At 67.9% G+C, this 53,434-nt stretch carries 53 protein-coding genes and 5 pseudogenes; 36 read left to right on the top strand and 22 right to left on the bottom strand.

All coding sequences use genetic code 11. The features are described 5' to 3' along the window. Window positions 1-218: 218 nt before the first annotated feature. Complete coding sequence (locus ACGFX9_RS38275; protein ID WP_393484496.1) at window positions 219-797, bottom strand: TetR/AcrR family transcriptional regulator; 579 nt, start codon at window positions 795-797, stop codon at window positions 219-221. Window positions 798-882: 85 nt separating this feature from the next. Here ACGFX9_RS38275 and ACGFX9_RS38270 point away from each other — a divergent pair, with 85 nt between their 5' ends. Together ACGFX9_RS38270 and ACGFX9_RS38265 are read left to right on the top strand one after the other, a co-directional pair. After that, window positions 883-1,764 carry an SDR family oxidoreductase gene (locus tag ACGFX9_RS38270; protein ID WP_393484494.1) on the top strand — a complete coding sequence of 294 codons (882 nt, stop codon included), beginning with the start codon at window positions 883-885 and terminating at the stop codon, window positions 1,762-1,764. A gap of 106 nt (window positions 1,765-1,870) precedes the next feature. Next, a complete protein-coding gene (locus tag ACGFX9_RS38265) occupies window positions 1,871-2,758 on the top strand; it encodes an SDR family oxidoreductase (protein ID WP_393484492.1) in 888 nt (295 codons plus the stop codon). Between the two features lie 109 nt (window positions 2,759-2,867). Here the strand turns inward: ACGFX9_RS38265 and ACGFX9_RS38260 are convergent. After that, a pseudogene (locus ACGFX9_RS38260) lies at window positions 2,868-3,706 on the bottom strand (IS5 family transposase). 400 nt (window positions 3,707-4,106) lie between these two features. Here ACGFX9_RS38260 and ACGFX9_RS38255 point away from each other — a divergent pair. Beyond that, complete coding sequence (locus tag ACGFX9_RS38255; RefSeq protein ID WP_393484490.1) at window positions 4,107-4,622, top strand: NUDIX domain-containing protein; 516 nt, start codon at window positions 4,107-4,109, stop codon at window positions 4,620-4,622. A 237-nt stretch (window positions 4,623-4,859) separates the two neighbouring features. Here the strand turns inward: ACGFX9_RS38255 and ACGFX9_RS38250 are convergent, their stop codons facing one another. Both ACGFX9_RS38250 and ACGFX9_RS38245 read right to left on the bottom strand, forming a co-directional pair. Next, the gene (locus ACGFX9_RS38250; protein WP_393484502.1) at window positions 4,860-5,111 is read right to left on the bottom strand and encodes a hypothetical protein; all 252 of its coding nucleotides are present in this window, start codon (window positions 5,109-5,111) and stop codon (window positions 4,860-4,862) included. 46 nt (window positions 5,112-5,157) lie between these two features. Further along, window positions 5,158-5,334: pseudogene (locus ACGFX9_RS38245) on the bottom strand (transposase family protein); the annotation flags it as partial. A 139-nt stretch (window positions 5,335-5,473) separates the two neighbouring features. Here ACGFX9_RS38245 and ACGFX9_RS38240 point away from each other — a divergent pair. Then, window positions 5,474-6,172 (top strand): DUF4158 domain-containing protein, encoded by a 699-nt coding sequence (locus tag ACGFX9_RS38240; protein WP_393484500.1) that lies wholly within the window; start codon window positions 5,474-5,476, stop codon window positions 6,170-6,172. A 9-nt stretch (window positions 6,173-6,181) separates the two neighbouring features. Continuing rightward, window positions 6,182-6,790, top strand: a complete 609-nt coding sequence (locus tag ACGFX9_RS38235; protein WP_393484488.1) for a hypothetical protein — start codon at window positions 6,182-6,184, stop codon at window positions 6,788-6,790. A gap of 595 nt (window positions 6,791-7,385) precedes the next feature. Here ACGFX9_RS38235 and ACGFX9_RS38230 read toward each other — a convergent pair. Next, window positions 7,386-8,507 carry an epoxide hydrolase family protein gene (locus tag ACGFX9_RS38230; protein WP_393484486.1) on the bottom strand — a complete coding sequence of 374 codons (1,122 nt, stop codon included), beginning with the start codon at window positions 8,505-8,507 and terminating at the stop codon, window positions 7,386-7,388. Between the two features lie 61 nt (window positions 8,508-8,568). Further along, a complete protein-coding gene (locus tag ACGFX9_RS38225) occupies window positions 8,569-9,927 on the bottom strand; it encodes an MFS transporter (RefSeq protein ID WP_393484484.1) in 1,359 nt (452 codons plus the stop codon). Window positions 9,928-10,107: 180 nt separating this feature from the next. Here ACGFX9_RS38225 and ACGFX9_RS38220 point away from each other — a divergent pair, with 180 nt between their 5' ends. Both ACGFX9_RS38220 and ACGFX9_RS38215 read left to right on the top strand, forming a co-directional pair. Continuing rightward, window positions 10,108-10,692: a CGNR zinc finger domain-containing protein gene (locus ACGFX9_RS38220; RefSeq protein ID WP_393484482.1), complete on the top strand. Its 585-nt coding sequence runs from the start codon at window positions 10,108-10,110 to the stop codon at window positions 10,690-10,692. A gap of 244 nt (window positions 10,693-10,936) precedes the next feature. Further along, window positions 10,937-11,128 carry a hypothetical protein gene (locus ACGFX9_RS38215; RefSeq protein WP_393484480.1) on the top strand — a complete coding sequence of 64 codons (192 nt, stop codon included), beginning with the start codon at window positions 10,937-10,939 and terminating at the stop codon, window positions 11,126-11,128. Between the two features lie 161 nt (window positions 11,129-11,289). Here ACGFX9_RS38215 and ACGFX9_RS38210 read toward each other — a convergent pair whose 3' ends face one another. After that, complete coding sequence (locus ACGFX9_RS38210; protein ID WP_393484478.1) at window positions 11,290-12,018, bottom strand: TetR/AcrR family transcriptional regulator; 729 nt, start codon at window positions 12,016-12,018, stop codon at window positions 11,290-11,292. Window positions 12,019-12,112: 94 nt separating this feature from the next. Here ACGFX9_RS38210 and ACGFX9_RS38205 point away from each other — a divergent pair, with 94 nt between their 5' ends. The 5 genes from ACGFX9_RS38205 to ACGFX9_RS38185 all read left to right on the top strand — a co-directional run bounded on the left by ACGFX9_RS38205 (window position 12,113) and on the right by ACGFX9_RS38185 (window position 18,543). Continuing rightward, the gene (locus ACGFX9_RS38205; RefSeq protein WP_393484476.1) at window positions 12,113-13,336 is read left to right on the top strand and encodes an oxygenase MpaB family protein; all 1,224 of its coding nucleotides are present in this window, start codon (window positions 12,113-12,115) and stop codon (window positions 13,334-13,336) included. 43 nt (window positions 13,337-13,379) lie between these two features. Beyond that, window positions 13,380-14,612 carry an oxygenase MpaB family protein gene (locus ACGFX9_RS38200; RefSeq protein WP_393484474.1) on the top strand — a complete coding sequence of 411 codons (1,233 nt, stop codon included), beginning with the start codon at window positions 13,380-13,382 and terminating at the stop codon, window positions 14,610-14,612. 4 nt (window positions 14,613-14,616) lie between these two features. Then, a complete protein-coding gene (locus ACGFX9_RS38195; protein ID WP_393484472.1) occupies window positions 14,617-16,923 on the top strand; it encodes a molybdopterin cofactor-binding domain-containing protein in 2,307 nt (768 codons plus the stop codon). Between the two features lie 26 nt (window positions 16,924-16,949). After that, the gene (locus ACGFX9_RS38190) at window positions 16,950-17,423 is read left to right on the top strand and encodes a (2Fe-2S)-binding protein (RefSeq protein ID WP_393484470.1); all 474 of its coding nucleotides are present in this window, start codon (window positions 16,950-16,952) and stop codon (window positions 17,421-17,423) included. Window positions 17,424-17,811: 388 nt separating this feature from the next. Further along, a complete protein-coding gene (locus tag ACGFX9_RS38185; protein WP_393484468.1) occupies window positions 17,812-18,543 on the top strand; it encodes a dienelactone hydrolase family protein in 732 nt (243 codons plus the stop codon). Between the two features lie 223 nt (window positions 18,544-18,766). On the opposite strand, the gene ACGFX9_RS38180 is transcribed toward ACGFX9_RS38185, so the two are convergent. From ACGFX9_RS38180 to ACGFX9_RS38170, 3 genes are read right to left on the bottom strand one after another with little or no spacing between them, the layout of a single operon-like run. Further along, window positions 18,767-18,895 carry a hypothetical protein gene (locus tag ACGFX9_RS38180; protein WP_393484466.1) on the bottom strand — a complete coding sequence of 43 codons (129 nt, stop codon included), beginning with the start codon at window positions 18,893-18,895 and terminating at the stop codon, window positions 18,767-18,769. A 25-nt stretch (window positions 18,896-18,920) separates the two neighbouring features. After that, entirely contained in the window at window positions 18,921-19,145 is a 225-nt protein-coding gene (locus ACGFX9_RS38175; protein WP_393484463.1) for a transposase, read from the bottom strand. Window positions 19,146-19,159: 14 nt separating this feature from the next. After that, window positions 19,160-19,702 (bottom strand): phenolic acid decarboxylase, encoded by a 543-nt coding sequence (locus ACGFX9_RS38170; RefSeq protein ID WP_393484461.1) that lies wholly within the window; start codon window positions 19,700-19,702, stop codon window positions 19,160-19,162. 136 nt (window positions 19,703-19,838) lie between these two features. Between ACGFX9_RS38170 and ACGFX9_RS38165 the strand changes: the two genes are divergently transcribed. Further along, a complete protein-coding gene (locus ACGFX9_RS38165; protein ID WP_393484458.1) occupies window positions 19,839-20,363 on the top strand; it encodes a MarR family winged helix-turn-helix transcriptional regulator in 525 nt (174 codons plus the stop codon). Window positions 20,364-20,466: 103 nt separating this feature from the next. Then, entirely contained in the window at window positions 20,467-20,628 is a 162-nt protein-coding gene (locus tag ACGFX9_RS38160; RefSeq protein WP_393484456.1) for a hypothetical protein, read from the top strand. Between the two features lie 292 nt (window positions 20,629-20,920). On the opposite strand, the gene ACGFX9_RS38155 is transcribed toward ACGFX9_RS38160, so the two are convergent. Next, window positions 20,921-22,036 (bottom strand): FAD-dependent oxidoreductase, encoded by a 1,116-nt coding sequence (locus ACGFX9_RS38155; RefSeq protein WP_393484454.1) that lies wholly within the window; start codon window positions 22,034-22,036, stop codon window positions 20,921-20,923. Window positions 22,037-22,089: 53 nt separating this feature from the next. Between ACGFX9_RS38155 and ACGFX9_RS38150 the strand changes: the two genes are divergently transcribed. The 14 genes and pseudogenes from ACGFX9_RS38150 (at window position 22,090) to ACGFX9_RS38085 (ending at window position 35,972) form a co-directional block, all read left to right on the top strand. Next, window positions 22,090-22,782 (top strand): TetR/AcrR family transcriptional regulator, encoded by a 693-nt coding sequence (locus ACGFX9_RS38150; RefSeq protein WP_393484452.1) that lies wholly within the window; start codon window positions 22,090-22,092, stop codon window positions 22,780-22,782. Between the two features lie 1,291 nt (window positions 22,783-24,073). Continuing rightward, window positions 24,074-24,679 (top strand): dihydrofolate reductase family protein, encoded by a 606-nt coding sequence (locus ACGFX9_RS38145; RefSeq protein WP_393484450.1) that lies wholly within the window; start codon window positions 24,074-24,076, stop codon window positions 24,677-24,679. Window positions 24,680-25,003: 324 nt separating this feature from the next. Then, on the top strand, window positions 25,004-25,588 hold the full coding sequence (locus tag ACGFX9_RS38140; RefSeq protein WP_393484448.1) for a hypothetical protein: 585 nt from the start codon (window positions 25,004-25,006) through the stop codon (window positions 25,586-25,588). A gap of 248 nt (window positions 25,589-25,836) precedes the next feature. Then, the gene (locus ACGFX9_RS38135) at window positions 25,837-26,469 is read left to right on the top strand and encodes a DUF2461 family protein (protein WP_393484446.1); all 633 of its coding nucleotides are present in this window, start codon (window positions 25,837-25,839) and stop codon (window positions 26,467-26,469) included. 479 nt (window positions 26,470-26,948) lie between these two features. Beyond that, complete coding sequence (locus ACGFX9_RS38130) at window positions 26,949-27,155, top strand: hypothetical protein (protein WP_393484444.1); 207 nt, start codon at window positions 26,949-26,951, stop codon at window positions 27,153-27,155. 461 nt (window positions 27,156-27,616) lie between these two features. Beyond that, window positions 27,617-27,910, top strand: coding sequence for an RHS repeat-associated core domain-containing protein (locus tag ACGFX9_RS38125; protein ID WP_393484442.1), 294 nt, complete (start codon window positions 27,617-27,619; stop codon window positions 27,908-27,910). Next, window positions 27,825-28,388 carry a DinB family protein gene (locus tag ACGFX9_RS38120; protein WP_393484440.1) on the top strand — a complete coding sequence of 188 codons (564 nt, stop codon included), beginning with the start codon at window positions 27,825-27,827 and terminating at the stop codon, window positions 28,386-28,388. Before ACGFX9_RS38125 ends, ACGFX9_RS38120 begins: the two co-directional genes overlap by 86 nt. Before the next feature lie 303 nt (window positions 28,389-28,691). Next, complete coding sequence (locus tag ACGFX9_RS38115; protein WP_393484438.1) at window positions 28,692-28,856, top strand: hypothetical protein; 165 nt, start codon at window positions 28,692-28,694, stop codon at window positions 28,854-28,856. Between the two features lie 12 nt (window positions 28,857-28,868). After that, on the top strand, window positions 28,869-29,156 hold the full coding sequence (locus ACGFX9_RS38110; RefSeq protein WP_393484436.1) for a hypothetical protein: 288 nt from the start codon (window positions 28,869-28,871) through the stop codon (window positions 29,154-29,156). A gap of 480 nt (window positions 29,157-29,636) precedes the next feature. Further along, window positions 29,637-30,154 (top strand): annotated as a pseudogene (locus ACGFX9_RS38105) (DUF6545 domain-containing protein). A gap of 4 nt (window positions 30,155-30,158) precedes the next feature. After that, window positions 30,159-31,334, top strand: coding sequence for a cytochrome P450 (locus tag ACGFX9_RS38100; RefSeq protein WP_393484434.1), 1,176 nt, complete (start codon window positions 30,159-30,161; stop codon window positions 31,332-31,334). 801 nt (window positions 31,335-32,135) lie between these two features. Further along, window positions 32,136-32,933 carry an SAM-dependent methyltransferase gene (locus tag ACGFX9_RS38095; RefSeq protein WP_393484432.1) on the top strand — a complete coding sequence of 266 codons (798 nt, stop codon included), beginning with the start codon at window positions 32,136-32,138 and terminating at the stop codon, window positions 32,931-32,933. A gap of 1,099 nt (window positions 32,934-34,032) precedes the next feature. Then, entirely contained in the window at window positions 34,033-34,761 is a 729-nt protein-coding gene (locus ACGFX9_RS38090) for a hypothetical protein (RefSeq protein WP_393484430.1), read from the top strand. A gap of 251 nt (window positions 34,762-35,012) precedes the next feature. After that, the gene (locus tag ACGFX9_RS38085) at window positions 35,013-35,972 is read left to right on the top strand and encodes a winged helix-turn-helix domain-containing protein (protein WP_393484428.1); all 960 of its coding nucleotides are present in this window, start codon (window positions 35,013-35,015) and stop codon (window positions 35,970-35,972) included. On the opposite strand, the gene ACGFX9_RS38080 is transcribed toward ACGFX9_RS38085, so the two are convergent. The 4 genes from ACGFX9_RS38080 to ACGFX9_RS38065 all read right to left on the bottom strand — a co-directional run bounded on the left by ACGFX9_RS38080 (window position 35,969) and on the right by ACGFX9_RS38065 (window position 38,417). After that, complete coding sequence (locus ACGFX9_RS38080) at window positions 35,969-36,379, bottom strand: VOC family protein (protein ID WP_393484426.1); 411 nt, start codon at window positions 36,377-36,379, stop codon at window positions 35,969-35,971. The genes ACGFX9_RS38085 and ACGFX9_RS38080 overlap by 4 nt on opposite strands. Before the next feature lie 639 nt (window positions 36,380-37,018). After that, on the bottom strand, window positions 37,019-37,492 hold the full coding sequence (locus tag ACGFX9_RS38075; RefSeq protein WP_393484423.1) for a transposase: 474 nt from the start codon (window positions 37,490-37,492) through the stop codon (window positions 37,019-37,021). A 24-nt stretch (window positions 37,493-37,516) separates the two neighbouring features. After that, a complete protein-coding gene (locus ACGFX9_RS38070; RefSeq protein ID WP_393484421.1) occupies window positions 37,517-37,705 on the bottom strand; it encodes a hypothetical protein in 189 nt (62 codons plus the stop codon). A gap of 412 nt (window positions 37,706-38,117) precedes the next feature. Continuing rightward, a complete protein-coding gene (locus tag ACGFX9_RS38065; protein WP_393484418.1) occupies window positions 38,118-38,417 on the bottom strand; it encodes a hypothetical protein in 300 nt (99 codons plus the stop codon). Window positions 38,418-39,470: 1,053 nt separating this feature from the next. Between ACGFX9_RS38065 and ACGFX9_RS38060 the strand changes: the two genes are divergently transcribed. Continuing rightward, window positions 39,471-40,348 (top strand): IS5 family transposase gene (locus ACGFX9_RS38060; protein WP_393484416.1). Its coding sequence is split into 2 segments (ribosomal slippage): window positions 39,471-39,831 and window positions 39,831-40,348, totalling 879 coding nucleotides; the frame shifts between segments, so codons are not numbered across the junction. Here the strand turns inward: ACGFX9_RS38060 and ACGFX9_RS38055 are convergent. Further along, window positions 40,334-40,768: a VOC family protein gene (locus ACGFX9_RS38055; protein WP_393484413.1), complete on the bottom strand. Its 435-nt coding sequence runs from the start codon at window positions 40,766-40,768 to the stop codon at window positions 40,334-40,336. The two genes, ACGFX9_RS38060 and ACGFX9_RS38055, sit on opposite strands and share 15 nt — an antisense overlap. Before the next feature lie 295 nt (window positions 40,769-41,063). Here ACGFX9_RS38055 and ACGFX9_RS38050 point away from each other — a divergent pair, with 295 nt between their 5' ends. The 3 genes and pseudogenes from ACGFX9_RS38050 to ACGFX9_RS38040 all read left to right on the top strand — a co-directional run. Then, on the top strand, window positions 41,064-41,720 hold the full coding sequence (locus ACGFX9_RS38050; protein WP_393484411.1) for an RNA polymerase sigma factor: 657 nt from the start codon (window positions 41,064-41,066) through the stop codon (window positions 41,718-41,720). Beyond that, a complete protein-coding gene (locus ACGFX9_RS38045) occupies window positions 41,717-42,793 on the top strand; it encodes a CU044_5270 family protein (protein WP_393484409.1) in 1,077 nt (358 codons plus the stop codon). The genes ACGFX9_RS38050 and ACGFX9_RS38045 overlap by 4 nt, the downstream gene beginning before the upstream one ends. A 94-nt stretch (window positions 42,794-42,887) precedes the next feature. Next, window positions 42,888-43,621 (top strand): annotated as a pseudogene (locus tag ACGFX9_RS38040) (LysR substrate-binding domain-containing protein); the annotation flags it as partial. Window positions 43,622-44,113: 492 nt separating this feature from the next. Here ACGFX9_RS38040 and ACGFX9_RS38035 read toward each other — a convergent pair. From ACGFX9_RS38035 to ACGFX9_RS38025, 3 genes are all read right to left on the bottom strand, one after another. Next, the gene (locus ACGFX9_RS38035) at window positions 44,114-44,446 is read right to left on the bottom strand and encodes a hypothetical protein (protein WP_393484407.1); all 333 of its coding nucleotides are present in this window, start codon (window positions 44,444-44,446) and stop codon (window positions 44,114-44,116) included. 339 nt (window positions 44,447-44,785) lie between these two features. Further along, a complete protein-coding gene (locus ACGFX9_RS38030; RefSeq protein WP_393484405.1) occupies window positions 44,786-45,145 on the bottom strand; it encodes a DoxX family protein in 360 nt (119 codons plus the stop codon). 174 nt (window positions 45,146-45,319) lie between these two features. Continuing rightward, the gene (locus ACGFX9_RS38025) at window positions 45,320-45,820 is read right to left on the bottom strand and encodes a cupin domain-containing protein (RefSeq protein WP_393484403.1); all 501 of its coding nucleotides are present in this window, start codon (window positions 45,818-45,820) and stop codon (window positions 45,320-45,322) included. 90 nt (window positions 45,821-45,910) lie between these two features. Between ACGFX9_RS38025 and ACGFX9_RS38020 the strand changes: the two genes are divergently transcribed. Further along, entirely contained in the window at window positions 45,911-46,747 is an 837-nt protein-coding gene (locus tag ACGFX9_RS38020) for a LysR family transcriptional regulator (RefSeq protein WP_393484498.1), read from the top strand. 504 nt (window positions 46,748-47,251) lie between these two features. On the opposite strand, the gene ACGFX9_RS38015 is transcribed toward ACGFX9_RS38020, so the two are convergent. The 3 genes from ACGFX9_RS38015 to ACGFX9_RS38005 all read right to left on the bottom strand — a co-directional run bounded on the left by ACGFX9_RS38015 (window position 47,252) and on the right by ACGFX9_RS38005 (window position 49,625). Beyond that, a complete protein-coding gene (locus ACGFX9_RS38015) occupies window positions 47,252-47,527 on the bottom strand; it encodes a hypothetical protein (RefSeq protein WP_393484401.1) in 276 nt (91 codons plus the stop codon). 834 nt (window positions 47,528-48,361) lie between these two features. Then, window positions 48,362-48,607: a hypothetical protein gene (locus tag ACGFX9_RS38010; RefSeq protein ID WP_393484399.1), complete on the bottom strand. Its 246-nt coding sequence runs from the start codon at window positions 48,605-48,607 to the stop codon at window positions 48,362-48,364. Between the two features lie 412 nt (window positions 48,608-49,019). Beyond that, window positions 49,020-49,625: a SigE family RNA polymerase sigma factor gene (locus ACGFX9_RS38005; protein ID WP_393484397.1), complete on the bottom strand. Its 606-nt coding sequence runs from the start codon at window positions 49,623-49,625 to the stop codon at window positions 49,020-49,022. Between the two features lie 455 nt (window positions 49,626-50,080). Between ACGFX9_RS38005 and ACGFX9_RS38000 the strand changes: the two genes are divergently transcribed. The 3 genes and pseudogenes from ACGFX9_RS38000 to ACGFX9_RS37990 all read left to right on the top strand — a co-directional run. Further along, a complete protein-coding gene (locus tag ACGFX9_RS38000; RefSeq protein ID WP_393484395.1) occupies window positions 50,081-50,965 on the top strand; it encodes an alpha/beta fold hydrolase in 885 nt (294 codons plus the stop codon). 94 nt (window positions 50,966-51,059) lie between these two features. Beyond that, window positions 51,060-52,340 (top strand): alpha/beta hydrolase, encoded by a 1,281-nt coding sequence (locus ACGFX9_RS37995; RefSeq protein ID WP_393484393.1) that lies wholly within the window; start codon window positions 51,060-51,062, stop codon window positions 52,338-52,340. A 559-nt stretch (window positions 52,341-52,899) separates the two neighbouring features. Then, window positions 52,900-53,434: pseudogene (locus ACGFX9_RS37990) on the top strand (transposase); the annotation flags it as partial.

The following is a 53,434-nucleotide window of genomic DNA, read 5'->3' as shown; positions in this document are numbered from 1 at the left end:
TCGTGAATCCCTTGACTCCTGGCGGGCGTTGGACGGGGTGGACGTCGATGCCGAGGCGGGCGCCGTGGTCGATGGCGGTGGTGCGGTAACCGGCGTCCGCCCAGGCTTTCCTGACGCTGGGGTGGGTGGCGGCGATGCGGGACAGCAGGGTCACGCCGGCCGCGGTGTCAGTGATAGGTCGATGCGCAAGCAGCCGATGAGCGGGGGAGGTTGTCCGGTCAGCCCAGCGATGCGCTCGCCGCACGCAGCTCGTCCAGGGCCGCCAGGATGTACCCGGCGAGCTCGTCCTTGCCATCACGGTCGCCCTCGGACCATTCGGCGAACCCCCGTTTGAAGGCGAGGAGGCCCAGCTCACTCGCGAGAGCCGCAGTCGGATCGGGCACACCGCGGGCGACCAGGGCGGTTGTCACCGCGTCCGCGAGGCTGACGCTCTTGAGAGCGTCACGCTCTTGAAGTTCGGCGCTGGCGGCAACGGCCGCCTTCAGGCGAGGAGCGAGTTCCCGACTCGTGGGGCCCATCGCGCTCGAGGCGCGCTCGAGGCCGGCAGCGACCGCCTCGAGCGGGCTGGCGTTACCGGGCGCCTCGGCGATCCCCTCGGCCAGCAGCCGGCTCAGCGTCTCCTGCCCGGCCACCAGCAGCTCGCGCTTATCGGGGAAGTGCCGGAAGAAAGTGCTTTTGGTGACTCCGGCACGCTCGGCGATCTGCGCGACCGTCGTGGCGTCGTACCCCTGCTCGGTGAACAGGTCGACGGCAGCCACGACGAGACGTTCGCGCGCCCCTGGTTCCCATCTACCCATGGGCCCATCCTACGTGATGGGACTCTTGTCCCGTCATCCTGCTACAGTGACGGGACAAGAGTCCCATCACTTTCGGGAGAGTTCCATGCGCGTCTTTGTCACCGGTGGCACCGGTCTCATCGGTTCCGCCGTCGTCGCCGAACTGCTCGGCAACGACCACACCGTCCTCGCCCTGGCCCGCTCCGACGCGTCCGCACTGGCCGCCGAGGCAGCCGGCGCCGAGCCGCTCCGGGGAGGCCTCACCGATCTGGACATCCTTCGGGTCGGCGTCGCTCAGGCCGACGGGGTGATCCACCTGGCGTTCGGCAACGACTTCAGCAGCCCCGACGCCCTGGCAAAGGCGGTCGCCGAGGAAAGTGCCGCCCTCGCGACCCTCGGCGAGGAACTCGTCGGCAGCGACCGCCCCTTCGTCACCGTCTCGGGTACGCCCGATGTGACGGGCCGCGTCTCCACCGAGGCCGACCCGGTGTCGACCGACGGGCCGGTCGGTGGTCGCGGTCGCGCGGTCACGGCGGTCCTGGACTTGGCCTCGCGCGGGGTCCGGAGCACGGCCGTACGCTTGCCGCGCACGGTTCACAACCAGGGCACGGGCGGGTTCGCCGGTTTGCTGACCAACATCGCACGCCAGACCGGAGTGTCCGGCTACCCGGGCGACGGCGCACAGCGTTGGCCGGCCGTGCACGCGCTCGACGCGGCAGTCCTCTTCCGGCTCGCCCTGGAGCAGGCGGAAGCCGGTACCGCCTGGCACGCCGTGGACGATGAGGGAGACAGGGTGCGTGACATCGCTGCGGTCATCGGCCGACGGCTGGGCCTGCCGGTCGAGTCGGTGCCATCGGAGACCTACGGCCCTCTCGGCCCGATCTTCGCGACCGACCAGCCCTCGTCCAGCGCCCACACCCGGCAGGCTCTCGGCTGGGAGCCGAAGCACCCGCGCCTTCTGCAGGACCTGGAGAACATCCAGCCCTAATGGCAGCCGTCCCCGCACTGTCGACATACCGGTGCCGAAAGTGGATTTCCACTGGAAACACACGTTATGCGGCAATTCATGTATACAAACAACAGGAGATCCCGTCATGGTGGTAGTTGTCTTCGGCGCTCGCGGAAACGTGGGCCGACACGTGGCTGACGGCCTGCTGGCCGCCGGCGAACACGTCAGAGCAGTCAGCAGAACCCCAGCCGCAGGCCGGACGCCCGGGTTGGAAGCTGTCGCCGCCGACCTGGAGCGTCCCGAGACGCTGCCCGCAGCGCTCAACGGTGCCGACAAGCTGTTCCTCTACGGAATGCTCAACCCCCAGAAGCCCTACGACATCGAGAAGGTCGCCGCGACGGCCGCAGCCGCGGGGATCCGGCAGGTCGTTCTGCTTTCGTCGGTGTCGGTCCTGGACCCCGATGCCGACCACCCGGTCCCCCTCCTGAATCGCACGATCGAGCAGGCCATCCAACGGTCCGGTATGGACTGGACGTTCCTCAGGCCGGGGACATTCGCCACCAACACCCGCACCTGGTGGGCCGAATCAATCCGCACCGACAACGTTGTCCGTCTTCCCTATCCGCTCGCACAGTCGGCGCCGGTACACGAGAAGGACATCGCGGCGCTTGCGGTCACCGCCCTGACCGAACCGGGCCACTCGCACCAGACCTACACCATCTACGGGGCCGAGTCCCTGACCCTGCAACGCCAGGTCGAGCACATCGGCGAGGCCATCGACCGCCCCATCCGGATTGAACACATCTCCGACAAGCAGGCTCGCGCGGAAGTCGGCAGAACAATGCATCCGATCGTGGCCGAGGCGATCGTGAGCCAGTGGGCCGCCGCCAACGGCGTCCCGGCCCTGACCTCCGCCATCGTCGAAAAAATCACCAGCGCGCCAGCACACACCTACGCCCAATGGGCCGTCGACCACGCCAACGACTTCCACGGCTCTCGGCCAGGCCTCCAACCTCACGACATCGAGCGGTGACAAATCCCTAACAACCCCATAAAGACCGCTCAAGACCTGAAAGGCGCATAGCCGAACTTATTTCCCTCTTACTGAGCGTTTGGTCCGTTGGTTCGTGTTTGGTCCCGGGTTAGGTTCCGCGCCAGTTCGGGGTGGCTTCGCCGGTGAGTCTGCGGGCCATGAGGTCGATCATTGCGAGGTGGATCATGGCTTCGGAGCGGTGCGGGTGCCTCTCGTAGTCGCGGGCGAGGCGGCGGTGGTGCATGAGCCAGCCGATGCTCCGTTCGATCGTCCAGCGTCTGGGGTGATCGTGAATCCCTTGACTCCTGGCGGGCGTTGGACGGGGTGGACGTCGATGCCGAGGCGGGCGCCGTGGTCGATGGCGGTGGTGCGGTAACCGGCGTCCACCCAGGCTTTCCTGACGCTGGGGTGGGTGGCGGCGATGCGGGACAGCAGGGTCACGCCGGCCGCGGTGTCGGAGACGCTGGCGGCGGTGACCAGCACGGTCAGCAGCAGGCCGAGGGTGTCGTAGCCCAGGTGGCGCTTGCGGCCGATGATGCGCTTTCCGGCGTCGGTGCCCTGGTCGGCGAGGTGCACGTTGGCGGAGGTCTTGATGGTCTGGGAGTCCAGTACGCAGGCGGACGGCTCGGCACCTCGGCCCTCGACCTCGCGGACCATGCGCCGCAGCAGCCCGGTGAGCTGCTCGAAGACTCCGTCTTGTTGCCACTTGGCGAAGTAGCCGTAGATCGTGGCCCACGGGGCGAAGTCGTGTGGCAGGTAGCGCCAGGGAATCCCGGTGCGGTCCACGTACAGGATCGCGTTCATGATCTGCCGCAGGTCGTGTTCGGGTGGGCGGCCGATGTCCAGGGCGTCCCGGCGGCGCCGGGCCCGCCAGGCGGTGAGGACGGGTTCGATCAGCTCCCAGCGCTCGTCAGACAGATCGCTGGGGTAACCGTCGCGCGGGGTCATGTTTCCGATGTACCGCACGGCGAGCGGACCGGCCAGGGGTCAAAGGCCCAGGAGCATGGCCGAGTTGGGATGAGACAGGAGATGCCGGAACGAAACAATCCTCTTCCGGCACACCGCAAACCAGCTACCCACCGGCTCCTCCCGCCTCAACACACCGCGACCACCAAATCGCAACACATCGGAGTGAAACAGTGCCAAACGCTCAGTAAGGGAGTGTTTGAGAACCGAGCAGATTCACTGGCCCCAGTACCGGGAATTCGAGCCTGAGCACGGTAGGTGTCGTTCTTTGCACGACTACTGTCGTGATCCGTGTCGGGCCTCCTGGTGCAGGCTCTCTTGGCTTGGCCTCCATCGGCTCCGAGAAGCGGCGTTGTCAGTGGGCTATGCCAGGGTGTGCATCGTGGACGAATTGGTGGAGCGTGTCGATGATCAGGATCGTGTCCTGGGGGTGGTGGTCAGCCGGCGGCAGGCAGTTCGGGAAGGCTGGCTGCACCGGGTCGCCGTGACGGTGTGTCGTGATGAGGGCGGGCGGATCGTCGTTCACCGGCGGTCGGAGCAACTGTCGCGCTTCCCCGGGCTCTACGAGGTCGGGGTCGGTGGCGCCGTGGGTGTCGGTGAGTCCTATGAACAGGCCGCCGCGCGGGAGTTGGCCGAAGAGCTGGGCGTTCGTGTGCTGCCACGCTTGCTGTTCACGTTCCTCAACCGCAACGGGTTGAGCCCTCACTGGCTCGGCGTGCACGAGGTCGTGATGCGGGACGCCGTGGCCGCCGATCCTGATGAAGTCGCCTGGCATGGCTGGCTGACCCAGCCGGAGTTGCAGTCGGCCCTGCTGGAGTGGCGCTTTACTCCCGACAGCCACGAAACCTTCAGCCGGTATCTCGCGTTCCGGCTCGGTCTCAGAAATGCAAGATCGTGAGCCAGGCGATGCCTAACTATCTGTCTTTGAGTTGGCACGACAAACCCCATGGATGATGAGGGAGTTGTCCAAGCCCTTGCTCTCCGGGGGCAACTGGTCTTCCTGGGCCAGTCAGCTCGGGACCCCTTGCGCGTGAGTCGCCGCGGCATGAGGGTGATGAGCGCCCAGGTCAGGTGTGCTTCCGAATGTTGAGGAAGGCGCTCGTAGTCCCTGACATTGTGTCATTGCGGCGGGATTTCATATCCAGCCCGGGGTCCGTTCAACTTTCCAGCAGCGGGGCAGGACGACGAATCCCTTCGCTCCGTGCGGTCGGGAGACGGTCTTGAGAGTCATGTGCAGGAAGTCGTCGGACCAGGCGGTGAGCTGGCCCGCGTAGGCGGAGTCGGCCGAGATGTGGGTGATCTGCGGCTGCATGACGCGCAGACGCCAGAGGAGTTCGCGGGCCGCATCGCGATCGAGGGTGTCGGCGGGCGTCACCGTGATCATCACGGGCAGACGCTTCGTTCGACCGGGACTCGCGCCGCTGACAGCGCCCGGCGGGCGAGATCCACAGCAGCTTCCCCGCGGCGTCGGCAACGACCTGCACATTCGCGCCGTGGCGGCGGTTCTTCTGGGAGAAGTCGGCCCGGCTGTCGCCGACCCGGTCGCACTCGGCGAGCGTTCCGTCGAGCAGGGCGTGCTCGGGATCGGGCTCCCGCAGGACCCGACGTAGGGGCGTGACCCAGATGCGCCAGAAACCCGCCACGGGATGATCTTGAAGGGTTGAGCGCATCGGGCCCGTCACCCGTTCGGCTCAGCGTCGTTGGTGGTGACGTTGGATGTCGTCCGGGGCGGGGTGAGCTGGGACCTCGATCGAGAGGACCGCGTATCCGCGGTTCAAGCGGCTGATCACCGCGCACGAGCTGCACTTTTTCTTCGCGCCCAGCCGTGAGGAAGTCGAGTGGGCCACCGCCCGTACCGACTGCGACGAACACCTGCTGGCGCAGTTGCTCGTGCTGAAGTCATACCAGCGCATGGGGTGTTTCCCGAAACTGGACGAGGTCCCGGACATGGTCGTCGATTTCGTGCGTCGCGCGGCGGACCTGCCGGAGGGCACGGTGCCGAGGGCCGCGAACCGTACGGCGGAGCGGCAGCGCACCGCCGTACGGCAGCGGACGGGCCTGTCGTACGACAAGGCGAAGGCCCGGAAGATCGCCGAGGCGGTGATACGGAGCGAGGCGGTGTCGAAGAACCGTCCGGCGGACCTGATCAACATCGCGCTGGAGAAGGTCGTGGAGGCCGGGCTGGAGCTGCCGGGCTTCACCAAGCTGGACGCGCTCGCGGCGAAGGTCCGCACCGAGGTGAACGCCTCTATATGCGCGGGCATTTGCGAGCAGCTCAGCGAGGCCCACCGGGAGCGGCTGCTGGCGTTGCTGTCGGAGAAGGACAGCTCGGGTACCACGAAGTGCAACCGGCTGAAGCAGTCGGCGAAGGCCCCGACCTGGTCGCACTTCCGTGCCCAGGCCGAGCACCTGGGGTGGGTGGACGGGCTGGGCGAGACCGGGGCGTAGCTGTCCGGCGTGGCCTCAGGGAAGATCACGGACTTCGCCGGGGAGGCGGACGCCGCGGACGCGCCGGGGCTGCGGGACTACGGCCTGGTCAAGCGGCTCGCGCTGCTGGTGTGTCTCGTGCACAAGGCGCGGATGCGGGCCCGGGACGAGCTGGCGACGATGTTCTGCAAGCGGGTCGCGTTGCAGGTCAAGCGGGCCAAGGCGGAGCTGGAGAGCATCCGCGAGCGGCAGCAGGCCATCGTCGAGGCGTTGATCGGGAACTATCGCACGGTGCTCCAGCACATCGACGCTGACGGCCCCGTCCAGGCCGCGCGGGAGAAGGTGGCCGCGTTGACGGCGGAGATCCTGGGGGTGCTCACCGAGCTCGACCAGGACGCGGAGGCCGGCGCTGTGGCCACGCGGCTCGGCGACCAGCTCGCGCCCGCCCTGCACACGATGGCGAAGGCCCTGCGGGTGCAGGCCGGCGCCCTGGGGACCGCGGCGGTGGCGGTGGACGGTTTCGGCGGTTTCGAGCAGCAGTACGAGCAGATCGAGAAGGCCGCCGCCCATCACGGCAACTACTGGGAGGTGCTGCTGTACGGGACCTGCTCAAGGATCGCTTCACGATGTGCGACCTGACCAGCCGTCTGGAGCTGACCGCCACCTCGGAGGACAACCGGGTCCTGGGCGCGTCGCGCACGCCCGCCGCCACAAGCACCTGCGCGACTACATCCCGGGACGGTATGAGGACGGCCGCCCGGTCGACATCTCGTTCGCCACACTGAACTGGCAGAAGGCCGTCCGCGACAAGAACCGGCTCGGCGCCTTCGTCCGCAAGCAGGGCCCACATCTCGCCGTACCTGACCGAGCACATCCGCCGCTTCGGCGAATACTCCACCTACGAACTCGGCATCCACCCCGAGGCGTACGACCCGCACCTGGACGTCGACTTCAGCCCGCTGCGCGGCGACGACCCCGGCACGGACGAATACGGCCAAGCGGCCTGACTCCGCCCCTGCCCGGGGCCCACAGCCTGCCCTAAAACGTAGGACAGCTTCTCAGCTTGTGCTTTGACCTCCGTCAGCGCCGTGAGTGCCGGGCCGTTGGATCTACTCCATCTGGCTGAACCAGTGGCTGTTTGCTCTGGTTGGCGCCGCCCCTGACGCCTTGCCGGTAACCCGGGGGACGGACAGGACCATCCCCTGGGCGCGGGCTTCCCAGGGGGCACGGACAGTCAGCGGAACAGGCGGAAGAACCCGCGCACCTGCTTGACCAGCGACTCCGGCTGCTCCAGTGCGGCGAAGTGGCCACCATGCGGCAGCTCCTCGAACCAGCGCAGGTCGGTGAACCGCAGCTCGGCCTCCCGCCTCGACGGGCGGGTTATGTCGCACGGGTAGACCGACAGCCCGGATGGCGCGGTCACCTTGTCTCGGAAGTTGGCGAAGCTCTCCCAGTACAGGCGCGCCGACGACGTGGCCGACGCGGTGAACCAATAGACCGAGATCTCGTCGAGGATCGTCTGTCGCGACAACGCGTCCTCGGGATGGCCGTCGTTGTCCGTCCACGCCCAGAACTTCTCGGCGATCCAGGCGGCCTGCCCCGCCGGGGAGTCGGTGAGGCCGTAGCCGAGCGTCTGCGGCCGGGTCGCCTGGATCGCCGAGTACCCCCGGCCGGTGCGCTGCATCTCCTTCTCGGCATCGAGATTCGCCAGCTCCGCGGGCGTCGGGTCGTCGAACGTGCCCGCCGCCACGGACCCCAGGTTGAGGTGCACGCCGGCGACCCGCTCGGGCGCCACCTCGCCCAGCACCGCAGACACTGCCGAACCCCAGTCACCGCCCTGCGCGCCGTACCGTTCGTAACCCAGCGAGACCATCAACGTGTCCCAGGCGCGCGCGGTGCGAGTGATGCCCCACCCGGTAGTCGACGGCTTGCCACTCCAGCCGTACCCGGGCAACGACGGCGCGACCACGTGGAACGCGTCCGCCGGGTCACCGCCGTGCGCGCGCGGGTCGGTGAGCGGGCCGAGGACCTCCAGGAACTCGAGCACCGAACCCGGCCACCCGTGTGTGAGCACGAGCGGGAACGCGTCCGGCTCCGGCGAGCGGACGTGCAGGAAGTGGATGCCAAGGCCGTCGATTGTGTCGCGGTACTGCGGGAACACGTTCAGGCGCTCGGCGAACCCGAAGTCGTAGTCCTCGGCCCAGCTGCGGCAAAGCTCCTGCGCGTACGCCAGCGGCAAACCCTGTGACCAGTCGTCCACCGGCTCGCGCTCGGGCCACCGTGTACGTCGCAATCGTTCACGCAGGTCCGCGATCTCGGCTTCGGTGATGCTGACCTCGAATGGCTCGGCGGACATGGCAAGGCTCCTTACTGGTCAAGGCGTCAAAGGCGTTATCGGATCAGGTGCAGGTGGACCGTCATCGCGGGCTCCCACGCGTGGCGTCGGGTTGGGGGCGGCGGTCGGCGGCAGGGCGCCGGGTCAGGCTGAGGACGAGTCCGGCCAGGGGGAGTGCCGCGAGCGCGGCGAGGGCCACCGGCACCGGCACGATGCCGGACAGACCCGCGACAGCGGCCGGACCGACCCCGCCACCCAGGGCGTTCATGAAGTTGAGCAGGCTCTGTGCGGTGTCGCGGTCGGCCGCGGCGACCAGGTCCGGCGCGAGGCTCACCAGTACGGCTTGGGCGCCGGCGAACCCGCACACCGTCAACGCCGTGCCGACGACAACGGGGATCGGCCCGGTGAAGATCGCGACCACGAGCACGCCGACGACGGTGAGTGCCGCTAGCCCGGCCGACACCTGCCAGCCGGTGAACCGGTCGGTCAAGGTGCCGACCAGCCGCCCGGCCAGCACCGAGCAGGCGGCGGCCGGGACCAGGAGTACGCCGGCTTCCAGGGGGCCACCGCCCGTGGCCTGCTCGATCAGGGACGGGGCGCGGAACAGCACCCCGTAGTAGCCGGCGAAGACGGTCCCGCCGATGAGCCCGGCCGCGAGGAAGCCGCGGGATGCGATCACCCGCCGAGGCACGAACCCGTCGGGCGTGCTTCGCACGCGCCACCACAGTCCCACGGCGGCGAGCGCCCCGGCGGCAGCCACGACGAGGGTGACCGGAGCGGGCAGGCCGACCGAGTGTGCCTGCAGCAACGTGATCAAGGAGCCAGCGAGTACCGACAGCACGGCCGCGCCGACGATATCGAGTCGCCCGGTCGAGCCGTTTCGCTCACCGCTACCGCTACCGCTACCGCTACCGCTACCGCTACCGCTACCGCTACCGCTGCGCGTCAGCACGCGCCTACTCGGCAATGCGGCCAGCAGGAGGGGCAGCGCGAGGACCGGGATCGCGAGCACGGCACGCCACCCGAGCCATGTGGTCACCGCCCCGCCCAACAGCGTCCCGCACCCCGACGCCGTCGCGCTGGCGGCCGCGATGATTCCCAGGGCGCGGATCCGTTGCCGCCGGGGAAGGGCGGTGGCCGCGGCAAAGACGGCGATCACGGTCGCGCCCGCCCCGGCGCCGCCGATCAGCCGGCCGACGATCACGACGGACAGTGTCGGCCCGGCTCCGGCGAGCGCGGAACCCGCGGCGAGCGTCACGACCCCGGCGACGAGGACTTGGAAGGGGCTCCAGCGGACCAGCAGCCGACCCGCGACCGGCATCGCGAGCGCGGAGGTCAGCGACCATGCGGCGAGAATCCATGCGGTGGCCCCGAAGGGCACCGCAAGTGCGCGGCCGATGGCTGGCAGGGCCACCGACGGCGCTCCCAGTGCCACGTACATCGGCAGCACCAGCATCCCCAAAGTCAGCCCCAGTCGACGCCCGTCCGGGGCGTCGGTTCGCTCTGGTGCCGGGGCCCTTCCAGACGGGATCGTCGGCGGCGTCGTCCTCTGCCGGGTATGTTGTGACATGCTAAAGCTCCTTTGAGTGTAACGTTACGGAGTAGTGAGGAGACACGTCAAATGCGGGATGCGTATTACAGCCCATTGGTGGTCCAGGCGGCCGTCGACCTGGCCAACACCTTGAGGCCGATCAAGGGAGAGGACGCGCTCGAGACCGTGGAGCAGCTCCGGGACTTCCTTGACGACCATCCCGCGGCTGAGCCTCCGAGTTCGGCCGCGAACCAAGGGGCCGGTCCGCGGCATCTCACCCGCGCCGACCTGGCGGAAGTCCGCGCGTTGCGCGAGACGGTGCGTGAGGTGCTCGAACGGGCGAACGTGGACGCGGTCGAAGCTGCGGCTCTGATCAACGACGGTCTGCGTGGCAGCCGCGCCACCCCGGTACTGCGCCACGAGGACGACCGCTGGTGGACCGAGGTGACCTCCGACACCGACCGCTGCTCGGCGCACCTTGCCGCGTCTACGCTCAGCGCACTGGCCTCCGTGATCGCCACGCTCGGTCCCGCTCGTCTCGGCGTATGTGCCGGGCCGACCTGCCGGGCCACTTTCGTGGACCTCTCGCGCAACGGCTCGAAGCAGTACTGCACCCGAACCTGCGCACACCGGGCCAGCGTCGCGGCCTACCGGAGCCGGCGCAGCCCGCGTTGAGCGCCGGCACCTGACCCTGCCAGGCCGGCTCCGGGGTTTCGTCCGAGCCCGCCTTCGATGAACTCGTTCGGGCCTCCGAGGGCGTTCCTCGCGATGCAATCCACATCGCCGCGAAAGCCGCAATGCAGGCCCGAGACCGCAAGATCTCCGTTCCGATCGTCCAGGACGCAGCGCGAGCCTGGTATCAGTCCGACAAGGCGCGTGCTCTCCGCGCGTATCCCGAGCCGGACCGACTGACGTCTGGGTGATCGACTACGGTGCCTACGTCGATCTGCTCCACACCAACTACGCTCCCCAAGGTCTCTTGCCCTTCAAAGGCGACGACGGCAAGGAGCAACACATCGGGCTCGACGTTTCGGTCCGAGACCTTCGCGCGATTCGACGGGCAATTCTCGACCTCGACGTCCAAGCAACGGCGGATCTCAAGCAAGGTTGAGCCGAGCCAAGGGGGGCTGGTGCCGGAAGCAGGCCCTGGACACCCATGCAACACAGGCCGGACTTGACACGGAATCCGGGTGGCCCAAGCCTCGGGGCCGGGATGCGGACCGCTGGACGTGCTCCCCGGCTGTGCCTGGAACTGGGCCTGATGGGGGAGGCCTATGAGCGGGCGGCGGATCCCGGTGGCGAGAGCATCGGGACCAGGAACTGCCGCGCCACCCTGCGCACTTGCTCCTCGTCGTCCAGGTCGATGACCTGGCTCGGGATGACCAGGAAGGACGTGGAGACCCGGACCATCATCTCCGCCACGAGGTCCACGTCCACCTCGCCGGATACGTTGCCCGCGCGCTGCTCCTGGCGGAGCCGGCCCGCGAGGAACTGCCGCACGGCGGCCAGCGTACGGCCCCCGTCGCTGGTCATGGACGGCGCGACGGCGTCAGGTTCCGCGGCGAGCAGGCCGCCGATGAGCGGGTTGGCGCGGATGGCCCGCATTGAGCTCACGAACCCCAGGACGACCCGGTCCGCGACGGTCCCCGCGTCCTTGATCTCGATGATGAACCGGTCGAAGTAGCGGCGGAACTCACGCCGTACGACCTGCTCGACCAGCGCCTCCTTCGAAGCGAACCGGCGGTAGACCGTGATCCGGGAGAGCCCGGCAAGGCGTGCCACATCCGCCATGGTGGCCCGCTTGATGCCCATGCGGCAGAACAGCCCGTACGCGGCATCGAGCAGGCGCGTGGTGATCTCGTCGTCCTGCTCGACACCTCGGATGCCTCCGACGCCTTCGTGCCCTTCGACGGCCTCGGTGAAGGCGAGCTCCAGCAGTGACTGGGGTACCGAGGGATTCATGAGGACCTCGCCTGATTCTGTGGAGCCTCTGGCGTTCATGGTTCCGTTGTGCTCCTCTGGGGATACACAGATACTCGATGTGTTTCACAGTACCAGCCGGGGACTTCAGGGCTCTAGAAGGAGTTCGGAGCAAATGGACCGACTCAGCAGGCGCAACGTACTGATGGCGGGTGGAGCGGTGGGTGCGCTCGGCGCACTGGGCGCCGCGGCACCCGCACAGGCGCACACACCGTGGACGTGGTCACCCAAGGGCTCGGTGGCGGGCACCGGAGCGGGGGAGGACCCGCGGTGGGTGTGGGACCCGGAGGCCGACCCGCTGGTCGCCTCCCTGCTCGACCGGGGCGATGTCCCCAAGGTCAACGAGCTCTTACGCACCTGGACGAAGAACGGCCAGCCGCTGCCGGCCGGACTCCCCACGGAATTACGGGACTTCATGGAGGAGGCCCGCCGACTGCCCCCGTGGGCCGACCAGGGCAAGCTGGCCACGGCGGTCGAGTTCAACGAGAAGCGCGGGCTCTATCTCGGTGTGCTGTACGGCCTGGCCAGCGGCATGATGAGCACGGTCATCCCGAAGGAGGCGCGCGCGGTCTACTACTCCAAGGGCGGCGCGGACATGAAGGACCGCATCTCCAAGACCGCCAAACTCGGGTACGACATCGGTTCCCGCAACGCCTATCAGCCCGACGGCGAAATGATCGTGACCTGCGTCAAGACCCGCCTCGTGCACGCGGCGGTGCGCCACTTGCTGCCGCAGTCCCCGCACTGGCCGGACGTCGCCGACGAGGAAATCCCGATCAGCCAGCGGGACATGATGGTCACATGGCACAGCCTGCCCACGACCGTCATGCAGAAGCTGACGGCGTGGAAGGTGCCGGTCCCCGCCGCCGAGTCCGCTGCCTTTCTGCACTCCTGGCAGCTGGGCGCGCACCTGCTCGGCATCAAGAACGAGTACATCCCCGCGTCATGGGACGAAGCCAACTCCCAGGCGGAGCAGATCCTTGACCCGGTTCTCGCGCCGACCCCTGAGGGCATCAAGCTGGCCGACATCCTCCTCAACCTCGGCTCCGAGGTCGACGGCGGCATCGTCAGCAAGCACATACTCGGAGCCTTCACGCGCTTCCTGCTCGGTGACCGGATCGCCGAGTGGCTGGAGATCCCCCGAGAGATCATTTGGGACTCGCTGCTCAAGACGGCCTGGGGGCCCTTCATCGCCGTACGCGAAGGTCTGCTGCCCCTCCCGCAGGCGCCGAAGGCGTACTGGACCTTCGATGAGTTCCTGCGGAAGGCGGCCCTGCTCTTCCTGTCCGAGGCGCGGCCGATCAGCATCGAGATCCCGCAGGGCAACCGCCCGTCCTGAGCAGGACCGCGGGCACCAGAACTCAAGGAGGGGAGTGCAGGACATGGCGGAGCTCAGCAGGCGCAAGATGTTGGCCTCAGGTGGGGCCTTGGGAGCGCTCGGGGCGCTCGGCATGGCGACCCCGGCGCAGGGACGTACCCCGATGAACTGGACCTGGCCGCCCAGTGGTTCGGTCGCGGGTGCCGGCGACGGCTCCGATCCACGGTGGGTGTGGGACGAGGAGGCCGATCCGCTGCTCGCCTCGTTGCTCGACCGTGGCGCCGTGCCCGAGGTCAACCGCCTGCTCTGGGACTGGAATCGCAACGACCAGCCGCTGCCTGACGGTCTGCCAAAGGATTTGCGGACGTTCATGGAGCAGGCGCGCCGACTGCCGTCGTGGGCGGACAAGGGCAAGTTGGAGGCCGCCGCCGAGTTCAACAAGTCGCGGGGGCTGTACCTCAATCTGCTCAATGGTGTGGGCGGCGGCATGCTCAGCACCGCCATACCCAAGGAGGCGCGCGCGGTCTACTACTCCAAGGGCGGCGCCGACATGGAGGACCGCGTCGCCAAGACCAGCATCCTGGGATTCGCCGTCGGAGCCCTCAACGCGTACCGGCCGGATGGCAATTGCATCGTCAACGCGGTGAAGACCCGCCTGGTGCACGCGGCGGTACGGCACCTGCTCCAGCAGTCTCCCCACGGGGGCGACTCCATTCCGATCAGCCAGAACGACATGCTGGTCACCTGGCATACCTTGCCGACCTTCGCCATGCGCAAGCTGCGCGAATGGAAGGTCCCGCTCACCGGGGCCGAGGCCGAGGCGTATCTGCACGTATGGCAGGTGACCGCGCACCTGCTCGGAATCAAGGACGAATACGTTCCCGCCACTTGGGACGCGGCCAACGCCCAGTCGGACCAGATCATGCCGTCGTCCATGGGGCCGACCCGCGAGGGCGTCGAACTGACCGACATCCTGCTCGGTCAGCTCGCCGAGCAGACAAGTCCCGGCAGTATCAGCCGCCCGCTGTGCAACGCGCTCGCACGCTACCTGGTCGGCGACGAGGTGGCCGACTGGGACGAGATCCCGCGTGAGCCGGTCTGGGGCCCGGCGATGAAGATCGCGTGGCCGGCCCTGGTGAAGTTCCGCGAGGGACTGATTCCCCGGCCGCTGGTGCCTGAGGCCGCCTGGGCCATCGACGAGGCTGCCCGGCAGTACATCTTGTTCTATCTCACCAAGGGCAAGGAGACGAAGATCGATATCCCCGTCATCAACCGCCCTGAGCGAGCGGGACGCTGACGCGATGGCTGAGGCACTCGGACGGCGACGGTTCCTCGGATATGTCCTCGCGGCTCCGACCCTGGTGGCCGCGGCCGAACTCGGCCCGGCCCCGGCGGCCGACGCCGCTTCCGACCTCGCTTCCGGATTCGCTTCCGACGCGGGGCTGCCCTCGCCGGACGTCACGCAACTGCTTGACCTCAGCGACATGATGACCGCGGCGGCGCTGCCGACGTCCGGTCTGATCACGGTCGAGGTCCACCAGGACGGCACGGTGTCGTTCGCGTTGCCGCGGGCCGAGGTGGGGCAGGGCATCACCACCTCGACGGCCATGCTCATCGCAGAGGAAATGTCCGTACCGCTGGAACGGGTGCGGGTCACACTGGCCGACGCCCGCCCGGAGCTGGTCTTCAACCAGCTGACCGGCGGATCGAACACGACCATCGCGACCTACGTCCCGATCCGCGTCGCCGCGGCCATCGCCCGACGGCGGTTGCTGGAGGCGGCGGCCATCCAACTCGGCGCGGCGGAAGCCGACATGACGCTCAAGGACGGGGTGATCACCGATCGCTCCGGTCGCGGCGTAGACATCGGCGACCTCGCCGAGAAGGCCGCGAGCACACGGACCCGTAAGGTGCCCGTGGAGCTCACGGCGCGCGAGGACTTCACCGTCATCGGCAGACCACACAACCGGGTCGACGCCCTGGCGGCGGTGACCGGGCGCAAGAAGTTCACGATGGACCTCGACGTCCCGGACGCGAAACCGACGATGGTGTGCCGCCCGCCGACCATCAACGGCAAGGTCGGGTCGGTCGCCAACCTCGCCGAGGTCCGCGCCATGGCGGGCGTCACCGATGTCGTGGTGATCTCCACCGGTGTCGCGGTCCGCGCCGAGACCTTCGGCCAGTGCATCGACGCCGTACGTGCGCTGCGCGTGGCCTGGAGACCGGGCAGTGCCGAAGGCAAGTCCGACGGGGCCGTCCTCAAGGAGTTGGCTGCCGCGGAGGTGCCGCTCGGGTTGCCGCCGCTGACCCCGTCCGTGGAAGGCAAGTTCACCTTCCACTTCCGCAGCAACAGCGCCCTGGAGCCCAACTGCGCGGTAGCCGACGTGCGTTCGGACCACGCAGAGATCTGGGCATCGCTGAAATCACCGATCGTCGCCCAGCAGACCATCGCCGGCAAACTCGGGCTGCCGCCGAGCAAGGTCACCGTGCACGTCACCGAAGGTGGTGGTTCCTTCGGCCGCAAGCTGTTCTTCGACGCCGCCCTTGAAGCCGCCGAGGTCTCCCGGAAGACCGGCAAGCCCGTCAAGCTCATGTGGCACCGCGCCGACGACGCCCGGCAGGGCCGCACCCACCCGATGGCCACCTCGCGGGTACGCGTCGCCTACGCAGGCGACACCGTGCTGAGCTACAAGCAGCGGCACACCAGCGTCTCCACGGACCTCGGCCACGGGCTCGGTGAGGTCATCACCGCCATGGCCGCGCGGCTGCCGGTCGGCGACATCGGTTTCTCCGAGACGTTCTTCCAGCTCAGCCAGACGATGTCGTACGACTTCGGCGTCAACTCCCGGCTGCTCAGCGAAACCGACAAGGGCTTCAACACGGGCAGCATGCGCAACGTCTACTCGCCGGATGTGACCTGCGCCCGGGAGCTCATCGTCGACCAGCTGGCCGCGAAGATGGGCAAGGACCCTTACCGGTTCCGTTACGACTTCCTGCGCGACGACCGCTCCCGTGCGGTCCTGAAGAAGGCCGCCGAGGCCGGTGACTGGGGTCGGCCCATGCCGGCCGACACCGCGCAGGGCATCGCTTTCCACGCCGAGTACAAGGCGGCCAGCGCCGCACTCGTGGAGATCGACTGCCGGCCCGGGACCGTCAACCGCCCCATCCGGGACGGCGTGAGCGGGCCACGCGTCACCAAGTTCGTCTTCGTGGTGGACGTCGGTCTTGCCGTCAACCCGCGCGGTCTGGAGGCGCAGATGATGGGCGGGGTCATGGACGGCATCGCGCTGGCCCTGACCTCCAGCCTGCACCTGCGTGACGGGTACTTCCTCGAAGCGAGCTGGGACAACTACTTCTACACCAGGCAGTGGAACACCCCGCCCGAGCTCAAGGTCATTGTCATGCCGAGTACGTCCGAACATCCTGGCGGCGCGGGGGAGTTGGGCGTTGCCGCGTCGACGGCCGCGGTCGCCTGCGCGTACGGCCGCGCGACCGGCGCGATGCCCACCAGCTTCCCCATCAACCACGGCACGCTCTCCTTCACCCCCAAACCCACCGTCCCGCCGATCCCCCCGTCCCCGACCGACGGCCGGGGCCACGCCCGCTGAGTGCCTCGACCCCAAGGAGACCTTCCGTGCCTGAGCACACATTCCGCGTCAACGGCGAGCAGGTCACGGTCAGCGTCGCCGATGACGTACGTCTGCTGTGGGTGCTGCGCGACATCCTCGGCATCACCGGACCGAAGTACGGCTGCGGCATCAACGTATGCAAGGCCTGTACCAGTCACCTCAACGGCGAAGCGGTCAACCCCTGCGCGATTCCCGTCAAGGACCTCGAGCCAACCGACGAAGTCACCACCATCGAAGGGCTCCCGGCCACGGTCGGCAAGGACCTTCACCCCATGCAGCGGGCCTGGCTCGACCACGACGTCGTCCAGTGCGGCTACTGCCAGCCCGGCCAGATCATGGCGGCCGTGGCGCTGGTCCGCCGTGTCGCCGCCGAGGGCCGCGACCTCACGGACGGCGACCTCGACGGCATCCGCAACATCTGCCGCTGCGGCACCTACTTCCGTATCCGTGAAGCGATCAGGGCAGGCGCCGCGGGCTGACCGGCGGGCGTCGAGTCCGCTGGTGTCGGCCGCCTTGGTGTGGGCGCGGTTGGACCAAACCGGACTGGTAGGCGATCACGACCAACCCCACCGCCCCCAGACCCTCAGCACGCCCCGCCGTCCCCGGGCCTCGCCACCAGAAGCCGCAGTGAGGCCCCGAGGAGCTCTGCGTGGTGTGTCCGACTCCTTGGCATCCGGCCACGAGGCCTCCGCAGAAATCCGTTTGGCGGGCCACCGCGACCACTGCTACGTTTTCGGAGGCCGTGCGAGAGAACGAGGAGGTGGTACCCGTGAACGCTGTATCGACATGGGTGCTCCCCTCCGGGGTCACGGTCGGGCGATAGGTCGTCCGGGAGCGCCGCTCTGTGCACTCCCGAAAGGCACGACCATGCAATTCACTTCCGAACAGCGCCTCGACGACGGCGTCCTCGAGCGCGAATTCACCCTCGGCGAGATCCCCGGCATCCTGTGGACGCCCGCGTCCGCGACCGCGCCGGCGCCGCTGATCCTGCTCGGCCACCCCGGCGGACTGCACAAGATGTACCCCCGGCTGGCGGGGCGGGCCCGGCACTCTGCGGCGGAGGGCTTCGCCGCGGCCACCATCGAGCTCCCCGGGAGCGGTGAACGGCTCCGTTTGGTCGGCGCCGAGCAGGCCCGCGCCGACTTGCGCCGGGCGCTACAGGCCGGCGAGCCGGTCGGCGACGAGATCATCGACGCCCTCATCCTCCCGCTCGTCGAAAAGGCGGTCCCGGAATGGCAGACCACTCTGGACGCCCTCCTTTCGCTGCCCGAGATCGGCGGCCCGGTCGGGTACTCAGGGGGAGTGATCTCCATCGGGGTCCGGCTGGCGGTGGTCGAGCCGCGCATTTCGGCCGCCGTTTTGTTCGCCGGGAGTTTCGTACCTCGCGTCATGTTCGAGGAGGCCCGCCAGGTCACCATTCCGCTGCACGTCCTGCTGCAGTGGGACGACGAAGGCAACGACCGGCAGGCGGCCCTGGACTTGTTCGACGCCTTCGGCACGCAGGTGAAAACGCTGCACGCCAATCTCGGCGGGCATACGGGCGTCCCGCAGTTCGCGGGGGATGCCGCGGCCCAGTTCTTGACCCGCCACCTGAAGTGAAGCCGGGCCGTCAGGCCACCAGCTGACGCTGAGCCGTACTGACCAGGATGCTGCTCGTCCAGGGAAGGCCCCGGCGTTGCTCTGCTGTGTGTGACGTGGGCCCCTGCCGGCTCGGCAGGGGCCCACGCTGCCCGAATCACGGAGCACGATCGTGGCGAGATAGATCGCATTCTCTTGCGTGGCGGCAAGGTAGGTACTCGTAGCCCTTGGAGAGCCGTCGGTATCAGCCCAGCCGGGCAAAACTGCGCTCGATCACCCAATGGCGCGGGACTACCGCGAACGTGGGCACTTCGCGCGGTGATGCGTCGGTTTCGGCTCGTGTGCTGCGAAAGCCGCCGTCTTTGCGCTGCACGACCTCGATGGTGACGCCGGTTTTCCTAGTGGGCCGAGGCCAGGAGCTCGCGACCGCGATAGCCCTGGTCAGCCCAGACGCTTAGCAGCCGTGGGAACTTGCCGACGCTTCGGGCCAGCAGCACCGCGGCGCCGTCGCGGGCACTCACGTTCGTGGGGCTGACACACATGTCCAAGATCAGACCGAGCGTGTCCACCGGGAGGCGGCGCTTGATGCGCAGAACCCTCTTGCCGCCGTCGTACCCGTGCAAGCGGCCCTCGAGCGTCACTGGACGCGGTCGGCGAAGCCCTCGGGCAGGTCCTCTGGGCCCACCGCGACGACGCTCTCGTTGTTTTCGCCCACGTACTCGAACAGGGTGATGCGGGCGAACTCCGGCACCACGTAGATCGGGTACGTAGGGCCTGCGTCCCGGTAGGCGCGCATCTCGTCCAGGTGCTCGTTCTGGAAGAGCACCGTCTTGCTGCCGTCCTTCTCGATCCACTGCGGGAAGAAGATGGTGCCGTGCAGGACACGTCGGCCGGGCAGCACGTTGACGACGACCGAGGTGCCGGTCGGCTCGTTCCAGGAAACCTTGTACGCGCCGTCGGCGAGCTGCACCAGGTCGACTTCCTGATCCTTCACCCAGCGGCCGCCGACCATGCCCGAGTGGATGCGGTAGTCGGTGGTCGTGGCGTTCTTCACGTACATCTCGTACTGCCAGCCGTTGGCGTACGTGTAGATGAACCTGTGCCCGACGATGCCGGACAGGTCCTGCGGGGGAACGGGGTTCTCGACGGTGGTCAGGGTCTCGTACGCAGTGGTGGTCATGGTGTTGTTCCTTTCGTGCTTCGAGCGGCGGTTCGCCAGCTTTGGGTTCAGGCCATCGACCCTCACCGCCCTGAAACCAGTGTGCCACAAAATATATTTGTGACAAAACAATATGATCGCGGGTCATAATGGAGGCATGCGCGAGAGGGGTAGAGCAATGGAGGAGAAGAGCGACGGCGGTGGGTCCGGGATGCCGGAGGCTGCCCGGGTCGCTGCCGGCCTTGGCGGGGTGCTGGGGCCGCTGCGGCGCGCCGTCCTGCGCGCCACGCGCAACGCCGAGGGCCTGCCCGACCTGCCGGAGGCGCAGATCGAGCTGCTCCGGGCACTGTCCTCCTCGCCCGAGGGCCTCAGCCCAGGGGTGGCGGCCACGCGCGTGCGGGTCGCCCCGTCTACCGTCAGTAACCTCGTTCGGACGATGTCCGCCGCCCGGCTGGTGGAGCGGGTCCGGCCCGAGCACGACCAGCGGACCGTGGTGCTCACCGCTTCGGACGAGGCTCGGCACTTGCTGGAGCGCTACGACCGGGCCAGCTCCGCGGCCCTCACGCGAGTCGTCGAGGATTTGTCCGATGCCGACCGGGCGGCACTGAGCCAGGTGCTGCCAGCCCTGGATCGGCTGGTCACTGCCCTGGAGGCCGCGGACGCCACCACGCCCGGTCAGTAGCGCCGCGTCGTGCAGTTCGTTCAGAACAAGTCGTGGTGAGGGTGCTCAACCGACCGTCTGGGCCGCGGAACGGCACCACGGCGAGCCTCTGCGCATCGCCGACGTGGTGGAGCAAGTCGCGCGGCTGGGTGTGAAGAAGCGCCACATCAAGGATGCGGAGAAGGCAGCCTGGCGAGAGAACGAAGTCCAGGCGATGGCCGAGCCGGCCGGCTTCGAGCGGCGATACCAGGCGGCCATCGCCGACAGCGGTAGCCTCGCGACCTGACATTGCCGACTGCGCGCCCCCGCGACGGTGGAATTCGGCGCGCAAGGGGGTAGTTGACCTTGCTGTCGACGGCAGCAGCGACAGCACCCGACCATGAACCAGCGTTCGTACTGCTCGTCGGTGGTAGGTGCGGGTCATGCGTCAGGCAGGATGCGGGCCGCGCGGGGCCGCGCAGGGCCGCTGCTTCGCGGCGTTCGCGTACGGGGGCCGGCAAGTCGCCGGTGGCGGTCGTGCGGACGCCGGCATTCTCGGCGGTGATGGCCACCAACAGTGCTGGTCTCGCGCTTGGCCGTCAGGATGGCTGGACTTGGTCGAACAGGGCGAGGGCTTCGCCGGGGTCCGGGCTCACGAGGCGTTCCAGACCGGCCATCGTCAACTTTGCCCACCTGCCGGCCCGTGCCCACATCTGTTCCTCAAAGGCGCGGACGGCCTCGTCCAGATCTCCAGAGCCGGTGGCGATGGACTCGGCGAGTTCAGCGCCTTCCAGCATCGCGAGGTTCGCGCCCGCACCCAATGGGGGCATCAGATGGGCGGCGTCGCCCAGTAGCGTCACCCCGGAAACGTGGGTCCAGGTGTGGGACACAGGCAGGACGTAGAGGGGGCGGTGAACGAAAGCGGTGCCGTGACGGAGGAGTTCGAGGACGGGAGCGGCCCAGCCGTCGAACAGGGCCAGCAGACTCGATCGCACGGCCTCGACGTCGGCCAGGTCCAGGTTCTTGTGCCAGTCCAGCGGCGCGCGGAACTGGGCGTACACCTTGACGTGGCCGCCGCTGTTGCGCTGGGCGACGAGAGCTCGGTTCACGCCGTACACAGCCACGGAACCGTCGCCGATCAACCGGGCGAGGTCAGGGTGGCGGGTGTCGACGTCGTCCAGGGAGGTCTCGACCAAGGTGACGCCGGTGTAGTGCGGCGTCACCGACGAGACTGCCGGGCGGATCCGGGACCAGGCGCCGTCCGCGCCGACTACGAGGTCGAACGTCTCCTGTCGTCCGTCCGCGAAATGGACCAGTACGCCATCCCTCCCTGGCACCACCTGCGTCACGCCCCGCCCCCACCGGACGTCGAGAGGGCCGAGCAGCAGGTCACGGAGTTGCCCGCGGTCAATCTCGGGGTTCGCCCGGTCGCCCGGACGGGGCTGCCAGTCGCGCAGGACGGTCCCGTCCGCGTCCAGGATGCGCATGGCCTGCCCCTCGGGACGAGATAGCGCCTGGAACTCCGCCAGCAGCCCCGCCTTTTCCAGCGCGAGCTGGCCCAGCGCTTCGTGCAGGTCCAGCGTGCCGCCCGGCGGACGGGCGTCGGGGGCGGGATCGCGTTCGAGGACGGCGACGGGGTAGCCATGCCGGTGCAGGACGCGGGCGAAGGTGAGGCCGGCAGGGCCGCTACCGACCACCGCGATACGATGTCTCATATCGATACACTGTATTTCCCCGCTTCGATGCATCGCAAGAGAACGGTGTGACCATGACTGTGTGGGACCGGCCGGAGCCGCCGAATCGCCCCGTGCCGCTCGACCGGGAGCGGATCGTCGCCGCCGCCATCACGCTGGCCGACGAGGGTGGGCTGGAGGCGGTGTCGTTGCGCAAGGTCGCCGCCCGGCTGAACGCCGGCCCGATGCGGCTGTACGGATACATCTCCACCAAGCAGGAGCTGTTCGACCTCATGGTGGACGAGGTCTACGCCGAGATTCTCCCCGAGGAGCGGCCTGGTGACTGGCGTGAGGCGCTGCGCGTCCTCGCCCACCGCACCAGGCAGGCCGCTCTCCGTCACCAATGGCTGGCCGACCTGCTCGGCGGCCGCCCGGCCCTGGGCCCGAACGGTCTAGCCGTGGCCGAGGCCACGCTGGGCGCCCTCGACGGCCTCGCCGACATCGACACCGTCATGCGGTCCGTGGAAACCGTCAGCGCCTACTTCACCGGCGCGATCAGGCGCGAGACCGCGAACCTGCGGGCCGAGCGTGCCACGGGCCTGTCCAAGCACGACTGGCAGCGTGCCTCCGGCCCGCATGTGACGAAAATGTTGGCCACGGGTCGCTTCCCGGCACTGGCCAAGGCCGTGCACGACGGCACGGACGTGGACGCCGAGACATCTTTCGCGACCGGCCTGGACTGGGTCCTCGACGCCGTGGCCGCCAAACTCAACCGGCCGCCGGCGTAACCCTCAGCGCGGATACGCCAGCGTCCGCGGCTACGCCGCGACCGCGGCTGTCCCACCTCAACTGGGCCGATTCTTCGACGGGGTCACTCTGGGGACCACACCACCGTCATCAGCTCTTTCTTCCGCTTCCACCACGCCACGAACTACCTGCAGTCCTGGACAACGGCAGCTACCGTCGCCCCTTACCCCGGCATCTGTCCCCGGCTATCTGCCCACCGCCCCTGCCCGCCGCCTTCCCGCCCGCTGCCGCCGATCTGAGACAGCCGCAGGCCGCGGTTGCTCGCGGCAGTCCCTGCGGAGGTGGCGATGGACCTGGGCCTGGTCGATGTGGAGTGGGCTGATGGCGAGCGCTGTGGCCTGAGGGAGTCCGTGCTGGTCTCGGGAACCTCCTGGTGTTCGGCCGGGACCCGTTGGCATTTCTGGAGCGGCTGCGCGACGACTTCGGGCACGTGGTCACCTGGTCCCTCGGACCGATGCGGAACGTCTTCCTCTCCCATCCCGGGCACATCGCGGCACTCCTCGGGGCCGACGAGCGACACTACGAGACCCTCGATGCCAGCTGGCGTTCAGACAACTGGTCGGTGACAGCGTCATTCATAGCCAGGGCGCCGACTGGCGCCGCAAGCGGTCCCTCGCCCAGCCGAGCATCCGCCCAGTCGGGTGCTCGGATACGCCGCGACTATGCGTTTCGCCGCACACGTGGTTCCCGTTCAGCGGCGGGGCTCACGGTGGGTGGTCCACTGGCTGCACCACACCACCGTCCCGGCCAGGATCGAGACACCTCCCAGGGCGGTACCGCTCTGCGCCCCCTGGGAGGGATGATCCACGTGGGCGGGTAGAGCCGCAGCACTTCCTAGGTCAGCGCGGCTGCCCCGGTGCACGGTTCGCCCTGGTCGAGACAGCGCTGGTACTCGCGACGCCGGCCCAGCGCTACCACATCGATGTCGATCCGGGAGAGGCAGCACCCGTAGTCGGCCTCCAGCTCAAGCCCGCCACACCACCGCGCGCCACCTTGCGCCAGCACCCCCGCACGCCGATCAGGCTCGCCGCCTAGACACTCACCGGATTCCTCACACCAACGGCCCCGCCTCGGCCGAGGCACCTGTTCCGCAGAAGCCGGATGCGCTGAGAATCGCGAGCGGAGTGTTCTCCAAAGGCCTGCCAACTCCGCAGCTCAGCATGATCCACAGACAAGCTCAACGCGATGGGACACGTGGTCCTGTGCCAGGGAAGTTCCGCCGATAAGTTTCCGACGGTCGTGGGGTCTACCCATCGACGAAGGGAGCACACCATGCGCAAGATCATCGTTTGCACGTTCCTCACGCTCGACGGCGTCATGCAGGCGCCGGGCGGTCCGGACGAGGACACGGGGAGCGGCTTCAAGCACGGGGGCTGGCAGAAGACGGTGGCCGACGACGAGGTCGGCACGGCAATCGCGGGTTGGTACCAGCACTCCGACGCGATGCTGCTCGGCCGCAAGACGTACGAGATCTTCGCGTCGTACTGGCCAACTGCCGATCCCGACAACCCGTTCACCGACCGGATGAACAGCACGCACAAGTACGTGGCGTCTCGCAGCCTGACGTCCGTCGAGTGGCAGAACTCCACGCTGCTGGAGGGCGACATCGTCGGTGCCGTGCGCACGCTCAAGGCATCCGACGGCGGCAACATCAACGTCGTTGGCAGCGGCGACCTCGCGCAAACCCTCATGCAGCACGACCTCGTCGACGAGTACCGGCTGACCATCCACCCGGTGATCATCGGCACCGGCAAGCGACTGTTCGCCGACGGAGCGATCCCCACTGCGCTGGACCCGGTCAGCGTCTCGACAACGAAGGGCGGCACCGTCCTCGGCATCTACCGGCCGAACGGCAAGCCCAGCTACGACAGCTACTAGTCGCGCGCCGCGGCCCGCTGACGACCATCGGTGCAACTTCCGCGCCGCTGCAGCAGGTCAGTGGGTCGCGCCGTCGCCGCAGATCCGCGCCGACGGCGCTTTCCGGCAGGGAACTGAGACGCCGAGCGTCCGACATGACGTAAGACAGCGGACATATCCGCAGGCCGCAAGGCATGGTGCCCGACACCAGCCGCGAGGTCCTACACGAATGTAGGTTCTCAAAAACGGCGCCCCATTCTCAGAACTGACTGCACATCAGGGCCTTGCTGCCGACTGACTTCGCCGGCGCACACGATGTCGGAGCCTCGGTGCACGATTCTCGGCATGGATGCCGAAACTCAGCTCACGCGCACCGCGCTCGCGGAACGCGGATTCAAGGGATTCGTTCGCTTCGCGACGTTGCCGGAGAGCGATGTACCGCCGACAGACGGCGTGTACGTGGTGGTGCGCGCCGAAGGCGGGATGCCCGGATTCCGTACCGTCAGTCCCGCCGGGCACTTCAAGGACCGAGACCCGTCCGTGGACGTGGCGACGTTGCAGGATGCCTGGGTGAACGGCGCCCAGGTGGTCTACATCGGCAAGGCATCGGCAGGCGCCAACGGGCGTCGGGGCTTGCGCAAGCGGTTGGACGAGTTCCGCCAGTTCGGCGCGGGCAAGGCCGTCGGACACTGGGGTGGCCGGTACGTGTGGCAGCTCGTGGACGCAGACGCCCTCCTGGTGGCCTGGCGGGAGACCCCGAACCTGGATCCCGCCACCTTCGAGGCGGCCCTCATCGCGGAATTCATGTCCGTCCACCACGCCCGTCCGTTCGGGAACCGCAACAGAGGCCGCCGTACCGGGCCAGCCACACAGGAACGAAGCGGAAGCTCGAGCGACTCGGTTCGCTGGGACAACGACTCGATTGCTTGAGACGGGACACGAACTCTGCCGGGCGCGGCTGCTGTGGGATCTCAAGTTCCGCTACACAACCTCACCGCCCGCTTCATATCGACTGCACTCTCCGTGTCCTCGACGAACTCGCCCCCCGCGCGCACGGCATATGGAAATGACCGGCGAGTCCCGCCGCAACACCTCCCACCATGTCTGGGGCTACGCCTCCCACCCGTCTCACTCTCCGCGCGGATCATGGCGGATCATGGGTGAACTACCCTCGGCGCATGCGTGGACAGTTCACCGGCTGGCCGGAGCAAGCCATGGACGTGTTGTGGCAGCTCCAGGGCGAACCGACCCAAGCGATCCGCGAGCGCTACCGTGCGGACCGCGAACGGCTGGTCCGGCAGCCGATGATCGCCCTGCTCAACGATGTCGCGGACACCGACCCCCGGTACGAGGACTTCTCCGTCTGGCACTACCGCACCGACTCCTGGTGGTGGCAGCACCAGGGCGCGGTGATCCGGCTCGGCCGCAAGATCGAAATCGGTCTCCGGTTCTCCCTGAACGGCCTGCGGATCCAGGGCGCCTGGTGGTACCCCGACCCCGGCCAGGTGGACATGTTCCGCAAAGCCGTGGTCTCCGAGGGGAGCGGCCGCGAACTGTCCGCCATCGTCGAGGACGTGCGCAAGAAGGGCTACGACATCTCCGGGGACGTGATGAAACGCCCTCCGCGCGGCTATCCGACAGGCCACTCCCGTACGAACCTGCTGCGCCACCGTTCTCTGATTGCCGCCCGCCCCCTCGGCTGCGAGGAATGGCTGCACACCGCCGAGGCGGTCGACCGGGTCCTCTCGGCCGCCGCCGACCTGGACACCCTGCTGATGTGGCTGGTCCGCCACGTGAAGCGCGCCGCCTGACATCACGAGGTCGCCGCGCGGCACGTCAGTAGCCACACCTGCGCCGTCGCCCCCCCCCGCGCCAGAAGGTGATGCGCACCTTCAGCGTCGTCCATCGCTGGCTATGGCTGTTGCAGAACGCCGATCACGCTCGGACCCGGCCACCGGCGGCAAGGGCAACTGCCCTCTTGTGCGTCGAATTCCACCGGCTTGACAGTCCTCCGCAGACGACGTCCGGCGACCGTTCCTGCGTTCTGCAACAGCCTTTAGCGAGTTGCGGGCCCGGGCACCGGCTGCAAGGTAGGGGCGGGGTTTCGCGGCCGTAGTCGTGCGCCTGCTCGGTCACTTGGGCCAGTGACGGCACGACGCCTGCTTGCTCATCATGGATCACCCGTATGCCTGATGGCCGGCACTGCGGGGCCGTGCCGTAAAGCGATCAGAATTCGTTGGTATTCACGAATGTTCCGTAACTGAGCGAGAGGTGAACTTCTGTGCGTCGAATGAGCGTGGTCCTGGCTACGGCCGTCGTGGCCATCAGCCTGGCCACTCCGTTGGCGAGCGCTGCTCCGGTCTCCGAGGCTGGACCGCCGTTCCCGTATGCGGACTGCCTGGCCGCCACCAAGGCGAAGGGTGAGTCCGCGTCCTATGGCAGGTGGCATTGCGACCAGTTGGTGAAGAAGGGTTATGTCGTGCCGCCGAACCGCTGATCACCTGGCATGTCTTCTGGTACGTCTAGGTCTCGGGGCAGTACCAGTGCTGATCGGCTGAGCTTGTACCCCTTGGGCCCGGTGGTGTGGTCACCTTCGGAGTGATCGCAGGGCGTGGTGCGGCCTTCCTCGTGAGTCTGAACTCTTTGATGGAGCGCGGAACTTCACGGGGAAGGCCGTGGGGGTGAGCGTCCTGGCGTGGGTCGGTGGGGACGACGTCTTTCGCGGGACTGTCACGCTGTCGGACTGCCTTCTGTGGGTGTCTGTCCGGGCGGACGGGTGCGTTCTTCGAGCTGACCGGCGCGCTGTTGTGCGCGGGCGGTCCGGTGAGGACGCCGGTGGAGTTGCCGCTGACCTCCAGGCACCAGCGTTGGCTACTTGGGGGAGTGGGCGATGATGAGTGTGGCCGGGAAGGAAGGGCGTACTACTACCTCACCGACACACTCGGCTCCGTCGTTGCCATGGCAGACGAATCCGGCGCGAAGGTGAACTCATACTCCTACTGTCCCCGCGGCGTCACCCGTTCTGCGAGCGGTGAGAAGGCCGCCCAGCCCTACCGGTTCGCCGACGACTACCAGGACCCGACCGACATGTACCTCGCCAACCGCTACTACGACCCGAACACCGGCCGCTTCACCCAGCCTGACCCCTTGTATGTAGTGTGCGGAAATGACGAGAAGCGAGCGACTCGCGGACCAGCTGGACCGGCACTGGCACAAGAACCTGCGGCCGCGGCTGCACGGCCTTGCCGATGAGGAGTACTTCTGGGAGCCGGTGCGCGGCTGCTGGAGCATCCGCCCACGTGGCAACTCGGCCGCACCGATGTCGGCAGGTTCGGGGGAATGGACGGTGGACTCCGCGTCCCCTGACCCGGTGCCGGCGCCGGTGACCACGATTGCCTGGCGGCTGGCGCACATCATCGTCTCGTGCCTGGGCTATCGGGTCGGATGGCACTTCGGCGGCCAGGACGTCGACTCCCAGACATTCGCCTACGCGGGGACCGCTGACGAGGCGCTAAAACAGCTCGATGAGATGTATGGGAGATGGAACGCGGGGGTCCGCGAGCTCTCGGACGCTGACCTGGAGAATCCGCCCACGGTGGGCCCCGAGCGGTTTCCCATGGAGGGCATCGTCCTGCACGTCAACAGGGAGCTGATCCATCACGGCGCCGAGATTTCCCTGCTCCGCGACCTCTACCGCTGGCAGGACGGAACCGTACCGCGCCGAATATGACCTTTCGGTAATCGGCGATCGAGCTTCGGAAACTGCCGCCGGCCCTGGCCGAACGGGACCTGCCCCCGGGCCGTCATCTCCACCACAAGGACACCCTGATGCATCTGATCGACCAGGACGGCGAGCGCGCCACCGCACGCCTCTGACCCCGCCTTCTGCGCCCCACCGTCCTGCTGCCCTCCGCCGAACTGGCCCTGGGCGGGGTGCTGTTGACCACGCTCACCGTGACCGGCCAGGACCGCGCTCCGGCACAGTCCGCCGCGGGCACGAGTTCCCAGGCCACGGCTCCGCGGGGGCGCGGCCGTGCTGCTCGACCGGGTCGCCTCGGTTGCCGCGAAGAAGGGCGAACAGAAGGCCACCGACGACCAGTGCGCGTACGTCAAGACACTGCAGGCCGGGAACGAGGGCGAACTCGGCGGCCCGGTGAAACTGACCGAGCCCCACGAGCGTGAGGTCTGGATGTCATAGAAGGCGGATCCGGTGATCGATGAAGGTCTGATCCATGAGGACGGCTCGTACTTCCCGATCACGGTCGGGGTCCAGGACGGCGAGACGGGCGTCGGCTACCCGGCGGGCCTCAACCGGCCGACGTACACGTGGCTGGCCTCGCTGCCCACCGACCCCGACGCCCTGCTCCGGCGGCTCAGCACCGAGATCACCCGGGACCAGGACGAGCGTGACACTCCGGCCACGGCCTCTCCGGCCTGCTCGTGCGGGGACTCTCTCGTACCGGCGGCAAGGACGGCTTACGGGGCATTCGCGGACTGAGCATCGAAGCTGGCCACGACAGGATCGACGTCGGCCTCCTGGAGAGCAATGCCCCGTCTTCGCTTGGACGGCATCCCCGAGGCATCCTGGCGAGACGCCGAAGCGCGCCATCACCGGACGGCTCTGGTGTCCGCCAAAAGCAGCGCACTGCCGAGGGCCGACGCTTCCCTCCGCCGTCCGGACGACCTGCCGGTCCTGCACACGCTGCGGGAGCCTGACTCAGCTGGTGGAACGCCACCGGAGCCTGCACATGCACGGTCCTGCGGCCCCGCCACGGGCCTCGGCGATGAAGGGCGACCGGATGACGAAGGCGCCGCCCACGCCGGCTCTTTGCCCATGCATCTCTTGGGCGTACGAAGAGCGCGGGGCCACCCGATACGGCGAAGCCCGGGATGGGGGCACTTCACCTGCCCGCTGCAATGGCGGCTGTTCCTGCCGCCTCCGAATGGGCCAGCGCGTAGGTGAGTTGACGCTCCTGCAGTGCGGCCCGCAGGTGGGCGTTGGTGCCTTAAGCGGCTTCGGCTATCACCGCCGGCGGCGCTTGGCCCCAGGTGGCGAGAGTGTCGAGCATGTCCAGGTCCAGGCGCTACTTCTCCCGGCGCGTGGCCTCGGGCGGGCAGGCGAGGTGCGGCCCGCCGGGTCACCTCAACGCTGCCCCAGCGAGCGGAGGGCGCGAAGCGGGTCATCGAGATCAGTGACGGCCTCCTGGCCCTTCGGCCCTACCGGCCCTGCAGAGTGCAAGAGTTGGCCCAGGAATCTTGCGAGGATGGAACGGAGGAATGAGAGCCGCAGCTGTCGAGGCGCCTGTCGTGAAAGCAGCGTTGGCATCCTTGAAGGCCGGCCGGGTCGCCGACGAGATCGCCCTTCCGCCAGCGGATGCCGTCTCACGTAAGGACCTCCGCACGAACACGCAGTGGCTTCTCCCGGTGGCTGCGGCCTACACGAACCGGGTGGGGCGTGTCGCCGCCGACGGTCAGCCAGAAGCGATTGGAGCCTGAGAGCATGACCGATCCAACTCAGGACCCCGGTTTCCTGCAGAACCCCTACCTCGCCTACGCGGCAATGCGGTCCGCATGCCCAGTGCAGCCTGTGCCCGGATCCGGCGGCCACTCCAGCTACCTGGTCACCGGCTACGCGGAAGCCAGGGAAGCCCTCGGCGACGCTCGGCTCTCCAAGGACACGGCCGCCTTCTTTGCGGACAAGGAGTCACGGCGCCGCCTGCACCCCGCGGTCGCCCACAGCATGCTGGCGAGCGACCCTCCCCAGCACGCCCGGTTGCGCCGCCTGGTGACCAAAGCGTTCACGACCGGGGCCGTCGCGAAGATGCGTCCCTTCATCGCCCGGGTCACCGACGAGCTTCTGTACCAGTGGCCCGCCGGCGAGCAGGTTGACTTCGTTGCCGACCTGGCCGTGCCGTTGCCCGTCATCGTGATCTGCGAGCTCCTTGGAGTGCCAGAGGCCGACCAGGTCGAGGTCCGACGCTGGTCCGCAGAACTGTTCGCGGCCGGGAAGCCGGACCTCATTGACGCGGCCTCACACTCCATGGCCGAGTACATGACCGGCCTCATCGCCGCCAAGCGCTCACGTCCGGGCCACTCGCTCCTGGACCGCCTCATCTCGGCGCGCGACGGAGACGACCACCTCAGCGAAGACGAACTGGTCTCACTCGCAGTGCTGCTGCTCGTCGCCGGGCACGAAACGACAACCAACTTCCTAGGCAACGCCGTCCTGGCACTGCTCCAGCACCCCGGCAAGCTGGGTCACCTGCGGAAATACCCGGAAAAGGTGCCAGCCGCTCTGGACGAGCTACTCCGGTTCGATTCCCCCGTCAGCACAGCCACCTTCCGGTTCACGACTGAGGCCCTCACACTCGGCGGCACCGAGATCCCCGCCGGCGTCCCCGTGATGGTCGCCCTCGGCGCCGCCAACCGCGACCCAGAGCAGTTCTCCGCAGCTGACCAGCTTGACTTGGACCGGGACAGCGCCGCTCATCTCAGCTTTGGCCACGGCATCCACCGCTGCGTCGGCGCCCCCCTGGCGAAGGCCGAGGCGGAGATCGCTCTGCGAGCGATCCTGGTCCGCTTCCCCGGCATCCGCCTTGCGGTCCCGCCGGATCAACTCGATTGGCGACGCACCCGCCTCGTTCGAGGGCTGACGTCGCTCCCCATCCTCACGTAAGAGGTGGAAATAGGCGAGGGTGCGGTCGATGGGCAGGTCGCGGGTGATCTGCGCGGCAGCGCGGTCCCGGGCGGAGATGCCCAGACGCAACAGCAGACGCTCGCGTACCTACCGCCCCGGGGCGATCAGGCAGTGGGAGGCGTCGCCGGGGCTGCACAGGCGAAGTTCGATGCCCGTGGCGAGGTGCCGGAGCATCGCCGCCATGATTGAGCCGACGAAGGCGTGGACCGTGCCGCCCACGGGGCCAGACCCGGCGTAAGCGGATATCACCTGCACTCCGGTGATGCCCCCCAGACCAGCGTGCCCGGCAGGCCTGGAGCCCCTTAGATGGTCAGGTGCTGTCGGGCCATCAGCGCGGTCGCGAAGAGCGCGAGTTCCGTGGCGCCGAACATCATGGCCGACTCAGCGGATCCGGCCACGTCGAGGAAATCGGTGGCGAAGCGCAGGCTCGTGTCCGTGCTGTAGGCGGTGCAGCCGAGCGCAGCGACCGTGACAGTCGGGCTGCCTACCCCTTCTACGTACGCGCGTCCCGGCGCCGGATTGCCAGCCCGGTCAGTGCCAGGGTGAGGGCGGCATGCATGCCGAGGGCGAGAACTCGGTCGCCGGAGCCGACGGCTTCCCTGATTTCAAGCGCGTGTACGGCTGTTGCGTGCTGCAGGGCGTCGAGGGAACGAGCCGAGGCGGGACGCGTTGTATTGTCACCACACCATGAACCAACTTGGCACTCGTGTGGGGCAGTTGGGCGCACGCAGGCAGAGCGTGACCGGTGGCGACGCTGACGCGCGCGGAGAGGGATGCAGAGTGACTCTGGACGGCGAGAGCATCGCGGGAATTGATACCAGCAAGCCGCATCCCGCGCGGGTCTACGACTACCTGCTGGGCGGAAAAGACAACTACGCGGTGGACCAGGAGGCTGGTGAGGAACTGGTTGCTGTAGCGCCGGAGGCGCGGAAAGGCGTGAGGGCGAACCGGGCCTTCCTGGAGCGGGCCGTACGGTTCGTCGTCAGCCAGGATGTCCGGCAGATCCTCGATGTCGGTACCGGACTGCCCACCTCGCCGAACATCCATGAGATCGCGCAGAGCATCAATCCAGATGTGCGAGTTGCATATATCGACAATGATCCGATCGTAAAGGCCCATGGTGACGCGCTGTTGAGTCGTTCTGGCGACACTGGCATCGTGCTCGCTGACCTGCGTACGCCGCAGGACCTCGTGCATCATCCCGAGATCCGACGCCTCATCGACTTCGACGAGCCCGTCGCCCTGTTCCTCGTCGCGATCCTCCACTTCGTCACCGAGGCGGAGCAGCCTGAGCGGATTGTTGCGACACTGCGCGACGCACTGCCGACCGGAAGCTACCTGGTGCTGTCGCATGCTACGGGTGACTTCGCAGACCGTAGAGGCGCGCGGGCCGTCTACGACAAAGCGACCGCGACATTGAACTTGAGGACCCGTAGCGAAGTTGAGCGACTCTTCGAGGGCTTCACCCTGCTCGCTCCCGGCTTGGTGCAAGCGCCGTTCTGGCGCCCGGATGCCCCGACCCCGGCCGGGTCCAGTGACATCGGCTTCTACGCCGGCGTAGCACGCAAGGACGCCTGAATCTCTGGGCTGCTTTGGCGCGCTGCCTCCGATCTCAGTGAGAGGCCGAGGGACGGGCCGACCTCGGAGTCGAGTTGCATGCTCTACGACTTCGAGTGCCACTCTGGAGGCGGTGATGGCGGTGATGGCGGTCCGGGCGGGGGAGCCAGGAGCCGTCCACATCGCCTGAAGGCGCCAGCGGGAGCGGCGGCTTCCTTCGGGGGCGAAGGGACGCCTCACCCGTAGGACTTCGTCGGGGCGGGCACTCCCAAACCGCGACCCTGCGGATCTCGAACACCTTGGCTTGTATAGCTGACAACCGCCTGCTACGTATCGGGCGTGCGGATGTGGCCCGCCTCGGACAGGGTGAGCTGAACGGGAGTACATGCGTCTTGGGAGGGATGGTGGTTGAGCGGTGGACACCGTCGTGGCAGGGAAGCCCGTGGCCCTGGCGGAATGCGCGCCGTGCACGTCTACGCTCTGCCTCAAGTGGGGGCCGACGATGAGCTGTTGGTGCTCGCGCAGGCGTGCCGGTCCGTGATGGCGTACTTCCCGATCGACCCAGCGCTCCCCGCAGACCCGAACGATCCCGGCGAGCTGCATCTGACGGTAGAGATGGTCGCCGATGTCCCCTCGTCCGAGATCGGCGACTCCGAACGCAAGGTCCTCGTCGCTGCTTTGGAGGCGTCTCGCGTCGCTCTCTGCGTTCAGCAGGGGGGGCGGGCCGCCTATCGACAACGTCGCGGGCGTGGTCCTGGGCGTGTGGCCCGATGTGGATGTCTTGGTCCTCCAGGACCGCGTGCGCCAGGCGATCCGCTCCGTCAGCCAGGATGCCGCCTTGCAGTGCTCAGGCGGCGGGCCGGCCCCACCTGGGCTCCGGATGCAGCTACCAGACGCGGAGCTCGGATCATCTCAACAGTGTGTTGCGCAACACCATCACGCCGAGGCGTGCTCTAGGTGGCTGCCGTTACGGACGCGGACCGGTAAGGTTGTCGAGTGCAGCCAAGACGTCGTCGCGTCCGTAGAGCGGCCGGGCAGTCCCAGCCCGGGGGAAAACCCCCGGGCAGAGCGGGGGCGGCCATGAATGACGTGGCTCTCGCCCGCTGGGATGGTACTGGTCATGAAGCCGACGATGAACCGCATGGCAACTCCGGCAACGCCGATGGCGCGGACGACTCCGACCGTCCGCCTGATGTTCGCCGCCGCACCGGCGTGCTTTCTGGCCGGGTGGCTGCTGATGCGGCCGATCGGAGGGCAGGCGGAGCCGGGAGGCTGGTGGACGGCTGCGCACGCGGTCTGGCTGGCGGGGTTCTTGATGTTCGCGGCAATGAGCCTGCGCTTCGGCCGACTGATCGCCGGGGATGACGCCGGACCGGCGGGACTGGCGACTGGGCGCAGGGCTGCGCTGCGGGCGAGTGTGGTGGTGGTCCTGCTCAGTTCGCTGGCGAACGTGGTGCAGTTGTTGCTGGATCTGATAGGCGGATTCCGCGCGGCGAACCGGGCGGAGTTGCAGGACATGTTCGCGAGGGTGAAGGACATTCCCGGTGCAGAACAGCTGATCTACGGTGTCGGGGCCCAGCTCGTCTTTGTCGGTCTGGTGGGGTTTGCCGTGCTGGCCGCGGTCGTGAGACTGGTAGGGGCATGGACGACGGTGCTGGTGACTGGAGGCACGGTGATTCTGGCGGTCGCGATGGGCTTCGGACGCAATCACTGGCTGGTGCCGGTCGGTATGACCCTCCTGCTGGCCGGACTCGCCATACTAGGCGGGCAGTTGGCGGGGCGTTCGGGTGGGCCACGGAAGTCCCGCCGGGCGCCTGCGGCGTGGTTGTCGCGGACACCGGCCGGCTGATTGCCGATTTGCCAAGACCTGCTCTGCCGCCCACTCGCTCAGCCGCGCCAGGAACGGCTCGGCTTCCTCAGCCCTATCGAGTTCGAGGAGTAGCGCTACGCCGAGCTGTGACGGCCGAACCACTGAACCTGAAACCCCGTCAACCCGCTCTGACCAGCTGATCAGCACCTCCCGAGCAGCAAGGGAACCTCAGCTTGTTGAGTAGGCGTCCTGTGGGAGGGACGCCATGTCGAAACATCCTCCGCATCGAGTTGACTGCCGATCAGCGTCGCGAGTTGCGTGAACTGCCGGCTCGGCGGGATCTGACCCGCTCCACCCGGCAGCGGGCGGAGTGCATCCGCCTGCTCGACCGCGGCGAGACTGCCCCCGAGGTCGCCGACCTGCTGGAGTGCAACGTGGTCACGGTGCGCGCTGCGGCCCACCGCTCCCACGGCGGCGGGGTCAAGACACTGCCGGACGCCCCACGCCCCACGCGTCCGGCCAGGGGGCTCGGCGACGACTACCGCGCCGCGCTGGCGCGGCTGCTGGACGCCTCCGCCGCGGGAGGGATCACCTGGACCGTTCCGGCACTGCGCGACTGCCTGCGCGAACAGCGCGGAGCGGAGATCTCCGCTGACTGGCTGTGGGAGCTGCTGTGCCGTGACGGCTTCCGCTGGAAACGTGCCCGCGACACGGTGCGACACCAGGCCGACCCCGTCCTCCAGCAAGCGGCCCGGGCCCGGTTGGAGGACTTGCGGACTTGCGGACTTACGGATGGAGGCGCACGCGGGCGAGCGCGACCTGATCTTCCTGGACGAGTCCGGCTTCGCCCCGACCATGCCCACCGGCTACCCTGCTCGCGCATCGGGCAGCGGGCGGTGGTGCCCCGCGAGGACACCAAGAACCGCCGGGTCAACGTGCTCGGCGCCCAGATCGTGGGCACCACGCCGGACCTTCTCTGGCAGCCCACCTCCGGGAAGATCGACGCCGGGATGCTGCCGGAGTTCGTCTGCGCGGACCTGGCCGGCCTGCCCGGTGGGGCCGCAGCCCTGGAGCTGGCCGCCAACGGCCTCGATGGACAGCTGCCCCTCTGGGCATGCTCGCGGCCGTTCACCGTGGTCCAACGCGCCCAGACCAGCACCGACGCCATCGGCAAGGCCGTCGACCAGGCCATGAACCATCAACGCGACCGGATCCGACAGTCAGCAACGAACCTCATCCAAGCCGCTTAGTCGCGCTGGGGCCAGATCGGGCCCTGGTCGGTCCAGATGACACCCTTGTTGTGGCACAGGCAGAAGGGGTGGCCGATCGGGTCGGTGTAGACCTGCCAGCCGTAGCCGTTGGGGCCGATGAAGTCCTGCCTTAGCGTCGCGCCGAGGTCGAGGACGCGGCGCTGCTCGGACTCGATCTCGTCTACTTCGAAGTCGAGGTGGAACTGCTTGGGGTGCTCGCTGTCGGGCCACTGCGGAGCGCGGTAGTCGCCCACCCGGATGAATGCCAGCTCGATCTCGCCGAACTGGATGCCAGCCCAGTCCTCTGAGCTGCCTTCCTTGATCGGGCGGCCTGTCACCTCGGAGTAGAAAGCCGCCAGCTTCATCGTGTCTGGGCAGTCGATAATGAAATCGGTGAGTCGCAGCATCCCGCGATCTTGTCACAAGCTCACACCCGACTTTGAGACAGGCCGTAAGCAGCTCCGCTGAGGTGCGGGAACAAGAAGTTCTTGGGGGCTTCGCCCTCAGACCCTGTTCACCAGGGGCGGCCAGGTTCGTACCGCAGGTGCGGATCAACAGCGGACTTCGGCGGAGCCACTTAGAAGCGAACGAAGCCATACAGACCATGTCGTTCCGTCGGCGGCGCCTGCGGGCCTGGGCCGCCGAGACCTGACTGGAGAGCCAACCTGGAAGCGACATGCTCGTCCTCCGGATCTGGAGGGGGAGGGGGAGTTGGTGACTGCGGGTGTTCCTCTCTGCGGAGTGGCAGTGGCCAGTTCGGATTCTCCATGTACGGCCAGTTCCGGTCTCACGGACGGTAGTCAGCGATGGAATGCACATTGTGCTCCGTGGCATGGGGGCCGTTCCCGCGCCCTTGCTGAGTGGTGAGCACTGCGCGGGGTCAGTCTGTTTCGCCGGCGTCGTGCTTCGTGTATGCGATGCCGTCCACCGCCAGTCCTACTTCGCCGGCCATGGTCGCCGGAGTCACTCCGGTGAACGCCAGGACGTCCCGATGCAGGTGGGACTGGTCGACGTAGCCGATGTCCGCCGCGATCTGGGCTGCGCTTTCACCCAGGGCCAGGTGCCGCCTCCTTGATCGTGCGACAGTAGCCGCTGTCGCGGTCCCTGCAGATGATCTCGGCGCCGGGATGTGCGGTGAGCCAGGAGGCCGGTGTTTCGCTGGTGCGGTCGGGCAACAGGTCGACGGGCGTGGAGGCCTCTACGTCGACCAGGACGGTCCCGTAGGTACGCGAGCGGCGGAAGGCGAAGTCGTCGACGCCCAGCACTCGCGGACTCCGGGCGGAAACGTCGGACGCGCGCAGCTGGCCGAACAGCCGGGCCCTGCCGGTGGGTACTGCCAGCCAGCGGCACAGCCGCATCCCCGGCCGCCCGCCCGCCGCGAGCGCAACGGACCGCCCAAGCGTCTTCACGCCGGGCCCGGCACAGACGTAGCGCTTGGTCAGACTTTCGACCTGCTCGACGAACGTGCGGCGTCCGCAGCTGGCGGCGTCGCAGAAGAACCGCCGGACCTTCAGCCTCACCACCACCCGGCGCCCGCTGACCGATTACTCGGCGAGCCGTCGTCCGTAACGGCTGTGCACGCGGCGCGAGACGTTCGCGCAGTCTGGACTCGTCAACTCCGGTACGGCACTGTGGGCTTCGGCCACAACCACCCCGCCCACCTGAGCCAACCGGTCCAGCACCATCCCCACCGCATCCGGGAACAGCACGTCCGGGAACAGCACGTCCTTCAACGCAGACAGACCCCTATGAGCAGGTCATTCCCGCAGTCGAACACGACGCCCAGAACTACGCGATCGTGACCGTCACGGAATTCCGACCAGACCCTTGAATTTCCCCGCCCGTTGATCCGGGTGGGGGGGGGCAGCCCCGCTCGATGTGATCCCCCACCCACTGCTCTCTGAGCGGAGTCAGCGGTACCGAAACGCTCGACGACTGGCGCAACCCCACGCCGAGCGAGGAGTCGCCGGGCCGGGGCCCTGGCAAGGTGCCGTACCCGCCGACTGGCGCACGCGACGGCGCGAGCAACTGATCCAGACACTCCTCGCGGCGATCTGCGGGCGGTGCACTCCCGCAGGTCAGGACCCATTTGGAAGGGGCCCGGCCAAACCATCGACCGGACTCCTTCGGTCTCTCCCGAGTGCCTCAGATGGTGTAGGCGGTCCAGCCGATGGTCTCGGTGGCGTGCTTGCCGTCGGCCGAGATACCGCCGCCGTAGATCTCGTTGAGGCGGATCTTGAAGCCCGTGCCGCTGACTTCGTGCAGCCGCACGCCCGGCGTCTCGGGCCCGTTGAAGGTCTGCACGGTGACCTGCACGATGACGTCGGACCCCGCAGGGAAGGGGGTGGGGAAGTTGACTCGCTTGAACGTGTCGGTCTTGCCGCCCGTCGTCTCGGTGGATTGTGACGAGTCCAAACTCAGCTTGCCGCTCTGGATCATGCTCATCGCGTGACTCCTTCGGCCCGGGCTCCGGGAGCGCCGAGTGGCACCACGGTCGGCCCTGGGATCCCGATTCAAGCGCCGTACCGGGTACGCCGGAAGACCTCTTTCCCGACAATTCCGCGGCGGTCCGGTCAGCTACGTGGGCCGTGGAAGATGCCCCACTTGAGATGGCCCTTGCGGCAGACGTCCGCCACCTGGGGCAGGTTCGATGTCAGGCGGTCCAGTTACTCGGCGCTGACGGCGTTCACCACTTCCGGTGACGGACGTGATGTACCGCCGCTGACCCTGTCCCCGCTTCAGCGCGACGTCCCCGCCGAAACCCGGCGGGGCCAGTACTGATCCAACTGAGAACAGGCTTGCGTCAACAACCCGCATCCGCTGAGGCTGTGTCAGCTGCGAATGAGTGGCTGTGTTCCCGCCGATCAGCAGGTTGTCCGCCGCACGGTGAGCGGCGGATCGCTCTTGCGGGGCCCCCGGTCACGATGTGGGTGTCCTCCAACACGCGGTAGGTCTCTCGCCGCTCGGCGGGCTTGCCCGCGTCGCGGTCCGGCATCCAGTCCGCGGCGGCGGCCCGCGTGAGGTCGAGGGCGGCGGACCCCGGGGGCACGCCGGTGTCGCGGCGCAGGTGGAACACCTGCTTCGGGCTGGGAACAGGATTCGGGCGCTGTTGAAGGTCGCGTTACGCGCCTCAAGTTGGCACAACGCCGGTCATATGGGCGGGCCTCAATCGAGTTGTTGCGGATGCCGGTCCTTGCCCAGCCGCCGTGACCGTCACGAAATATCCGCCACCGTCGTTTCCACGGGTTTCCATCACCCCACTCGAACATGACAGTGACCAACCGTCACCGCTCCCCAAGACCGGTGGAAGCCGGCCAGGAAGACCGACGAACTCGTACCCGGGGCGAGGGTGCCGTCGACATCGAAGAACACGACGCCCGCATAATCGGATGAGAACAAAGGTCAAGGATGCTGCCATCACGCGAAACGCGAGATCGGGGACTAGGTCCTGTCCGGCGGATCATGTGACTGCCTCAGGTCCAAGTCGTTGGCGTGTTCATGGGGCGGGGAGATCTGGCGAGTGATGAGTGGGATCGGTTGAAGCCGCATCTGCCCAGGTCCGGGATGCGGGGCGGACGTTGGAACAGCCACCGCAGGGTGATCAACGGAATCCTCTACCGCCAGCGGACGGGAGTGCCGTGGCGGGATCTGCCCGCACGTTTCGGCAAGTGGAAGACCGTCTATGAACGTCACCGACGCTGGTCGGCGGACGGCACGTGGGACCAAATCCTTGCGGCCGTCCAGGCGGACGCTGACGTGGACGGCCGCATCGACTGGTCGATGGTGAGCGTGGACTCGACGTCCTGCCGCGCCCACCAGCACGCCGCCGGAGCACGCAAGAGGCCGCCACGAGTACCGGGAAAAGACGCACGCCCCAGCAGCACCGCCCCGACGAGGGACTCGGACGCTCCCGGGGCGGACTGACCTGCAAGATTCATCTGGCCGGTGAGGGAGGCCGCCGTCCGCTCGCCTTCCTGCTCACGCCCGGCCAGTGGGGCGACGCCCCGCAGCTCATCCCGGTCATGGAACGCATCCGTGTTGCCCGCCACGGCGGCGGTCACCCCCGCACCCGGCCCGATCACCTGGGCGGTGACAAAGCGTACTCGTCCCGGCGTAATCGCCGCTACCTGCGAAGACGCCAGATCAAGCACACCATCCCGGAACCCAAGGACCAACGGGCCAACCGCCAACGGCGTGGCAGCAGTGGCGGCCGGCCCACCGCCTTCGACAAAACGATCTACAAGCGCCGCAACGAAGTTGAACGGACGATTAACGCGCTCAAGAACTTCCGGGCAGTGGCCACCAGATACGACAAGCGCGCCTACGTCTTCCACGGCACGGTCACCGTTGTCGCGCTGCGACTATGGCTTCGCTGAGGCAACGCAGAACTCATTGCCCTCCGGGTCGGCCATCACAACGTGGTGTCCGTCGCACTCCTCCAGGACCCTCCCGCCCGCCTTCACCAAGCGCCCGGACTCTGCCTTGATCCGCGCCCACCGCTCCTCGGGGCTGCCGTGTCCAGGCACCCGGACATCGATGTGGAGCCGGTTCTTTGCCGTCTTGGGCTCCGGGACTTTGAGGATTGACAGGCGAGGGCCGACGCCATCGGGATCGCAGAGCCACGCGCCATCGTCCTCGGTGTCGTCTTCCGGGAGGTCGAACTGCGCAAGCCACTCCTCGCGCGTTTTGAAGGGAGCGGGTGGTGGCTCGTCGACGTAGCCCAGTGCCATTTTCCAGAATGCAGCAAGGAGCTGTGCATCCGCGCAATCAAGCGTCAGATCGATTTTGGCTGCCATGGCAAGACCGTACTGTGCGCCTCTGACAATGCTTCATGGCCAACGGAGCGGCTATCGCCTGTCCATCGTGATCCGCCGGACAGAACCTAGGCCGTATATCGAAAGTGGATCTTGGGCTGTGAATGATCCCAGTTCATGGGGTGGGGCGCTGACCCCCGGGGGTCGCTTCGTTCGGGTGCTGTCAGGCGCCTCCCTCTCTCCCAGCTCGGTTCGAGTCCAGCTTCAGCACGCCTCCACCCAGGACCCCGTGACACACGTCACAGGAACCCCCCAGACCGGTCGGACAGTACTCCACGTGACTCACTCAACCCACGCCCGTCTCCGCGAAGGTGACCCGGCCGCGCTTGCCGAGGTGTTCCGGGAACACGCGGACGCCGTGTACCGCCATGCCTTGTGGTCCACGGGAAACTGGGCCACGGCCGAGGACGTCGTCTCCCTCACGTACCTGGAGGCGTGGCGCTCGCGCGAGCGGCTGCGACCGGAGGAGACCGGCAGTCTGCGCCCGTGGCTGCTGGGCATCGCTACGAACGTCCTGCGCAACACGGCCCGTTCGGCCCGGCGGCACCAGAGAGCCCTTGCCCGGATGCCACGTGCGGACACCGTCCCGGACTTCGCCGAGGAGGTGACCGGGCGGCTGGCGGACGCCGAACGGTTGGCGGCGGCCAAGGCGGCTCTGGAGGGGCTGCGGCGCACCGAGCGCGAGGTGTTCACCCTGTGCGTCTGGGGCGGGCTGGACTACGCGTCCGCCGCCGAGGCGTTGGGCATACCCGTCGGCACGGTGCGCTCCCGGCTGTCCCGCGCCCGCGCCAAGCTGCGCGACTCCGCAGGGCGCCCGGCCGCCCGGCGCGACGACGCACAGAGCGCACCCGGTCGGGAACTCCCCGCAGGCAGCGGACAGATACAGCGCATAGACAGCATTCCGGCTCGAAGCACCCAGGAGAACCTCGCATGAACGCCCTGTTCCGGAACCGTTCCGGCGCCGCCACCCCGTCCTCCCGTCCGGCGGACCCAGCCCACGAGGAGGGGAGCCAGGAGTGGCACGAGGCCCGCGACCGCACCGAGCTCGCCGCACTGCGTGAGATGGTCCCGCCGCCCGCCGCCCCCCGGCTTTCATCCACCCGTCACGCGGAGCTTGAAGCACACCTGATGAACGAGATCAGCGACACGACCGCCACGTCCGACGCCGCGAAGTCCGCCAAGTCCCGCTCCGCCGCCGGCCGCCCCTGGGGCTTCGGCTGGCTGACGCCCGGCCGGTCGATGTCCCTCGGGGCGGCTGCCGCCGTCATCGCGGCGGCCGTGGCGGGGTTCGCCGTCACCGGCAGCAGCGGTCAGACGGCCGTCGCCGCGCCCGCCCCGCTCAAGGTGGAGAACTCCCGGGCCACCGTGCCGCTCGCCACCGTCGCGAAACGAGCCGCCGCCCTCGCCGATTCCCCCGGCGCCGCGCACCGCGGGACCCACCGCCGGGAGTGGGCACTGGGGATGTGGGACGACGGCAAGCACAAGCCGGAGCAGATGCCGGTGACCGAGTCCCGCGACCGCTTCAACGCCGACGGCAGCGGTGAGGCGGAGGACATCAAGGACGGCCGGGTCGTCCACCGCACGCACCTACCGGCGGGTTCGTGGGAGAAGTTCGCCACCTTCAGGAGTACGCCCCCGACCACCGTCCGCGGCCTCGCTCACTACCTGGCGAAGGACAACCCCGACACCCGCGGCAGCGCGTACTGGACGATGAACTCCGTGGAGGCGCTGCTGCGTGAGTGGACGCCCGGCCCCGCCCAGACGGCCGCGATCGACGGCCTGCTCGCCGAGCAGTCCGGCCTGCGTGCCCTCGGTCCGGTCAAGGACCGTGCGGGGCGCCAGGGCCAGGCGTACGGCGTGGACTTCAAGAAGACGGTGCGGTGGACGATCGTCCTCGACGAGTACACCGGACGCATCCTGGGCACGGAGCTCTCCAGCATCAAGACCGACCCGAAGATGCAGCTGAAGCCCGGTGACGTCGAGCAGTACGACACCTACCTCGACTGAGCCGCACACCTGGCCACAGCCAGGGCCGCGCCCCCGGGTCCCGCACGTCACGCCGCGGAGCCCGGGGGCTTTCGCCGCCGGTCTTCGGCCCAGCTTGTTCGATCGCACCCGCCAGGGGGTGCTCCCGACGGCTGCGGGCGCGGCTTTCCTCTCCCGGGCCCGCAGGGCGCTCGACGAGATCACGGCGGCCTCGGTCGACGCGGCCAGGGCAGCACGCGGCGAGACGGGTGGGCTGCGCCTGGGGTTCATTGCGTCGGCGCTGCTCGAAGCCCTGCCGGACGTCCTGGGCCCGTTCGGTCGTGAACGGCCCGACGTGCGGTTGGAACTGCACGAGATGGCGACCAGGCGCAGCACGGCCGGATTTGTCATCGGTCGCGATCGGGCGTGACCACTTGGTCGCGGTCGTGAGCAGCACGCACTCGTACGCGGGTCAGTCGTCGGTGGACGTGGACCGGCTGCGGCAACAGCCGCTGATCGTGGTGTCGGGCGAGGACGAGCCGGCCGTCGTCACCGGGCTGATGGCCCTGCTAGGCAAGTACTCTCCGGCGCTCTCCGGCGCTCTCCGGCGCGACTGTCGCGAGGGGCATCCACACGATCATCGGCCTCGCCGCCTGTGGTGTGGGCGTCGGTCTGGGGCCGTCCCGCATGCTGGCGGCCTCACAGCGGGGCACGTGGTTCTACGAGGTGACCCCACGTGCCTCTCTGCCCGATCTGGTTCTGTCCTTCCAAGCCCGGGACCGTTCCCCGGAACTGAACACCTTCCTCGACGTCATCCGCACGAACTGCCCTGATGTCGGCGCCGCGCTCGACCACCGGCTCGGCCCACGCGGCCCACAAGAAGAAGGCGCCGCGCCGCGACCCCTACCTGACTGCACACAGCCGACAGTGCACCACTGGCTCCGTGACGCCGTCCGCCGGGCTCACCTCTGCGTACGCGAACCACACGAAGTGAACCAGAGCCTGCAAACGGGTTCTGGCGGAGGTGTCTGACGTGCGCCGCGTCTGGGTTGCCGCTGCACAGCGACGCGATGGCGACCGGCTCCACAAGAATCGGACCAGAGCCCGAGTTGCGACAGCAGATTTACGTTTCACCGAGCAGCACGTGGAGGGCGTGTTCGATGTACACGAGAAATGGTTCTGACTCAACTTCCGTGAAGCCGCCGCTCTCTGTCATGCGAAGAGAACCCGCTTGTGGAGGAGTTGGAAGCCAGCTCGGCTTCGGGTAACTGTCTGAAGGTGTTCTCCACCGTCGGCGGTCACTACCGGTGATCGCCGACCGGAGTTGACCCAGAACCGGACGTCCTGAACAAAGCCGGCAAGTCAGATGTCGGTAGTTGGCCCGAGGATGTCCAACCAAACGTCGAAGACGAAACGTGTGTCGTTGGGGCCGCCCTCCAACCACCACGTGCTCACCGTGGCGATGTCGTCAGTGACCTCTTCGATCGTGCACTGGATGCTGGTCGGGCACGGGTAGGCCGAGGTCGGCAGCAGATCTCCGTCGAAGTAGGCGGTCTTGCCGACCAGTTGGTGAGGGCGGTCATAAGCGTCGGCAAACTCCACCAGGACCAGACCCGGTTGCGGATCGTCGGTCAGCCAGCAGACAGCGGTGGCGGGCAGTTCGCAACCATCACCCTCGCCTAGACTTGACTCCATGGCCGCACACTATCAATCGGGTGTCGCATAGGACTACAGGTGCAGGGCACCCCGTTCCGATCGCGGTATTCACGACCACCGGCAGTACCTCGGCGTTCGCGATCGTCTGACGGGAACACCAGCTCCTTCAACCGGTGCAGGACCTCTTCCACGGCTTCGAACTGTCATCCAGACCAAGATCACGATTGATCATTTTCGGTCAACTTCCCGAGCCGTCATAGAGGTTCCCTCCTCGCTCGGCGTGGTCGCATCACGGAACTTGAGCCAGCACCCGAGAAATGTCAGCGGCCGCGGGCGGCTGACCCGCAGGCGCATCCGCCGGCCGAGAACTGCTCTCGATCACAGCCCAGTGGCCAGCCAAATGGTCACGGCCGTGGTGGCGATGAGCCCGAGGTTGAGCGTGATCCGGCGGTCTTCGCTGGTCAGGTGGACGGCGACCGCACCGATCTGCAGGAGAACGAAGCCGATGGCCGCGGCTGGCGCCAGCGAGGGAGCGATGCCGGTCAGCGGCGGCAGGATCAGTCCGGTCGCGCCGAGCATTTCGACCGTCCCCAGCGCCCTTACGACGGGCAATGGCATGCGGTCGACCCAGGCCATTATCGGTCGGAGTTGATCGCGGCTGCGGATCACCTTCATCGCGCCCGCGTAGAAGTAGAAGAGGGCGAGGAGCCCCGCGACGATCCAATAGGCGATGTTCATGGTTCCGTTCATAGTTTCCGTTTATGGGCCACCGGCTCCCGGAGCTCCGTCGATTGCCAGAAGAAACCTGGAGAAGGCTCGCTCCGTAGTCCGGGGGCCTGGACACCGAAAGGCGGAAGCGCCACGGCCTCGGCGGTCGGTAGGGGAGCCGTCGGGCCGTGCGTCCTGCCGGCTTCAGGCAAGCTCGGTGGTGGGCTCGGTCGCGTAGCGGTTCATCGCGTCGATGTTGGCCTGTGGCGTCAGCCGCCGGCCGTCGGCGAGCACGTCCTGAAGGTCCCGGAAGTACTGCACGTACAGGTCGGGGGTGAAAGTGCTGAGCATGACGGCGGGTTGGTCGGTCAGGTTGGCGAAGGTGTGCGGGGTACCGGGCGGAACCATCACGAGCGTGCCCGTGGTGGCGTCGTAGTCCTTGTCTCCGACGGTGAACCGCACGGTGGCGGAGAGGATGTAGAAGCCCTCGTCGTGTCGGGCGTGGCGGTGCTGGGGCGGTCCCTGGGCGTGCGGGGCGAGGACGGACTCGGCGATCGCGAGGCGGTGCCCGGTGTGGCTGCCGTCCTCGAGAACGCGCATGTGCGTGGTGCCCAGAACGATCCTTTCGCCGTCGCCGGGACCCACCACCGATACGGCGGGGTCGGCGTGAGGCTCGCTGCCCTTGGTTTCTTCGGTCATGCTCATGAGTGCACCGCCGGAGTCTGGTCAGTGTCCAAGACCTATCCCGCAGTACCGATACCTTGTGGGTATCGTTGCAGCGTGGAGCTACGGACCTTGCGTTACTTCGTGGCGGTCGCCGAGGAACTCCACTTCGGCCGGGCCGCTACCCGACTGCACATGAGCCAGCCGCCGCTGAGCCGGGCGATCAAGCAGTTGGAGGCCGATGTCGGGGCCCTGCTGTTCGCCCGCTCACCTGCAGGCGTCACGCTCACTCCGGTGGGCACGGTGCTGCTCGACCAGGCGCGGGTGCTGCTCGACCATGCCGACCAAGTCCGTGTACGCGTGAGCGCGGCGGCGGGCGCCACGACCATCACCGTCGGCATCCTGGGTGACGGCACCGACCCGGGAGTGACCAGACTGGCCGCCGCCTACCGTCGGCGCCACCCCGGCATCGAGATCCACATCCGCGACACCGATCTGACCGACCCGACGTGCGGGCTGCGCGCCGGACTGGTCGATGTCGCCTTGACTCGAGCACCGTTCGACCAGACCGCCTTGATGGTGCGTGCGCTGCGGACCGATTCGGTCGGCGTGGTCCTGCGCGCCGATGATCCGCTGGCCCGCTGCGACCGTTTACGGCTGGTCGACCTGAGCGATCGCCGCTGGTTTCAGTTCCCGCAGGGAACCGACCCCATCTGGCAGTCGTACTGGAACGGCGGTAGGCCGCGCGAGGGCCCCGTGGTGCGCACCGTCCAGGAATGCCTGCAGGCCGTGCTGTGGAACGGCACGGTCGGCCTGGCCCCACTCGGACACGACCTGCCCGCGGAGTTCGCCGTAGTACCGCTGAGTGACATGGCACCGAGCCGAGTGGTGGTGGTGTGGAACGAAGGTGAAACCAACCCGTTGATCCGATCCTTCACCGAGATCGCGACAACCGCGTACCGCCACTGAGCACCGGCAACCGGTGCTGCCGCAACTCATGAACCATTCGCACGCCGCCGCCCTCGGGACTCCCCCCGAAGTGGTGAACGTCTGCTGTCGCAACTCGGGCTCTGATCCAATTCTTGTGGAGCCGGTCGCCATCGCGTCGCTGGGCAGCAGCACCCAGATGCGGCGCACGCCAGACACCTCTGCCAGAACCCGCGCAGAGGTGCCCCTGCCCAGCACCACAGAGAGCGGACCAGAACCCGTTCTCGTGAACAAAACCAACCGGTCATCGTGTGAGCAGCCGGGGGAGCAGCACCGGCTCCAACTGCGGGCAGTGTGGCGGCTTGGGCGGGCGGGGGAGGGGGGAGCGCGGCGGGAAACGACGGAGCGCGTGCTACCGCTTTCGTCGCCGATGGGACCGGTAGCGCAGGTAGATGCGGGCAGCGATCAGAGCCAGTACCACCACGGCGAACGTGATCCTCAACCATGGCGGGACGGTGCCCGCTTCGGGGAGAAACGCCGCGTCAATCACGACGGCTTCTTGCCTGCACGCTTGGCCTCGACCTCGCGGCCGACGGTGAGTTCCTGATTGCGGTCGGCGCCGACCTTGCGGGTGATGCGGCGGAAGAACTCATCGGACAGCCCCGTGAGCTTGGCGAGTTCGGCGTGAGTGGCGCCGGCGAGGAGGTCTCCTGCGGCTCGTTCGCGGACTTCCACGAGGTCGTCCTTGGCGGCTTCGTGATGGAGCTCGTGGCGGCTGTAGAGCCGCAGGTTCTGGGCGTCGGGTGTGTGTTCGGCGGTCATGGAGGTCATGTTCGCACCCATGACGTGGGAAAAGGCCCTCGCCGAAGCCAAGAAGCGTGGCGTCGGACGGTGCAGCGACCCCGCCGCCATGGCCGCGTTCTGCAAGGCCAGCATTCGGGCTTCTTGTCGGCGCCGTCGATCCGGAGCTGAATCTGGGAAGGCGCGATAAAGACGGGCTTGAGCTTCAAGGAGTTGGCGGCGTCGGCCAACCGGGACGCAGTGGCCTGCTCAGAACTTATGTGGGTCTGACCACTCCAGGGTCGGGCCGGGGCGAGGCTGGGCTCTCCAACCGCCCTACATCCGTACCCAGGCAGCTCGAACGATCCGCTTAATTGCTTCCCTCGCGCCGCGGTCGAAGCCCGCTCCGTCGCCGCCTACGCCGTGGCGCGCATCGCCCGGCGCGGGCAACGCGGACGTCAGAGCTTCCCGGGCCGGGCTGCGATGGATGCTGTGCTTGCGAGCTGAATCTCGTACCGATAAGCCGGACATCCTGGACCCCGATGGAACGCCGCACGCATCTCGATCTTGTTTGGCGCCACATCGCAAAGCACCCTGCAGCACTGCGGGGCCCCGCCTCATCTCCCATCGAGCGCGCCGCGCTACGCCCGGCAGCCGCACCCCCTCACGGGCATCACCAGCCCTTGCGTTCGGAATATCAGAACGACGGCAGCACACGCGCCGTGGTCGTAGGCGACGCCGTCGCCGAGATCCGCAACGGCCACGGGCCCCGGGCCGAGGTGGAGCACCACCACCTCACGCCGGTGCCCGGACGTAGCTGTGCCCGGGACTGCTGGAATCAGCCCCGGGCACTTCGCTCTACGGCGGGGCCCGCCCTCATCTGCCCCTCGTGCTCACTTGTGCGGCGTGGTCTTCAGGAATCTTGTCCGCCGCCAACTGCTCGCCGACCGCCGCGCCCGTGCTGAGCAGTACCGCAGGCAGGTTGCAGACCTGGTCGGCGCTCTGCTCGAGGCGGTGGTGGCCTACCGAGACCTGTACTGGCTGCGGATCGCTGCGATACGCAATGGAGAACCCCAGAACACTCACACTGCGCTGCGCCTGGTTGGCGCCGCGTACGTCCACTCGTCCTCAGCAGGGTGGCTGTGTGCCGGCGCGGAAGGATGGTTGGGGGCGCTGCGCGGAGGGCGTGTGGCAGAGCAGTCGCGGCCCCTGCCGCGGTTGTGGCTGTTCTACGGTGCGATGGGTCTGGGTGTCTGCTCCGGTGGGGAAGGGGCGGGCGGAGGCGGGGTGTTGTGGCTGGGGCTGACTGGTGGGGGAGTGTGGGCGGGGGCTGGTGGGTCGCCTCGTGAGAGGAGGCGTGGCAGGACGAGGAGGGCGGCTGCCACTGCTGCGGCCAGGAGGATTGTCGCGGCCTTGCGCAGTTGGGGGTGGATGGCTGTCCGCGCGCGGGTCGAGAGGGGGGAGGTCGGGCGCAGGGCGGTGACTTGGTGGGCCCGGGCATGCAGTGCGGCGCGAAGACGGTCCTCGACGGCTGTCATGGGCTCTCCTTGAGTCTTCTGGCCAGAGCCGTGAGGGCGCGGCTCGCTGTGGACTTCACTGCACCCCGAGACAGACCCAGGGCTGCTGCGATGTCCGCTTCGGACATGTTCGACCAGTACCTGAGGACGAGGACCTCCCGCTGGCGCACGGTGAGCAGTCTCAGTGCGCGCAGCACTTCCTGGTGTTCTTCCCTGAGGAGGATCTCTTCTTCCGGTGGTGGTGCGGGGAGGATGCGCGGGGGGATGTAGGCGCGCACGGTGCGCCTTCTGCGCAGGACATCCCTGGAGGTGTTGACCACGCTGCGCCGTACGTAGGCTTCGGGGTCGGTGATGGGGTCGAGCGTGTTGCCGTGACGTCGGTAGAGGCCTGCGAAGGCTTCCTGGACGACGTCCTCGGCGGTGGGGATGTCGTCGACCAGGAGGACGGCCAGGCGCACGAGGTCGAGCCTGCTGTGGCGGTAGAGCATGTCGATTTCTTCCGACGCCGTGCCAGGCGGCCGACCCTTGAGGTCCGCTCTGTTTCGGCCCTGGGAGAGGCGGGCCAGGAGCCATCGCCACGGACTGCGCGGGAAGGCATCTGCACAGGTGAGTACGGCAGCCATCAGCGCCCTTTTCTCGCGGACGGCATGGTGTCGTCCTGAGGGCGTGCGTGGCGGCCGTCATCGGGTCCGGGCCGCCGGGGGGACGCCGGGGAGGTGTTGTAGTCGGTTTCCCGGCGGGTCATGTCTGGCATAGGGATCAATCTGTCCGAGTGGGGCGAGCGGTTCAGGGCTTTCAGGGAGCGCCCTCTACTGGGAAGGACGTGTGGGGCGCCATCAGGTTGCAGTTCACCGCGCGGTGTAAGCGCTCAGCTGTGGCCTGCCTGGCTGCCCTGGCTGCCACCTCCGGAACATGAATCGTCGGTGGCGGCCTGCAACCTCGGGCAGGCCCGCACGTCTGTCAGGTCGTGAAGGGATGTTCCGTCCTGGCACGGGACATGTGTGCCGTGCCTGGGTACGGCACACCGACGTGCAGGTGGAATCTGAGGAAGACTGTGCTTCTGAGAGTCAGAGTCGTTGTGGCTGCCGCGCTGGGCTGTCTGGGGCTGGTATCGGGCTGTTCGGGATCGGCTGAAAAGCCGGCGCGTGACGCGGAGGCGGGGGCGCCGATGACGTCCGCGCCGGCGCCGTCAGCAGACAGCCGTGCTCCCGCGCCGCCGCCGGATCATGAGCCGGTCTCCTACAAGCCGAGCTCGCCCGACCGCACGGTGCGCACGGCCCGCGGACATCAGGTCAACACGTGTGTGCCGAAGGATCTGAGGAGCAAGGCCACCACGCTGACGACCAGTGACGGCGTCCATCTGTCGGCGCTGGTCCTGGGGGAGGGGCCCGATGGCGTGCTGCTGGATCACGAGCAGGGGTACAACATCTGCTCTTTCGTCGCCATCGGGCGCAAGTTGGCGGAGCGTGGCTATCACGTGGTGATTCCCGAGTACCGCAATCACGGTGCATCTGAGCACCTGGCCGACAACGAGCACATCGACCGCGATGCCCGGGCCGGGCTGGCGGAACTGCGCCGTGTCGGTGCCAAGAGGGTGTTCTTGGCTGGCGCGTCGTGTGGCGGTACGACGGCAGCTGTCGCCGGCGTGGACACACCTTTGCCAGTGGTGGGCCTGGTGATGATGTCCTCGCCTGCCCGGTGCCTGGGGGCCGATGCGGTGGCGGCGGTGCGAAAGCTGAGGGTTCCCACGCTTCTTGTGGTGTCGCCCGGTGACATGCAGGGCGCGGTGGAGAAGCAGGTCCGAGAGGTCTACGCGGCCTCCGCTGCCCGCAACAAGGAGCTCGTCATCAACAAGAGCGGCTTCCACGGAACAGACATGATCAGGCGGGCCGGTGCCTCGGGGGCCGCGTTGCAGGACCGGGTCCTCGCGTTTGTGGCGGATTCCTATGCCGCCTCCCGTTGAAGCAAGCAGTCACATGTGGCCCTCGGGCGATGGCGATGAGCGCCACTGCACGCCCCGCCCCAGGCCCCCCACTCACTACGTACGGAATGGAAACATGGTGAAGCGACACAAGCGAACGAGGGTTTCGGTTCGCCTGCTGGGCCTGTCGGCGACGGCGCTGTCCGTGGCCATGGCGGCCTTCACGTATACGTCCGCGGCGGGCGCCGCGGGAGTGAACGAGGCGAGGGGACAAAGCTCGGTGTCTTCTTCCCAGGCCACCAAGACGGTCCGCTACGACATGGGGGACGCGGCCTGGCATCTGCCGCAGACAGGTGAACCGGCCGAGTTGACTGGTGTCGTGCACTACCCCGCCGACCTGGGCACGGGGAGGCATCCGCTGATCGTGATGATGCATGGGCTGCACGAGACCTGCGCCGACCGCAAGGCCGACGCCGCGCGCACGACTGCCGAGCAGGAGGGTGACGACGCCGCGTATGAAGCTGCCACCGCGAAGCTGTTCGCCTGGCCGTGCGCCCCGAGAACATCCGCGTTGCCCAGTGAGCTCGGCTACGACTACCTGGCCCGGACGTTGGCCGGACAGGGGTTTGTAGTGGTCTCGGTCGGTGCCAACGGCATCAACGCCTCCTCCGTGTCGGGCGATGACAACGCTGCCGCGCGGGCGGACCTCGTCAACCGGCATCTGCGTATGTGGCAGGAGCTCAACTCCAAGGACAAGGGTGAGCTCGCCGGGAAGTTCACCGACCCGGCCACCGGAGCGGCGCGACGCGTCGGCTTCGCCCACCACCTGGACATGGGCAACGTGGGGATCATGGGGCATTCCAGGGCAGGGGCCGGGGTCACCTGGCAGGCGGCTGACAGCCATCGGGGGCAGTGGCCCAAGGGCGTCGATGTCAAGGCGGTGGCGGCGGTGGCGCCCGCCTACAACGTGATGACGGAGGACATGTCCCACTATGCGATCACCAAGACCCCCTTCGCTGTCTTCCGGGGAACATGCGACGGACAGGTCGGCGGTGAGGCATTCTCGTTCGCGGCCGACGCGGCAAAGGGGAATCCAAGTGGCTTCTACCGGTTCGCGATCCACGGGGCGAACCACAACTACTTCAACACGCAGTGGTCGCCTCACAGCCGTCAGGTCGCAGCCGCCGACGATGCCACGCCGGTGCAAGGACACCCCGGGCAGTGCACCGACCGAGAGGGTGCGGCGCCGACCAGGCAGTTGACCGAGCCGCAGCAGCGCCATGTCGCCGCCACGTACCTCGCTGCCTTCTTCCGCCGTTACCTCCTCGGCGACACTGGGCAGGACCAGGTACTGAGGGGGGTGCGGCATCCCGACGCGGCCATCACGGAGGTGGACGTCACTACCGATGCTCCCTGAACGGCAGCCGTCTGCACAGAGGCTCTCCGTTCGCGCACCGCCGGTCCGCAGGGCATCCCCTCGCCTCGTGTACGGGGCAGCATCCACGTAAGAGCGTGTCCTGCATGGTTGTTAACGGGATTTCATCGCCGTGAACCGTGGAGTGTCCGCGCTTCTTAGCGCCTGGTCGCACTCGGGACAGACCCACCGGTGCATGTTCCTCCGGTACCAAGGAGCGTCGGGGTTACGCGGCGTGGAGGGCACTGGTTCCATGCCGGTTGTCGGCCTGCCGCAGAGGGTCGACTCTGTCGGATCGCCGGGCAGGGTGGGATCAGTTGGCGCGGCATGGACGTGCTCGATGAATGGCCTGGCTTGGCTTGGCCTGGCCCGAAGTCCGTAGACATCTGCTTGCCCAGTTCCTGCAGGACGATGATTTCCATGGCCTCACACTGCACCTGTGCTCGATCGTCCGCCCATCTTCCCGCACCTGGTTTCGCTTTGCGGAGGCGGCCGGTCGAACAGGCCCGCAGCAAGCGCGGCTAGGCCGTTTCGTTTGGATCATCGGATCGTTGGTCCGGGCGTGTCGCTGACTGACGTGCAGTGGGCGCGGATTGAGCCCTTGCTCCCTGACCGGCGCCGAAGCGGGGTGGCCGCTGGCGAGACCACCGACAGGTGATCAACGCGATCGCCTTCAAGTTCCAGACCGGAACGCAGTGGGTCCACCTACCGGAGAAGTTCGGAAACTGGCGAGGCGTCTACAACCGGCTGCGGATGTGGGCCCGCGGCGGCACCTGGGAGCGGGTGTTCACCACGCTGATCGGCCTGGCCGATCCCGTGGTGGATTAACCACGAAGATCCACCTCGCTGCCGTCACCAGTTGCCGCCCCCCCTGACCTTTCATCTCACCGCCGGACAGGCGGGCGACGCACCCGCCTTTACCCAGGTGATGGCGCGTCTGCGTGTTCCGCGCCGACGCGGGCGGCCCCGCACCAGGCCGGACGTGGTCCTGGCGGACAAGGTGTACTCCTCACGTGCGATCCGCGCGCACCTGCACAAACGCGGGATCCGCGCGGTGATCCCCGTCCCGGCGGACCAGCAGGCCCACCGGCTGCGGC

Origin of the sequence: Streptomyces sp. NPDC048436, from assembly GCF_043200355.1 — a bacterium.
In the GTDB taxonomy this organism is placed as follows: Bacteria; Actinomycetota; Actinomycetes; order Streptomycetales; family Streptomycetaceae; genus Streptomyces.
The sequence above is the reverse complement of the archived record's forward strand: the minus strand, read 5'-3'. Positions and strand labels throughout refer to the sequence as shown.

Excerpts from the sequence above, each read along its gene's own strand:
- ACGFX9_RS38140 (WP_393484448.1), top strand. The coding sequence starts at position 25,004 with ATGGATGCCGAAACTCAGCTCACGCGCACCGCGCTCGCGGAACGCGGA.
- ACGFX9_RS38045 (WP_393484409.1), top strand. The coding sequence starts at position 41,717 with ATGAACGCCCTGTTCCGGAACCGTTCCGGCGCCGCCACCCCGTCCTCC.
- ACGFX9_RS38035 (WP_393484407.1), bottom strand. The coding sequence starts at position 44,446 with ATGGAGTCAAGTCTAGGCGAGGGTGATGGTTGCGAACTGCCCGCCACC.
- ACGFX9_RS38225 (WP_393484484.1), bottom strand. The coding sequence starts at position 9,927 with ATGTACGTGGCACTGGGAGCGCCGTCGGTGGCCCTGCCAGCCATCGGC.
- ACGFX9_RS38205 (WP_393484476.1), top strand. The coding sequence starts at position 12,113 with ATGGACCGACTCAGCAGGCGCAACGTACTGATGGCGGGTGGAGCGGTG.
- ACGFX9_RS38155 (WP_393484454.1), bottom strand. The coding sequence starts at position 22,036 with ATGAGACATCGTATCGCGGTGGTCGGTAGCGGCCCTGCCGGCCTCACC.
- ACGFX9_RS38220 (WP_393484482.1), top strand. The coding sequence starts at position 10,108 with ATGCGGGATGCGTATTACAGCCCATTGGTGGTCCAGGCGGCCGTCGAC.
- ACGFX9_RS37995 (WP_393484393.1), top strand. The coding sequence starts at position 51,060 with ATGGTGAAGCGACACAAGCGAACGAGGGTTTCGGTTCGCCTGCTGGGC.
- ACGFX9_RS38165 (WP_393484458.1), top strand. The coding sequence starts at position 19,839 with ATGCGCGAGAGGGGTAGAGCAATGGAGGAGAAGAGCGACGGCGGTGGG.
- ACGFX9_RS38130 (WP_393484444.1), top strand. The coding sequence starts at position 26,949 with ATGAGCGTGGTCCTGGCTACGGCCGTCGTGGCCATCAGCCTGGCCACT.
- ACGFX9_RS38100 (WP_393484434.1), top strand. The coding sequence starts at position 30,159 with ATGACCGATCCAACTCAGGACCCCGGTTTCCTGCAGAACCCCTACCTC.
- ACGFX9_RS38195 (WP_393484472.1), top strand. The coding sequence starts at position 14,617 with ATGGCTGAGGCACTCGGACGGCGACGGTTCCTCGGATATGTCCTCGCG.
- ACGFX9_RS38270 (WP_393484494.1), top strand. The coding sequence starts at position 883 with ATGCGCGTCTTTGTCACCGGTGGCACCGGTCTCATCGGTTCCGCCGTC.
- ACGFX9_RS38025 (WP_393484403.1), bottom strand. The coding sequence starts at position 45,820 with ATGAGCATGACCGAAGAAACCAAGGGCAGCGAGCCTCACGCCGACCCC.
- ACGFX9_RS38015 (WP_393484401.1), bottom strand. The coding sequence starts at position 47,527 with ATGACCGCCGAACACACACCCGACGCCCAGAACCTGCGGCTCTACAGC.
- ACGFX9_RS38170 (WP_393484461.1), bottom strand. The coding sequence starts at position 19,702 with ATGACCACCACTGCGTACGAGACCCTGACCACCGTCGAGAACCCCGTT.
- ACGFX9_RS38080 (WP_393484426.1), bottom strand. The coding sequence starts at position 36,379 with ATGCTGCGACTCACCGATTTCATTATCGACTGCCCAGACACGATGAAG.
- ACGFX9_RS38145 (WP_393484450.1), top strand. The coding sequence starts at position 24,074 with ATGCGCAAGATCATCGTTTGCACGTTCCTCACGCTCGACGGCGTCATG.
- ACGFX9_RS38200 (WP_393484474.1), top strand. The coding sequence starts at position 13,380 with ATGGCGGAGCTCAGCAGGCGCAAGATGTTGGCCTCAGGTGGGGCCTTG.
- ACGFX9_RS38120 (WP_393484440.1), top strand. The coding sequence starts at position 27,825 with ATGACGAGAAGCGAGCGACTCGCGGACCAGCTGGACCGGCACTGGCAC.
- ACGFX9_RS38055 (WP_393484413.1), bottom strand. The coding sequence starts at position 40,768 with ATGGCAGCCAAAATCGATCTGACGCTTGATTGCGCGGATGCACAGCTC.
- ACGFX9_RS38135 (WP_393484446.1), top strand. The coding sequence starts at position 25,837 with ATGCGTGGACAGTTCACCGGCTGGCCGGAGCAAGCCATGGACGTGTTG.
- ACGFX9_RS38150 (WP_393484452.1), top strand. The coding sequence starts at position 22,090 with ATGACTGTGTGGGACCGGCCGGAGCCGCCGAATCGCCCCGTGCCGCTC.
- ACGFX9_RS38090 (WP_393484430.1), top strand. The coding sequence starts at position 34,033 with ATGAAGCCGACGATGAACCGCATGGCAACTCCGGCAACGCCGATGGCG.
- ACGFX9_RS38005 (WP_393484397.1), bottom strand. The coding sequence starts at position 49,625 with ATGGCTGCCGTACTCACCTGTGCAGATGCCTTCCCGCGCAGTCCGTGG.
- ACGFX9_RS38125 (WP_393484442.1), top strand. The coding sequence starts at position 27,617 with ATGGCAGACGAATCCGGCGCGAAGGTGAACTCATACTCCTACTGTCCC.
- ACGFX9_RS38030 (WP_393484405.1), bottom strand. The coding sequence starts at position 45,145 with ATGAACATCGCCTATTGGATCGTCGCGGGGCTCCTCGCCCTCTTCTAC.
- ACGFX9_RS38275 (WP_393484496.1), bottom strand. The coding sequence starts at position 797 with ATGGGTAGATGGGAACCAGGGGCGCGCGAACGTCTCGTCGTGGCTGCC.
- ACGFX9_RS38185 (WP_393484468.1), top strand. The coding sequence starts at position 17,812 with ATGCAATTCACTTCCGAACAGCGCCTCGACGACGGCGTCCTCGAGCGC.
- ACGFX9_RS38065 (WP_393484418.1), bottom strand. The coding sequence starts at position 38,417 with ATGAGCATGATCCAGAGCGGCAAGCTGAGTTTGGACTCGTCACAATCC.
- ACGFX9_RS38210 (WP_393484478.1), bottom strand. The coding sequence starts at position 12,018 with ATGAACGCCAGAGGCTCCACAGAATCAGGCGAGGTCCTCATGAATCCC.
- ACGFX9_RS38230 (WP_393484486.1), bottom strand. The coding sequence starts at position 8,507 with ATGTCCGCCGAGCCATTCGAGGTCAGCATCACCGAAGCCGAGATCGCG.
- ACGFX9_RS38265 (WP_393484492.1), top strand. The coding sequence starts at position 1,871 with ATGGTGGTAGTTGTCTTCGGCGCTCGCGGAAACGTGGGCCGACACGTG.